Source organism: Stenotrophomonas acidaminiphila, assembly GCA_002951995.1.
In the GTDB taxonomy this organism is placed as follows: domain Bacteria; phylum Pseudomonadota; class Gammaproteobacteria; order Xanthomonadales; family Xanthomonadaceae; genus Stenotrophomonas; species Stenotrophomonas acidaminiphila_A.
On the sequence record CP019797.1, the window covers coordinates 1,116,147 to 1,173,817 of the forward strand.

A 57,671-nucleotide genomic window follows, 5' to 3' on the forward strand; every position below is an offset into this window, starting at 1 on the left:
CAGGTCCACCGCGTTGGCCAGCCACGGCTTCAGCTGCGGGTTGCCGCCACTGGCGCCGGGTTTGCCCTGGCCGGTGTCCATGCCGAATTCCATCGATGCGCGCATCTCGTCCACCCGCGGGCGCGCCACCTGGCGGGCCAGGGCGAAGCGCACGGTGTTCTCTGCGGGCAGTTCGAACGCCAGGTTCATGCTCGGCAGGAGCTTGGAGTACTTGCTGCCCTCGTGGATCGGGATCACCTGGTTGCCGACCGGCTGCGAACCGTCCCAGTAGTTGGAGTGCGAGGACTGGTCCACGTGCTGGCCCTGCAGGCCGATGTTGCCGCGCACCGGGATCGAGCCGATCTGGGTGCTGATGTTGGCGCGCAGGAACAGCGTGGCGATCTCCTCGTCCACCGTCCACTGCTTGGGAATCAGGTAGCTCTCGGTGGTAGTGGGCTTGAACACCATGTACCTGGCGACCGCGGCCGGGACGTTCCAGGCCGGGATGCGGCCGGCGCCGGCGAAGCCCAGGTCGACCGGCGCGTACTGCAGGTCGGCGGCGATGCTGGTGATGCCCTGCGCGCCGAGGTTGATGTTGCCTTCGGCCTGGGTCTTGTCCTTGCTGCGGTCGGCGTAGTTGGCACCCACGTCGATATCGCTGAACCAGCCCAGGGCGTCCGGCGCCGGGAAGTTGAGCGCCAGCTTGAAGCCCTTCAGCTCGTCGTCCACATGCGGGGTCTTGCCGTAGCCCGAGCCGTAGATGGTGTTGGTCAGGAACAGCTTGCCGGCATCGGAATAATCCCGCCCCGGGGTGAACCGCGGGAAGTTGCCGCCGGCGAAATCCAGGCGCACCGAATCCAGCTGTGGGGCCGGCAGCAGCTGCAGGTTGTTCTCCAGGTTGGTCTCGTCGCGCACCGCCTTGGACCAGCTGACGTCCGCGACCAGGCGCACCTCGCCGAAGGTGAATTCGTTGTTCCAGCCGAAAGCCTTGATGCTGTCCTCGCGGTAGTTGTACATGCCGCGCACCAGCGGGTAGACGTTGTGCGCCACGCCGCTGACGAAGCTGCCGTCGCGGGTCACCACGTCGGTCAGGTACAGCGGGTCGTAGCCACCGTTGTAGCCGCCCAGGTGGATTTCCAGCTGGTTGGCGGTGTCGTATTCCTTGGCCTTGGTGTAGAACGCATCGAGCGTGCTGGTCCAGGCGTTGTTGGGGCGGAACTGCACGGTGGCCATCACGCCGTCGCGCTTGGCGTTGCCGGTGCGGCGCAGTGCCTTGATGCCGTCGGAGTAGAACGTGTAGGCGGGGACGCCGGGGCGGTTCAACGGCGTTCCGTCGTCGTTGCGGTCCTTCCACGGTTCGTACAGGCCGACCTGGTTCTCCTGCTTGGGCATGTCCGAGTGCGAGTAGCCGATGGCCAGGCCGAGGGTGTCGTCGGCGAACTTGTCCACGAAGCTGACGTTGAAGCGGTTGCCGTAGGGGTCGACGTCGGCGGCTTCGCCCAGCGAGTTCTTCTGGTAGCGGCCGCTGACGGCGATCACCCGGTCGCCATAGCTGAGCGGGCGCACGGTCTGCATGTCCAGGGTGCCGGACAGGCCCTGGCCGACCAGGCCGGCGTCGGGGGTCTTGTACACGGTCACGCCGCTGATCAGCTCGGACGGATACTGGTCGAATTCCACGCTGCGGTTATCACCGGTGCTGACCATCTCGCGGCCGTTGAGCAGGGTGGTGGCGAAGTCGGGCGACAATCCGCGCACGCTGATCACCTGGGCGCGGCCGGCCACGCGCTGCGCGGCCAGGCCGGGCAGGCGGGCGATCGATTCGGCGATGCTCACGTCCGGCAGCTTGCCGATGTCCTCGGCCGAGACCGCTTCGACGATCGAGGTGGCATCGCGCTTGACCGAGATCGCGCTCTCGATGCCACGGCGGATGCCGGTGACGGTGACCGTGTCCAGGTCCACGGCGTCGGCTTTCTTCTGGCCGTCGTCGGCGGTGCTCTGCGCGTAGGCGCCACTGGCCTGCAGCGCCAGCGCGGACGCGAGCGCCACGCTCAACAGGTTGCGCTTGGTGTTCAACATTCTCCCCTCTCCCAGGTGATGTCGTTTGGTTGTTCGGTGCCTGCACCGGAGCGGTTTGCGGGCGTTCGTCGCCGTTGCGATGCGCTCGGGTTGCGACTGCCATGCATGGTAATCAGCGGGCAACGTCGTGGAATCGGCCTGCATACGTATTCAATGCGCCGACAAGCGGCGCGTCCGCCGGGATTGCGCATGACAACGATGGCAACGGCGCCACGAGGCGCCGTCGGTCATGCGCAGTCGCGGTAGGAGATGCCGGGCGTGCCCGGCATGAGGCGGCCGAACAGCCATGCGGCGCAGGCCCCGCACCCACGGCGCAATCAATCCAGCGGCACGAAGCGGATCGCGGCGCCGCCGCCGGGTGCGAGCTTCAGCACGATGCGGTCGCCGCTGCCGACCTCCCGGGTCTCGCGGGCGAAGGCGAAGGGCTGGTCGCGCCAGTTGGCGCCGTCGCCATCGCGGTAGATCTCGGCGCGGTAGCGGCGGCCCGGCTCCAGGAACGACAACGGTGTATCCAGTTCGCGCGGCCGGTCGTCGCCGACGCTGCCCAGGAACCACTCGCCGCTGCCGCGCGCCTTGCGCGCGATGGTCGCGAACTGCCCGACCTCGCCGTCCAGCACCCGGCTCTGCTCCCAGTCCACCGCCACGTCGCGGATGAACTGGAACGCATCGGGATGCTGCGCGTAGTGTTCGGGCAGGTCGGCCACCATCTGGATCGGGCTGTACAGCACCACGTACAGCGCCAGCTGCTTGGCCAGGGTGCTGCGCAGCGGCAGGCCGTTGCGGCCCTTCAGGCTGACGATGCCCGGGGTGAAGTCCATCGGCCCGGCCAGCATGCGCGTGAACACCAGCGTGGCTTCGTGTTCCGGCGGGTTCGGCGGCGCGCCCCAGGCGTTGTACTCCATGCCGCGCGCGCCCTCGCGCGAGACCCAGTTGGGCCAGGTGCGGCGCAGGCCGGTGTCCTTGATCGGTTCGTGCGCGTTGACCGCGATGTGCCGCCGCGCCGCCTGCTGGACCACGCGCAGGTGGTGGTTGCTCATCCACTGGCCCTCGTGCCACTCGCGCACCACCGGGCCACCGCCGCGGTCCTGGCGCTGGATGTCGCCGGCGTCGCAGACGTAACCGGTCTTGACCACGTCCACGCCGTTGCGCGCGTACAGGTCGAGCGCGGCCGGCAACTGCCGCTCGTAGTGGCTGACCGCGCAGGCGGTCTCGTGGTGGCCGACCAGGTGCACGCCCTTGCCGGCGGCGTAGCTGGCCAGCCCCGGCAGGTCGAAATCGGCGGTGGCACGGGTGAAGTCGAAGCCCCAGCCGTTGGCGAACCAGTTGCCGTCCCAGCCGGGGTTCCAGCCTTCCACCAGCACCCCGCGGAAACCGTTGGCGGCGGCGAAGTCGATGTAGCGCCGGGTGTTGGCGGTGGTGGCGCCGTGCCGGGGGCCGCTGGCCCAGGTCTCGGTCTCCAGGTGCAGCGACCACCACACGCCGACGTACTTGGCCGGCGTGAACCAGCTCACGTCGCCGATGGCATTGGGCTCGTTGAGGTTGAGCACCAGGCTGGATTCGGCCAGGTCGCCGGCGCGCTCGCCGACCTGGATCGTGCGCCACGGCGTACTGAACGGCAGCGCGCGCACCACCGCCGCGTCGCCACTGCCGGGGGTAAGCGCGGCGCGCAGCACGTCGCCGTCGCCGCGGGCCAGGTTCATGCCCGCGTAGTCCAGCAGCGCGGCCTCGTGGATGGCCACATGCAGGCCGCTGTCATCGCGCAGGGTCAGCGGAGTCTGCGCGGTGCCGATCTCGCGCAGCGGGGTGTGGCGGTACAGGTATTCCTCGCGGTTCCATTCGAACGCCGGGATCCACCAGGCGCTCGCGGCGCGGGCGAGCGCGAACTCGGTCAGCTCGGCGCGGATGCGCGCCTCGCCCATCGCCGCCTGCCGCGGGAACTCGTAGCGGAAGCCGACGCCGTCGTCGTAGACGCGGAACACCACGTCGAAACGGCGCCCGGGATGGGCCGCGTCCACCGGCTTCTCGGCGAAGCGGGCACGCAGTTCGTTGTAGTGGTTGCGGGTCAGGCGGCGCTCGCCCCACGGCTGCTCCCAGGTCTCGTCGAAACTGTGGCGCGACTGCCCGACCAGTTCGAGGTTGCGTTCCAGGCGCCCGTCGCCGAGCAGGAAGCCCAGCCGCGACGGGGCGATCACCGCCTGGCCCCGGCGTTCCACCCGGTAGGCGATGCGTCCTTCGTGCTGCGCTTCAAGGACGACGGCGAGCACGTCGCCGGGCGAGGCGATGCGCGCCAGGTCCGCCGCCCGGGCGACGGGCAGGCAGGCCAGCAGCAGGAGCAAGGCGAGGGTGATGCGGTGCGGGAACGGGCAGGGGCGTGGCAGGACCATGACGGGTATCGGCTCCGGAGCACGGGGGCGGCAGGCAGGTGCCACCACTATTCCAGTTGGTGCACAGCGTCATCGGCGGCAGCGGCATTGAATACGTATGCACCGGCGGTGCGCATCGCGCGGGTGGCCTCTACCATGGCCCGGCCGCCGTGGCGGCGTACATCGCATCCGTGATTCCCGGAGGGGGGAAGCGCTTGATGAAAAGCAAACCGCAGCTGTCGTTCTGGCAGATCTGGAACATGTGTTTCGGGTTCCTCGGCATCCAGTTCGGCTTCGCGCTGCAGAACGCCAATGCCAGCCGCATCTTCGAGACGCTGGGTGCGTCGATGGAGGCGGTGCCGGGGCTGTGGATCGCCGCGCCGCTGACCGGCCTGCTGGTGCAGCCGGTGGTGGGCTACCTGTCCGACCGCACCTGGACGCGCTGGGGCCGGCGGCGGCCGTTCTTCATGCTCGGTGCGGTGTTGACCACGCTGGCGCTGCTGGTGATGCCGAATTCGCCGACGCTGTGGATCGCCGCCGGCACGCTGTGGGTGCTGGATGCCTCGATCAACGTGTCGATGGAGCCGTTCCGCGCCTTCGTCGGTGACCAGCTGGCGCCGCGCCAGCGCCCGGCCGGCTATGCGATGCAGAGCTTCTTCATCGGCGTCGGCGCGATCATCGCCAGTCTGCTGCCGTATCTGCTGGCGCGCTGGGGCGTGGCCAACACCGCCGCGCCGGGCGAGGTGCCGGACACGGTGCGCTATGCGTTCTACTTCGGTGCGGTGGTGCTGCTGGCGGCGATCGCGTGGACGGTGTTCAGTACCCGCGAGTACCCGCCGGCGGAGCTGGCCGCGTTCGACGACGCCGAGCCGCCCGCCGCGCACCGGGTGGCCGCGCCCGGCGGCGCGCCGCCATGGGCGCAGGTCGCCACGTGGCTGCTGCTCGGTACCGCGCTCGCGCTGTTGATCGGCTGGCGCCAGGGCGACCGCATGCTGTACGTGCTGGCCGGCCTGTGCATCGCCTACGGCGTGCTGCTGGCGCTGGCGCGGCTGCTGCCCGGCACCCACATGCTGGCGGCCATCGTCGGCGACCTGCGCGCGATGCCGGCCACCATGCGGCGGCTGGCGTGGGTGCAGTTCTTCTCGTGGTTCGCGCTGTTCGCGATGTGGATCTACACCACCGCGGCGGTGGCCGGCACCCATTTCGGTTCCACCGATCCGCAGTCGGCCGCCTACAACGAAGGCGCCAACTGGGTCGGCGTGCTGTTCGGCGCCTACAACGGCTTCGCCGCGCTCGCGGCGCTGGCCATCCCGGCCATGGTGCGGGTGCTGGGCCTGCGCTGGAGCCACCTGCTCAACCTGTGGCTGGGCGGCGCCGGGCTGGTGTCGCTGATGTTCATCGGCGACCCGAAGTGGCTGCTGCTGTCGATGGTCGGGGTCGGTTTCGCCTGGGCCTCGATCCTGTCGCTGCCGTACGCGCTGCTGTCCGACAGCGTGCCGGCGTCGAAGATGGGCGTGTACATGGGCATCTTCAATTTCTTCATCGTGATCCCGCAGCTGGTGGCCGCCAGCGCGCTCGGCTTCGCCCTGCGCACCTGGCTGGGCGGCATGCCGATGCACGTGCTGGTGCTGGGCGGCTGCAGCCTGTTCGTGGCCGGCCTGTGCGTGCTGCGGGTGCCGTCCCGTCCGGAGGTGGTGTGATGCGCGTGCGTCTGTCGATGGCCGGCCTGGCGCCGGCGCTTTCCCTTGCCCTGCTGGCCGGCGGCGCCGCGGCCGCGCCGCGCCCGGACTACGTCGGCACCACCGAGCCGTTCGCCGGCGACGCGGTGTACTTCGTGGTCACCGACCGCTTCGTCAATGGCGACCCGGCCAACGACCAGCGCGAGCAGGGCGGCGCGCACCCGACCTTCGACATCCCGGTGCATTGCGCGGACGGCATCGACGGCAACATCGGCTACCTCGGCGGCGATTTCCGTGGCGTGCTCGACAATGCGCGGTACATCCGCAACCTCGGCTTCGGCGCGGTGTGGATCACGCCGATCGTCGACAACCCCGACCAGGCGTTCACCGGCAGCCGCCCGGTCACCTGCAACAGCAGCCTGACCGACCGTGGCAAGACCGGCTACCACGGTTACTGGGGCATCAATTTCTACCGGCTGGACGAACACCTGCCCAGCGCGGACCTGGATTTTTCCGGCCTTACCCGCGGCCTGCACGATGCCGGCCTGAAGGTGGTGCTGGACATCGTCGGCAACCACGGCTCGCCGGCCTGGACCATGCCGGTGCGGCAGCCGCAGTTCGGCCAGATCTTCGACCGGGACGGAAAGCTGATTGCCGACCACCAGAACCTGCCGCCGCAGCAACTGGACCCGAAGCACAACCCGCTGCATGCCTTCTACAACGCCATCGGCCCGGTCGACGGCGAAAAGGGGTCGATCTTCGACGGCAACCTGGCCGAGCTGTCCGATTTCAACCAGGACAACCCGGCGGTGATGGACTACCTGGTCGGCGCCTACCTGCAGTGGACCGCGCAGGGCGTGGACGCGCTGCGCATCGACACCATCGGCTGGCTGCCGCACCGGTGGTGGCATGCGTTCGTGCAGCGCATCCGCGCCGCGCATCCGGGCATGTTCATGTTCGGCGAGGCCTTCGACTACGACGCCGCGCGCATCGCCGAACACACCTGGCCGGCCAACGCCAACGTCAGCGTGCTCGATTTCCCGCTGCGCGGCGCGCTGGCGGCGGTGTTCGGCAGGGAAGGCCAGGGCTACGAAACCCTGGCCGGACCGCTGCACCTGGACGGCGGCCCGTACGCCAACCCGTACGCGCTGATGACGTTCTACGACAACCACGACATGGCGCGGCTGGACGCCAGCGATGCCGGTTTCATCGACGCGCACAACTGGCTGTTCACTGCGCGCGGCATCCCGGTGCTCTATTACGGCTCGGAAACCGGCTTCATGCGCGGCCGCGCCGAACATGCCGGCAACCGCGCCTACTTCGGCCAGGAGCGTATCGACGCGGCGCCGCGCAGCCCCATCTTCGCCCCGCTGCAGCGTATCGCGCGCCTGCGCCAGGCTACCCCGGCGCTGCAGCGCGGCCTGCAGGTCAACGAACGCCTGCAGGGCGACCAGGCGGTGTTCTACCGCGTGCTGCAGCACGGCGGCACCGCGCAGACCGCACTGGTGCTGCTCAACAAGGGCGACACCGCGCATGCCTTCGAAGTGCGCCGCTATCTGCAGGCCGGCACCTGGCGTGACGCATTCGAGGGTGGCACGCAGGCGGTGCGCGACGTGCTGCGGGCGACGGTGCCGGCGCACGGGGTCAAGGTGTTCGTGCTCGACGCCGAGGTGCGGCAGCCGGCACTGCAGGCGCGGCTGGACGCGGCGATGGCCGACCAGGCCGCACGCGACGCGCGCCTGGCGCGCTGACACCGCACGCGGGAACGTCGCACCCGCCGGCGCGCACGCCCTGGCCGCTGGCGCCGCGGCGGTACAATCCCCGGCCCCCCGATGCCGCACGCCATGGACACGCTTGCCCCGCAGAACCCGCTCGAAACGCTGCTCAAGGCCGCCATGGACGGGACGTTGCCGATCAGGGCGTTCATGCAGGCGTTCGTCGCCTCGGAGGTGGTGCTGCTCACCGGCAGCCTGGTCACCCCCGATGGCAGCGGTTTCGATCCGCTGCTGTTCGACAAGCAGGGCGTGCTGCACGTGGCGGTGTTCACCGACATGGCGCGGGTCGGCATCCATACCCAGCAGGCGCCGCACACGCTGCGCTGGCTGATGCTGGACGTGCTGCGCCGGGTGCCGGGCGGCTACGGCGTGGTGGTGAACCCGGGCACGCCGCTGGGCTTCGAGGTGGCGCCATCGGGCGTGGGCGAACTGCTCCGGGATTTCGGCTGACCCACTGGAGGCGGGGCTGGCCCCGCCTCGGGCGTCAGCGGGAAAGCGCCATGCGCGGCAAGGCCCGCAGCTACATGCGCGAGGATTCGCGCACCGCCAGCCTGACCGCGATGCTCTGGCTGTCCACCGGCGCGCCGGCGATCAGCGCCAGCAGCTTCTCCACCAGCAGGTGCCCGGCCAGCTTGGTGTCCTGCTGCACCGTGGTCAGCGCCGGCGATACCGAGGCCGCCAGCGGAATGTCGTCGAAGCCGGTGACCGCCACGTCCTGCGGTATGCGCAGGCCGTGCTCGCGCAGCGCGCGCAGTGCGCCGATGGCGATCAGGTCGCTGGCCGCGCATACCGCGTCGAAACGCTGCCCGCCGGCCAGCAGCGCGGCGCAGGCGGCGTGGCCGGACTCCTCGGTGGTGATGGCGTCGTGCTGCAGGCCCGGCTCCGGTTCCAGGCCGCGCGCGCGCAGCGCCTGCGCATGGCCGCGGTAGCGTTCCTGGAATTCCGGGTAATGGCTGGAGGCGTGGCCGAGGAAGGCGATGCGGCGCCGGCCCTGGTCGAGCAGGTGCGCGGTGATGTCGAAGCCGCCCTGGAAGTTGTCGCTGCCCACCGATACCCCGGGCTGGCCGGGCAGGGCCGCGCCCCAGCGCACGAAATGGGTGCCCTGTTCGACCAGGCGCCGCAGCCGTTCGACCGATTGGTGGTAGTCGCCATAGCCGAGCAGGATGATGCCGTCGGCCTTGTTGCTGTCCTCGAAATCGGCGTGCCAGTCGCTGGACAGCTGCTGGAACGACACCAGCAGGTCCTGTCCCTTCAACGCGCAGGCGCGGGTGATCGAGCCCAGCATCGAGTGGAAGAACGGGTTGATCAGCGAGTCGTCCGGGGTCGGGTCCTCGAAGAACAGCAGTGCCAGCGTGCCGGACTGCTGGCAGCGCAGGCTGGACGCGTTCTTGTCCACCTTGTAGTTGAGCTGGCGGGCGATCTCCAGGATGCGCCGGCGGGTGTCGGCGTTGACCATCGGGCTGCCGCGCAGGGCGCGCGACACGGTCGGTTGCGAAACGCCGGCCATGTGCGCGATATCCAGTGACGTGGCTTTGCCCTTGATGACCATCATGACCGGCAAGGTGAAGGTGCCGGCCATCATGCCACGTGGCGGCGGCAACCGTGCCGCCGCCACGGATCAACGCAGCGCCGTGGCGCCGGTCCGCCGGCAGACCTCGGCCAACGCGTCCTGCAGCCGCCGCGCGCGTTCGAAGTCGTGCAGGTCGGGGTCGTGTTCCAGCACGTGCGCGTCGTGCCACTGGAACGCTTCGGCGCCGTGCAGGTTCCAGGCCTGCTGCAGGCGCCGGTGCGGGTGGTTGCCCAGGCGCAGGGTGAACAACAGCCGGTTGCCGATGGTGGACAGGTCGTTGGCCGGTCCGGCCCAGCTTTCGCCGCTGGCGGTGCAGCGCAGGTGGTAGATGCCGCCGCGGGTCGCGCGGCGTTTGTAGTCGGCGATCTGCTGCCGGCGCTGGTGCTTGTCCATGGGGCTGGGGTCTGGCGGGAGGCCTGATATTGCCCGGGTAAAAATGAAATGGCAATATTACCCGGGTCAAATATGGAGCCGTTGCATGAACGATCCCCTGGAGGCGCCCCACGCCCTGTTCGACGGCAGCCGGCTGCTGGTCCGCGGCGCGCTGCGCGACGTGGCGCGGGAGGCTGCCGCGCGCGCGGGCACTGGTGCGCACGGGCGCCCGCTGCTGGTGCTGGACGACCGTACCGGGCAGAGCGTGGACCTGGACCTGCGCGGCGATGCCGCGCAGGTGCTGGAACGGCTGCGCGTGCGCTTCGCGGTTGCGGACGGGAGCGGAAAACCCCTGCCCAGGGAGCGCGGGCGCCCGCGGCTGGGCGTGGTGGCGCGCGAAGTCACCCTGCTGCCGCGCCACTGGGAATGGCTGGCGGCGCAGCCCGGCGGGGCCTCGGCGGCCCTGCGCCGGCTGGTCGAGCAGGCGCGCCGGGAGGACGAGGGGGCGGGCGATCTGCGCCAGCGCCGCGAGGCGCAGTACCAGGCGATGCGGGTGCTGGCCGGGGACCTGCCAGGCTTCGAGGAGGCCAGCCGCGCGCTGTTCGCGGGCGACACCGCCGCCCTTGCCATGCACTTCCGGCAATGGCCCGCCGATGTAGGCAACTACCTCGCCAGCCTGTCGGTGCACGACGCCGGCTGAGCCGGCAGGGTGGGCGGGAACGGGATGGGTTGCTACCATCCCATGTCCCGTTCCCTCCCGGCACCTGCACCGGGACACACGGATGCCGGCTGCAGCCGGCACATACCCCGGCACACAACGCAAAGAGCGAATCCCATGGCCCGCGGCATCAACAAAGTCATCCTGGTCGGCAACCTCGGCAACGACCCGGACGTGAAGTACACCCAGAGCGGCATGGCCGTAACCCGCATCAGCCTGGCCACCACCAGCGTGCGCAAGGACCGCGACGGCAACAACCAGGAACGCACCGAATGGCACCGCGTGGTGTTCTTCGGCAAGCTCGGCGAGATCGCCGGCGAGTACCTGCGCAAGGGCTCGCAGGTCTACGTCGAAGGCGAGATCCGCTACGACAAGTTCACCGGGCAGGACGGCGTGGAGAAGTACACCACCGACATCGTCGCCAACGAGATGCAGATGCTCGGCGGCCGTGGCGAGGGTGGCGGCGGTGGTGGCGGTTACGGCGGCGGTGAACGCCCGCAGCGCCAGTCGGCCCCGCGCCCGCAGGGCGGCGGCTATGGCAACCAGGACCAGGGCGGCGGCGGTTACGGCCAGCGCCCGCAGCGGCAGGCGCCCGCGCAGCAGCCGGCCCCGCCGCCGATGGACGACTTCGCCGACGACGATATTCCGTTCTGATGCCGCGGCGGTAGATCGCCTGGTACTCCCGGAAAAGCCCTCGCTGCCGAGGGCTTTTTCTTTTTCACCTGCCCTGTGCCGCGCGCTGCGGCGCGGCGCCATTCCGTCATTCCGACACCGCGGCCGCCCGCGCGATGCGTCGCGCTTCCTCCGCGCCCTTGCGCTCGCTGTAGCGGTCCACCAGATGCTCGCCGTGGCCGCGCACCAGCAGGGTGAACTTGATCAGTTCCTCCATCACGTCCACCACCCGGTCGTAGTACGGCGAGGGCTTCATGCGGCCGTCGTCGTCGAACTCCTGCCAGGCCTTGGCCACCGAGGACTGGTTGGGGATGGTGAGCATGCGCATCCAGCGGCCCAGCACGCGCAGGGTGTTGACCACGTTGAACGACTGCGAGCCGCCACTGACCTGCATCACCGCCAGGGTCTTGCCCTGGGTCGGCCGCACGCTGCCGTCTTCCAGCGGCAGCCAGTCGATCTGGTTCTTGAACACGCCGGTGATTGTGCCGTGGCGCTCGGGCGACACCCAGACCTGGCCTTCGGACCACTGCGACCACTGGCGCAGTTGCTGCACCTTCGGATGCTGTTTGTCCACGCTGTCCAGCATGGGCAGGTCGTGCGGATCGAACACCCGGGTCTCGGCACCGAGGTACTGCAGGATGCGCTCGGCTTCCAGTGTCAGCTTGCGGCTGAACGACTGCGGCCGCAGCGAGCCGTACAGCAACAGGATACGGGGCCGATGCCGGTCGTCGGAACCCGCGGGTTCGTGCATGGGCGCGGGAAGCAGGCCGGTATCCAGATGGGTGGGGAGGTCGAAGGAGGATTGTTCGGGCTTAATCATTCGATTATTCTAGAAAAATGGAAACGAATGATGCAATCGCTGCCCTGACCGCGCTGGGACATGCGACCCGGCTGGCGGCCTTCCGTCTGCTGGTCGAGGCCGGCCCCGACGGACGCGTGGCCGGCGACATCGGCGAGGCGCTGGGTGTTCCCGGTGCAACGTTGTCCTTCCACCTGAAGGAACTGGTGCTTGCCGGCCTGGTGGTGAGCGAAAGCCAGGGCCGATACGTCTGCTACCGCGCCAACTTCCAGGCGATGAACGGCCTGATCCAGTACCTCACCCACAACTGCTGTGCCGGTTCGCCCGGTGCCGCATGCGCGCCGGCGAACGCGCCGGCCTGCGCCTGCTGAGCGCGCGGCCGGTCACCACCGCGCCCTGTCTTTCCCCACACGACACCCCCGCCCATGACCCCCAACGTGCTTTTCCTGTGTACCGGCAACAGTGCCCGCAGCGTCCTGGCCGAAGCCACGCTGCGGGCGTGGGCCGGCAACCGTTTCATGGTGTTCAGCGCCGGCAGCCAGCCCACCGGCACGGTGAACCCGTTCGCCCTGGCCCAATTGCAGGCCGAGGGCATTTCCACCGCCGGGCTGCGCAGCAAGTCCTGGGACGAGTTCACCACGGCGGACGCGCCGCGCATGGACCTGGTGGTGACCGTGTGCGATTCGGCAGCAGCTGAAACCTGCCCGGTGGTGTTCGGGGATTTCCTGCGCACCCATTGGGGGTTGCCCGACCCGGCGGCGGCCGGTGGCAGCGACGACGATAAGCGTACGGCGTTCAGGCAGGCCCATCGTGTCATCCAGGCCCGGCTGATGGCCTTCCTGGCGCTTCCTTCATCGGTCTGGGAGGACCGCGCACGACTCAAGGCCGCCCTGGACAGGATCGGTTTTGTCGAAGCCGGGGACGAAGCCGGTGAGTGACGCGGCGCCACGCATGGGCTTCTTCGAGCGCTACCTGACCCTGTGGGTGGCGCTCTGCATCGTGGTGGGCACGTTGCTGGGCCACCAGTTGCCTTCCGTTTTCGTGCGCCTGGGCAGCATCGAATGGGCGCAGGTGAACCTGCCGGTGGCCGCGCTCATCTGGGTGATGATCGTGCCCATGCTGATGAAGGTGGATTTCGGCGCGCTGCGCCAGGTCGGCCGGCACTGGCGCGGCATCGGCACCACGCTGTTCATCAACTGGGCGGTGAAGCCGTTTTCGATGGCCCTGCTGGGCTGGTTGTTCCTGCGCCACGTGTTCGGACCGTGGTTGCCGGCCGACCAGGTGGATTCCTACATCGCCGGCCTGATCCTGCTGGCGGCTGCGCCGTGCACCGCGATGGTGTTCGTGTGGAGCAACCTGTGCCGCGGCGACGCGGCGTTCACCCTCAGCCAGGTGGCCTTGAACGACGCCATCATGGTGGTGGCGTTCGCGCCGCTGGTCGCGCTGCTGCTCGGCATTTCCTCGATCACCGTGCCATGGGCCACGCTGGCCATCTCGGTGGGGCTGTACATCGTGGTGCCGGTGATCATCGCCACGTGCCTGCGCGCCTGGGTGATGCGCAAGGGCGGACAGGCCCGGCTCGACCGCTGGCTGGCCCGGCTCGGCCCGCTGTCGCTGGCGGCGCTGCTGCTGATGCTGGTGCTGCTGTTCGGCTTCCAGGGCCGGCAGATCCTGGCGCAGCCGCTGGTCATCGCGATGCTGGCGGTGCCCATCCTGATCCAGGTCTACTTCAATTCGGGGCTGGCGTACCTGCTGAACCGCAAGCTGGGCGTGGCCCATTGCGTGGCCGGTCCGTCGGCGCTGATCGGCGCCAGCAACTTCTTCGAACTGGCGGTGGCCACCGCGGTGAGCGTGTTCGGCGTGCATTCGGGGCGGCGCTGGCAACGGTGGTCGGCGTGCTGATCGAGGTGCCGGTGATGCTGTCGGTGGTCCACATCGTCAACCGGTCGCGGGGCTGGTACGAACGACCGGCCGCGCACTGAGGCGCAGCCCACGCCGTGGCCCGGGGCGCGCGCCGCCGCGCCCAGAATGGGGATTTCCCCCGATGCGCCGGCCCCGTTCCGGCGCCAGCATCACAGGCGTCGTGGCCGCCGGAGCGGGCCGCGGCCACGACGCGTGACCGCAGCCGCAGGGCTTGCTGTACCGTGCCGCCATGTCCCCGTGTCCTGCTGGAGATAGTCGAATGATGAAGCGCTGGTCCCTCCTGCTGCTCGCCCTGGCCGCCGCCGGCGCCACATCCGCCACGCCCGCCGTCGAACAGCGGCCGCGTGCGCGCGAGGCGGGCGTGGTCATCGGCACGCTGCCGGTCGGGCCGCGCAACGCGATCACCGACGTGGCCGGGGTTGGCGTCGGCCATGCCACGCTGCGCGAGGGCACGCGCCTGCACACCGGGGTCACCGCGATCCTGCCGCACGCCGGCAACCCGTACCGGCAGCGGGTGCCGGCGGCGATCGTGGTCGGCAACGGCTACGGCAAGCTGGCCGGCATCACCCAGGTGCAGGAACTGGGCGAACTGGAAACCCCGATCCTGCTGACCGGCACGCTGAGCACCTGGAAGGTCGCCGACGCGGCGGTGGACTGGCTGCTGCGCCAGCCGGGCATGGAGCAGGTGCGCTCGATCAACCCGGTGGTGGGCGAAACCAACGATGGTTACCTCAGCGACATCCGCGCGCGCCCGCTGACCCCGGCGCTGGTGGAGCGCGCGCTGACCACGGTGTCGCGTGCCGAGGTCGAGGAGGGCGATGTCGGCGCCGGCGCCGGCACGGTCGCGTTCGGCTGGAAGGGCGGCATCGGCACCAGTTCGCGGCGGTTGCCCGCGGCCGATGGCGGTTACACGGTCGGGGTGCTGGTGCAGAGCAATTTCGGCGGCGAACTCACCATCGCCGGGGTGCCGGTGTGGAAGGTATTGCCGGATCCGGCGGCGCATGCGCGCAGCGTGGCGGTGCCGCCGCCGAGCACCGGCGACGGCAGCATCATGATGGTGGTGGCCACCGATGCCCCGCTGGATGCGGCGCAGCTGCAGCGGCTGGCGAAGCGCGCGCTGGTCGGGCTGGCGCGCACCGGCTCGGTGATGTCCAACGGCTCGGGCGATTACGTCATCGCGTTCTCGACCGCCAGCGAGAACCTGCGCGACCCGGAGGTGGCGGTGCAGCCGGCGCGCAGCGTGGCCGGCGAAGCCATGTCGCCGCTGTTCCAGGCCGCCGCCGAGGCGACCGAGGAAGCCATCGTCAACTCGCTGTTCCGCGCACACACCGTGCACGGGCACCGCGGCACCGCCGCGGCGCTGCCGCTGGCGCCGGTGCTGGAAGCGGTACGACGCGCGCAGGCGGCAGCGGCGCCGCGCTGAAGCGTGCGCCGGGGCCCGCCGCGGCATGCGGCGGCGGGTGGTCGCGACGGTGCCGCCGCCACCGCGGCCACGCTGACCAGACAGCCCTGCCTGCCCGTTGAATGGCGTCATCCCGCCGCCGGCACGGCGCCGGTGGTCCGGCGATGCGCACCGCGCGCGCCGGGTCCGTCGAGGCCGGTCGGGGATGGTGATCGCGCCATGCGCCGGGCGCGCGCGGAGTGCGCCCGGTCCGGGCGCGGGTTGTTCAGTCCGTCGGCCGCGGCTCGAACGGCCGCATGCGTCGGCGGCTCAGTTCAGCAGCCGCGCCAACTGCGTGCGGTTGCTCACGTTCAACTTGCGGAAGATCGAGCTGATCTGCGATTCGATGGTCTTGCGCGAACGGCACAGGCGCTCGGCGATGGCGTCGTTGCGCAGCCCCGAGGCAACCAGCCCGGCGACCTTGCGCTCGCTCGGCGACAGGCACGTGAGCAGGGGCAGGCTGCGCGCGGCAGCGGCGTCGCCGGCGTCGTCGCCCTCGCCATCGGCAGCCAGGATCAGCAGGTGCTGGGCGTGGCGGAATGAATTGCCGGGCGCCGAACTGATCTCCACGCGCAGGGACTGCTTCGGGCGCTGCGGATGCGCCACGGTGAAAGTGGCGCGCTGGCCGGCTGCCGCCGCCGTGCCCCCGGCGCCCTCCATCCAGCGCCGCAGCGGCAGTTCGATCGCACGCGGCAGGCAACCGTCGCGTTCCGTATCGGTGCTCCAGCGCCGGCAGATGCGCTTGGCCTCGCGCGACATGTACGACGGCACTAGGTTGCCGTCCACCAGCAACGCGGCCAGCGGCAGCGCGTACAGCAGGTCCTCCACGGCCTTGTGCCGCAGCCGGTCGGATTCGAGCATGCGCACCCGCTGCAGGCTGGCGTCCAGCAACGGATACAGCTCGGCCAGGAACGCCAGCTCGGCGTCGGACAGCTCGGTATGGGCGGTGAGGATGCGGATGCTCAGTACCGCTTCCAGCCGGGTGCCGTCCCAGAACGCCAGGTGGATGAACTCGCGCCAGCCCGGCGCCGGGTTCTGCGCCTTGAGTCGTTCCGGCGCCAGCGCGTCCTGCGAGGCAATCTGCGAGAACGTGTACCAGCGGATCCGCGGATTGGCGTCCAGGTAGGGCGCGGCGACTTCCAGGCTGGTCACCAGGCGTGCCCCGTCGTCGCCGGCGGTGGCCAGGTGATGCCGGCCCTGCAGCGGCTGGTAGCCGTCGATGTCGAACAGCAGGCTGCACGAATGGCACGGCAGGGCGGCGTTGATCAGTGTCGCGCACGCCTGCCACAGCGACGCCATGTCCAGCGCCTTCACCAGCGCCGCGCGCGCGGACGCCAGGCCATCGGCGCGCGCGCAGGGTGGGGCATCGAGCATCAGCATGGCGTCTCCGGAAGGGCGCGGGCGGCGCGCGGCATCGTGGCTATGTAGCAGTGGCCCGTAGCGCTGGCAAGCGCCGCGCGCCGGCCGCGGCCGGCCGTGGCAGCTGGCCGGGAATATGCGGGTTTTTCCCGATTCGGGGCGTTTCCCGGTATGGTCGAATGGCGACGATCAGTTCTGGCCCGGGCAAAGGTGGCGACCATGCATTACACGAACGAACGGCAACAGGTGGGAAGCGAGGCCAGGCCATGAGCGCGGCCGCCGGCAGGGTGATCCTGCACATGCCCTACCTGTTGTTCCTGGGCGAGGAAACCAACCCGCTGAAGGCCAAGACCGCCTTCGGCCTGCGCGACTGGAACGCACCGGACTGCATCGGCCAGACGCGGTTGCCCGGCGGCACCATCGACCTCGGCCTGGCGGAGCTGGACCCGGCCGCCGCGGCCGCGGCCGGCGTACGCTCGCTGGTGATCGGCGTGACCCCGGTCGGCGGGCGCATTCCCGCGCATTGGAGCCCGCTGTTGATCGCCGCGGTGGAGGCGGGCCTGGACATCGTCAGCGGCCTGCACACGCCGTTGGAATCGGTGCCCGGCCTGGCACAGGCGGCGCTGCGTTCGGGCGTGCGCCTGGTGGACGTGCGCCGGCCGCCGGACAACCTGCCGCGCGCCACCGGCAAGCGGCGCAGCGGCAAGCGCGTGGCCATGGTCGGTACCGACTGCGCGCTGGGCAAGAAATACACCGCGCTGGCGCTGGCGCGGGCGATGCGCGGGCAGGGCATCGATGCCGATTTCCGCGCCACCGGCCAGACCGGCATCATGATCGCCGGCGCCGGCATCGCGGTGGACGCGGTGATCGCCGATTTCATCGCCGGCGCGGCCGAGTGCATTTCGCCCGACGCCGCGCCCGACCACTGGGACCTGATCGAAGGCCAGGGCTCGCTGTTCCACCCGGCCTATGCCGGGGTGACCCTGGGCCTGCTGCACGGTTCGCAGGCCGATGGCCTGGTGCTGTGCCACGACCCGCTGCGCACGCACCTGGTCAGCTGGCCGGATTACCCGGTGCCGGGGCTGGCGGTGGCGCGCGACCTGTACCTGCAGGCCGCGCGCCTGACCAACCCCGCCGCGCGCCTGGTCGGGGTGAGCCTGAATACCTCGGCGCTGGATGCCGCCGCCGCGCAGGAGGCCCTGGCGCGTGCCGAGCGCGAGCTGGGCGTGCCCGCCTTCGACCCGATGCGCAGCGACCTGGGCCGGGTGCTCGCCTCGATCATGGGTTGAGGGCATGGCCATGCGCACGCTGCATGCCAGGCCGCATGCCTGGAAACTGAGGGAGCCGTTCGCGATCGCCCGCGGCGTGCGCAGCGAGGCGCGCGTGGTCATCGTCGAACTGCACGAGGACGGCCAGGTCGGCCGTGGCGAAGCCGGTGGTGTCGGCTATCACGGCGAGACCCCGGAAAGCATGCTCGCGCAGATCGAACAGGTGCGCCCGGCACTGGAGCGCGGCTGCGACCGCCACGCGCTGCTGCGGCTGCTGCCGGCCGGCGGCGCCCGGCACGCGCTGGACGCCGCGCTGTGGGACCTGGAGGCCAGGCAAAGCGGGGTGCCGGCCTGGACCCGGGCCGGCATCGCCCATTGGCGGCCGGTCGACAGCGCGGTGACCATCGGCATCCGCGACATCGCCGCCTACGAGGCCGCCGCGCGGGCGCATGCCGCTTATCCCTGGCTCAAGGTCAAGGTCGGCAAGGGCTCGCCGGTGGATGCGGTGGCCGCGGTGCGCCGCGGCGCGCCGCGGGCGCGGCTGATCGTCGATGCCAACCAGTCGTGGAGCGTGGAGGAACTGCGGGCCTACGTGCCGGCGCTGCAGCCATTCGCGGTGGACCTGCTCGAACAGCCGGTCGCGGTGGCCGACAGTGACGGGCTGCTGGGCTACGACGGCGCGATCCCGGTCTGCGCCGACGAGGCGCTGTCGACGCGCGAGGATCTGCCCGCGCTGGCCGGACGCTACCAGTTCGTCAACATCAAGCTGGACAAGACCGGGGGCCTCACCGCCGCGCTGGAACTGGCCAGCGCCGCGCGCGCGGCCGGGTTCCGGCTGATGGTCGGCTGCATGCTGGGTGGCTCGGTATCGGTCGCGCCGGGCATGGTGCTGGCGCAGCTGTGCGAGGTCTGCGACCTGGATGGCCCCTGGCTGCAGGCCGAGGACTGGCCGGGCGGCATCGTGTACCAGCAGGGCCGCATGTCGATGCCGCAACCGGCGGTATGGGGCTGAGCGCGGGGTGACCGCGACGACCGCGCCGGTTGCGGCATGCCCGCAACCGGCCTTTGCGGTGCCGCCTCAATGCCGCCTCAATCCTGCGCGCTGGACCAGTCGACCGCCGGGTAGCTGCCCGGCCCCATGAACGTGCGCAGCACCTGCTTGTAGGCGGCCGGTCCGTTCTCGCTGTTGGTGAACAGCACCAGGCTTTCACCGCTGGCCGGGTCGAGCATGAAGAACGCCTTGAAGCCGGGGTTGTCACCCCAGTGCCAGGCCAGGCGCCGGCCATCGGCGTCCTGCAGTCCGACGCCCAGGCCCCAGGCGATGAACGCATCGGCCGGGCTGGGCGCCGCCGGGTCGTCGGCATCGCTGGACGGCGCGAACATCAACGCATGCGTGTCCGGGCGCAGGCCTTCGCCGCGGTACAACGCCCGCTGGATGAAGTTGTCGTAGTCCTGGGCGTTGGTGACCAGCGTCCAGGCGGTGTTCTCCCAGGCGAATATGCGCTCGGGTTCGGCGCTGCCATTCCCTGCATGGCCATTGGCGTTGCGCGCGTGCAGGGCCGGGTCGGTAAGGTAGCTGCTGCTGGGCATGTCGAACCGCGAGAACACTTCGCGCGCGGCCAGCGCATTCCAGCTGCTGCCGGTGAGGTGCTCAAGCGTGCGCTGCAGCAGGTAGAAGCCTTCGCCGGAGTAAGCATAGTGCCCGCCCGGTGCGAACTTGCTTTGCAGCGGCGTGTGGTCGATCGCCGGGTTCGACGGCGATATCTGCCAGTTGGGCAGGCCGCTGGTGTGGTCGAGCACCATGCGCGTGGTGATCCGCCGCGCCAGCGGGTTGTCCCGGGTCCTGGGCGATTGCCAGTAGTCCCACAGCGGCTTGTCGAGGTCCAGCTGTCCGGCGTCGACCAGGCGCAGCGCGATGTAGGCGGCGACGACCTTGGACAACGATGCAGCCTGGAACACGGTGTCGTCGCCGACCGTGGCCGCCGCGCGGGCATCGAGCACGCCATGGCAATACGCCTCGGAGATGCCGTCGCGGGTATGGATCAACTGTGCGCCGGGAATGCCATGCGCGCGCATGGCTGCGTCGAACGCGTCGCGCCTGGCCTGCGCGCTGGCCGATGCCGGCGGCGCGCCACAACCGGGCCGGTCGCCGGCGCCGGGCGCGGCGTGCAGCGCCGGCGTGATGCCGACGGAAACCAGTGCGAGTGCGAGAACGGCCATGCGTGGTGCCTGGATCTTCATCTTTTCCCCGGTCTGTTCGAGAAGGTGGTGTCCGTCATGCGCGGCGATGTCCGCGGATGCGATCGGCATGGCCAGGCGCAAAGCGCAGCGACGGCACGCGTGCTGTCGCGGCATGCGTCGACCGCGGCAACGATACCGCATCCACGCGCGCCTGAAGCCACTGCGCGGGCGTCATTTTCAAAGCGGTTTCGTCGTCGCCTCGAACGCGCCGGCGCCACGTCCGCGGACGCCGCCACGGCATGCGAACAATCGGGGTTTCTCCCGATGCGTGGTCGCGGGCGACGCGCCTAGGATCGCCGTCATGTTCCGGGGAAGCGTGCCCGCAGGGCCGCCATGCGACCGGAACGTGCCCGGGCCTGGTGCCGCCTATTCCGGTGTTGCGATGCGCAGCGCCGGAGCCCGCCGTCGCGCCCGGAAAAGGGACAACGCCGTCCTTCGCGACAGATCGCCATCGCCGCAGTGCCTTCCAGCCGAACCACGCCGAGCAACGGGGAGACGAACCATGATGTCCAAACGCCCGCAACAACCGCAGCATCGCCGCCTTGCAGTCGCGGTCTTCATGGGCCTGGCGGTGCCGGCCGCGGCACTGGCCGCCAGCGCCGCGCATGCGCAGCAGGCGGCACCGGACGTGGCCAGCGGACAGGCCGATGCGGGCGATGTCGCGCGCACCCTGGACAAGGTCGAGGTCACCGGCTCGCGGATCAAGCGCACCGCGGTCGAAGGGCCATCGCCGGTGGTGGTGATCACCAGCGAGGACATCCGCAAGCAGGGCTACAGCACCGTGGCCGAGACGCTGCAGACGCTGACCCAGTTCAACGGCGACGTGGTCGGCGGCGAGTTCAACGCCAGCTCCACCCAGCCCGATGCCGCGTTCCTCAATCTGCGCGGGCTGGGTGTCGGTTACCAGCTGATCCTGCTCAACGGCAAGCGCATGACCGAGTACGCGGCCAGCTCCGGCGCCGCCTCCACCGGCGTCAGCGTCGGCAGCATTCCCGCCGTGGTGGTGGAGCGCATCGAAGTCCTCAACGGCGGCGCGTCGGCCATCTACGGTTCCGATGCCGTCGCCGGCGTGGTCAACATCGTCACCCGGGACAACTGGGAAGGAAACCACCTGCGCGTGCGCGGCGGCACCACCACGCGTGGCGGCGGCGATACCGGGCAGTTCCAGTTCAGTGGCGGCAAGGCATGGGACCGCGGCAGCGTCACCTATGCGTTCGAACAGCTCAACCGCGAGCCGATCTTCTCCTGGCAGCGTGGCAACATCATCCGCACCGGCATGAACGCGCCCGGCAATGCGGGCAGCAACCGCCCCACCTTCGGCCTGGACACGGCGCTGATGGACGCCGGTTACAACGATTACTACTGGCTCGGCAGCGACGGGCGGCTGCTCTACGCCGGCGATGTCGATCCGGCGACGGCCACTGCTGCGCTGGAGCACACCTGCCGCAGCCTGGGGCGCAATTACTTCCCGATGTACGGCTCGGCCAGCGCTGCGCGTCCGTATGCCTGTGGCAACGCCAACTACTACGACGGCGACACCCTGGCCAACAAGCACGACAAGACCTCGGCTTACGTGTCCGGCCATTTCCGTTTCAACGACGCGCTGGAAGGGTACGGGCAGCTGCTGGTGCAGCGCTCGCGCAGCGAGGCCGCGCACCGCACCAGCATGTACCTGTACAACGCCGGCAGCGCGCATGATGTGGACATCGGCCAGTTCGAGTACTGGCGCGCGCTCGACCCCAACGACATCGGCGGCGCGCCGATGCGGGTGTGGGACGAGACCACCCTCAGCGCCAACGCCGGCGTGCGCGGCACCTTGGGCGCGCGCTTGGACTGGGACGCCAGCGTCAGCCTGTCGCGCGACGAGATGAAGAGCAGCTGGAAGCAGCTGATGACCGACCGCGTGCACCGCTACCTGTTCGGCGAGGCGCTGGGCGAGGTCGATGGTGCGCCGCTGTACCGCATCGATCCGTCGGTGCTGTTCGGGCCCATCACCCCGCAGCAATACGCGTCGATGGTGGACACCATCCGCAACCGCAACCTGTCGCAGACCCTGCAGGCGCAGTTCGTCCTCGACGGTGCGCTGTTCGCGCTGCCGGCCGGCGACGTGGAGATGGCCTCGGTGTTCGAGGCCTCGCATTCGAAGTACGAACTGCGTCCGGATCGACGCAGCCTCGGGACGTATACAGGCGCCGACAGGACCTTCAACCACACCGGCGTGTCCGGTGGCGGGCCACGCGACCGCTACGGTGCCGGCGTCGAGTTCCGCATCCCGCTGCTGCAGCGCCTGGTCGCCAACGTGGCCGGGCGCTGGGACACGTACGACGACATCTCCGACGTCGGCGACGCGATCACCTGGCAGGCCAGCCTCGAATGGCGGCCGTTCGACAACCTGCTGCTGCGCGCCAGCCGGCAGACCAGCTTCATGGCGCCCAACATCATGTGGCTCTACGGCGAGCCGGTGACCAACTATGACGACTACATCACCAATTACTACCTGTGCCGCCGCGACGGCCTGGACCTGACCACGACGGCCGGGCTCGCCCAGTGCGGGGCCGACCACCACGAAAGTGCCTGGTACGTGGAAGGCGGAAACAACAGCCGACTGCATGAGGAAACCGCCACCTCCAACGGCCTGGGCATCGTCTGGGACGTGACCGACCGGCTGTCGCTCAGTGCCGACTACTGGGAGATCACGCTCAAGGGCAAGAGCCAGTACCTGGATACCGCCACGCTGATGAGCGAGAACGCCAGCTGCCTGCTCGGCAAGCGCGTGGATGGCACGCCGGTCGATCCCAATTCCGGTGCCTGCGCGGTGTACCTGGCCTATGTGCAGCGCGACGCGGCGGGCAAGGTGACCGGGTACTTCCTGGACGCCATCAACCAGGCGGGCGTGCGCACCAAGGGCGTGGATGCGAGCCTGAAGTACGCCTGGAGCGGGGCAGGTTCGGCGACTTCAGCCTGAACGCCGGCTACAGCCGCACGCTGGGTTACGACGTGCAGGTCGCTGCCGGCGACCCGTGGCAGGATTACATGGGCTGCTCCTATTCGGCCACCTACAGCTGCGGCAACCAGCCGCTGGCGTTCCGCTCGCGCAGCAACTGGACGCTGGGCTGGAACCGCGGCGAATGGTCGGCCAGTGTCTATGGCTACCGCAACGGCGCGCGGGTGAACTACCAGGCCAGCGCGCAGCTGCCGTCCTACGTGCAGTGGAACGCCAGCCTGTCGAAGAAGATCACCGGCAACGTGCGCCTTGGCGTGGACGTGACCAACCTGTTCGACCGCTACGGGCCGCGGGACACGAGCATGACCTGGTATCCGTTCTACCAGAACATCTACGGCATCCAGGGGCGCGCGGTGTACGTGAATCTGGACGTCGATTTCTGAGCCGCGCAGGCGGCAGGGCCGGCGTTGCGAAGCCCTGCCGCGCGACCGGGCGTTGGCGTCCGCGCGGCAGGGCGCTGCGCCGCCGCGCCGACCGATCCCGGCTGCAAGGCGGCCGCTCCCGTGCACATGGGCTTGCCGGGTGGCTAGAATCGGCCTCCATGGACAAGGCGATCAGGGAGGGGCAGGGATGGTGAAGGTGCGCAGACGGGGACTGCTGCTGGTCCTGGCGATGGTGGCGTTGCCTGCGGGCGCGGCAGTGGACCTGGGCCAGTTCGTCCGCAAGGATGAGTTCAACGAGATCAAGATCTCGCCCTCCGGCGAGTACTACGCGGCCACCGTGCCGCTGGAGAACGGTACCGCGCTGACGCTGTTCCGGCGTGCCGACCTCAAGGGAATCGGGGGTTCAGGCCGCGACGCGACGCGCATGTGAATGGCTTCGAGTGGGTCAGCGACGACCGCGTGCTCATCAGCATCGCCGAGAAGTTCGGCATGCTCGACCAGCCCCAGCCGACCGGCGAGATCTACACGCTCGACGCCCTTGGCGGTCGGCCCGATCTGCTGGTCGGATTCCGGGTGCAGGGCAACGGTGCCGGTACCCGCATCCAGCCGAAGAAGGTCGAGGACGTGGCCGCGTTCCTGATCGACGGGCTGCCCGGGGATGATCGCAATGCGGTGATAGCGGTATGGCCGCTGATGGGGGACGAGCCGTTCACCCGCGCCGAGCGGCTGGACGTGCAGAGTGGCCGCCGGACCACGCTGGCGCGGGCGCCGGTGCGACGCGCGAGTTTCGTCACCGACAGCGGCGGTGAGGTGCGGCTGGCATACGGCGCCGACGTGGACAATGCCAGCAAGCTGTATTACCGCGAGGCCGCCGGCACGGAGTGGCGCCTGGTCAACGACCAGAACGCGAGCAAGCGGATCGAGGTTCCCCTCGGATTCTCGGCGGACAACCGGCTCGCCTACCTGCAGGTGCGGGGCGCCGACGCCGGCACCGACCGCATCGTCGCCTGGGATCCGGCCAGCGACACGCGCACCACCGTGCTGCATCACCCGGTTGCCGACCCGCTGTCGATCATCCATCGCCATGGCACGTCGATCCCGGTTGGCGCGCAGGTGATGGATGGCCGGCACCGCAACCTGTTCTTCGACGATGCCTCGCCGGAGGCACGCCAGTACCGCAGCCTGGAGGCGGCGTTCCCGGACCAGTCGGTGCGCATCACCTCCAGTACCCGCGACGGCGCGCTGCTGCTGGTCCGGGTGTGGTCCGGCAGCAGCCCCGGCGATTTCTATCTGTTCGATGTCGCGCAGAAGAAGGTGGAGCACGTGGTCAGCAGCGGCAGCTGGATCGACCCGGACAAGGCCGCCAGCGTCGAACCCATCACCTTCAAGGCGCGCGACGGGCTCGCCATCCACGGCTACCTGACCCGGCCGCGCGGCGCCTCGGGTGCGCGGCCGATGGTGCTGATGCCGCACGGCGGCCCGTTCGGCATCTTCGACGGGTGGCAGTACGACCGCGATGCGCAGCTGCTGGCGGCGGCCGGCTATACCGTCATGCAGGTCAACTACCGGGGTCCGGCAACTACGGCTGGGCATTCCAGACCGCCGGGGCGCGGCAGTGGGGCGGTGCCATGCAGGACGACCTGACCGACGCCACGCGCTGGGCGATCGCGCAGGGCCATGCCGAGGCATCGCGGATCTGCATCTACGGGGCCAGCTACGGCGGCTATGCGGCGCTGATGGGGGTGGCGAAGGAGCCGTCGCTGTACCGCTGTGCCGCCGGGTACGTCGGCGTCTACGACCTGCCGATGATGCAGCGCCAGGACGGCCGCAAGCGCCGCAGCCTGGGTAACTGGTCCAGGGACTGGGTGGGCGAGGACATGGCCGCGCTGGCGGCGGTTTCGCCCAACCGCCTGGCCGATCGGATCAAGGTGCCGGTGTTCCTGGCGGCGGGCGGCGAGGACGAGATCGCCCCGGTCGAACATACCCGGATGATGGAGGCCGCGTTGAAGAAGGCGGGCGTGCCGGTCGAAGCGTTGTACTACGACACCGAAGGCCACGGCTTCTACACCGAGCCGCACCAGCGCGAGTACTACACCCGGCTGCTGGCGTTCCTGTCGCGGCACCTGGGCGGCGACACCGCGAAGTAGGGGCGCATGCCCGCCATGACCCCAACGGCGCCGAGTGGCGCCGTTGGGGTTCCGGCCAGGGCGCGCCCTCAGCGCACCCCGTGCATCATCCGCTTCAGCAGCGGCGCGGCGAGCAGGGCGAGCACGGCGCAGCCCAGGCCGATCCACATCAGCAGCCAGAACAGGTGTTCGTAGCGGGCCGCGGCCTGCGCGATGTCCATCACTTCGCCTTCGGGCACGTCGATGGCGGCGAGCTTGCCGAACAGTGCGGCCAGGGTTTCGGAAAAGGCGGTGGCCAGGAACCAGGTGCCCATCATCAGGCTGACCACGCGCGGGGCCGCCAGTTGGGTGACGGCCGACAGTCCCACCGGCGACAGGCACATCTCGCCGATCTCCAGGACCAGGTAGGCCAGCACCAGCCACCACACGCTGGCCATCTGCCCGCTGGCACCGACCTGCTGCGCGGCCAGTGCCAGCGGCACGAACGACAGCGCCCCGAACAGCAGCCCGAACGAGGATTTCACCGGCTTGGACGGATCCAGCCCGCGCCGGTCCAGCCACGCCCACAACGCGGCGAACAGTGGCGCCAGCAGTACCAGGAACAGCGCGCCCAGGTAGGTCAGCGAACCGGCGGTCTGTGGCAGCACCAGGCAATCGCGCAGCAGCAGCACCAGCATCGCCGCGACGATGATGGCGAACAGCAGGCGCGGCGCGCCCGAGCCGGGGGTGCGTTCGGACAGGCGCGCGGCGACCACGAAACCCAGCGGCGCCAGCAGCAGCGAAGCGATCGACCACGGCAGCGGGGTGCCGTCGCGGATCACCAGCGACGGCACCAGGTCCTTGCTCAGCAGGCGGTCGGTGAAGGTGACCCACGAACCGTAGGTCTGTTCGTACAGGGTGAAGAACACCAGTGCCATGAAGATCAGCGCCATCAGCGCGATCATCTGCTGGCGCTGTACCGGGGTGCAGCGGGTACCGGTGAACCAGGCGAACCACAGCAGCACGCCGCCCAGCACCACGACCATCAGCATCAGCGCCAGGCTGATTTCGCCGCCCAGGGCGAAGGCGCCGTTGGCCGCGGCCCACATCAGCGCCGCCACCGGCATCACCCCGGCGATGGCGACGGCGTAGATCAGCCATTCGCGCGGCAGTCCGGCCACCCGCTCGCGCAGCGCCTGCGGCCGTGGCGGCTCGGCGTGGCCCTGCAGGTATTTCTGCCCCCACAGGAACATGGCCAGGCCGACCAGCATGCCGATGCCGGCGGCACCAAAGCCGTATTTCCAGCCGTAGGCCTCGCCGAGGAAGCCGCAGACCAGCGAGGCGAACAGCGCGCCGAGATTGATGCCGGCGTAGAACAGCGAGAAGCCCGAATCGCGGCGTGGGTCGTTGTCCGGGTACAGCTTGCCGACGATGGTGGAGATGTTGGGCTTGAGGAAGCCCACGCCCATCACGATCAGCGCCAGCGACAGGTAGGTCGCGCCCAGCGCGGCGTCATCGCGCACCACCTCGCCGCCGACGCGGTGCGCGGCGTGGCCCTCGAAGGCCATGCCCAGGTGGCCGAGCACCAGCAGGATGCCGCCGAACACCACCGCCTTGCGCATGCCCAGCCAGCGGTCGGCGAGCAGGCCGCCGAACACCGGCACGCAGTACACCAGCCCGCCGTAGGCGCCCAGCAGGTCCAGCCCGGCCTTGTCGCCGAACAGGTGGTACTTGGTCAGGTACAGCAGCAGCAGCGCCTTCATCCCGTAGAACGAAAAGCGCTCCCACATTTCGGTGAAGAAGCAGACGTAGACCCCCTTGGGGTGGCCGAGGAAGTCGCTGGACGGGGAGGCGGGAGTTGCGTGCATCGGGGCGCCGGCTGCGGAGTCGGCGGCAAGTATAGGAGCCGGGCGGAAGACGGGCCCGGCGGCGCCCGCCCGGCGCATGCGCTGGCCCGGCCGCCGGGCGGGCGCGGATGCGGGTGTCGCCGTGGCCCGGTGCCGGGGCGCGACAGGCCGCATGGCACGTCGCGCATGCTGCGGTACGGCTGGACTTGCCGTTAAGCGGACGTTAGCGTGGCAACGTTTTTTGCCAGCCGGAAATTTCCATGAACAATGCTGCACCCCCGCAGCTCACCTTCCGCGCGGTGGTCCTGGCCATCGTGCTGGCGGTGGTGCTGTCCGCCGCCAACGCCTACCTGGGCCTGTTCGCGGGCCTGACCGTGGCCACGGCCATTCCCGCCGCGGTCGTCTCGATGGGCGTGCTGCGCCTGCTCGGCGGCGGCACCATCCTCGAGAACAACATCGTCCAGACCGGCGCCTCGGCCGGTTCGTCGATCGCCGCGGGCGTGATCTTCACCATCCCGGCGCTGATCCTGATGGGCTACTGGCCCGACTTCAAATACTGGTGGGTGCTGGGCATCGCCGGCCTCGGCGGCCTGCTCGGCGTGCTGTTCTCGGTGCCGCTGCGGCGCTCGATGATCGTCGAGGAACCGCTGCCGTTCCCCGAAGGCAAGGCCGCGGCCGAAGTGCTCAAGGCCGGCGAGAACCCCGGGCCGGGGCTGAAGATCCTCGGCCTGTCGGCCGCCATCGGCGGCGTGGTCAAGCTGGCCGCAGCCAATGGCCTGAAGGTGATTCCCGACAGCTGGGCGGTCGCCGGCTACTTCGCCAACAACAAGGTGATCGGCTACCTCGGCACCGGGCTGTCGCCGGCGCTGCTGGGCGTGGGCTACATCGTCGGCCTCAATGTCGGCATCGTGGTGCTGTCCGGCGCGATCCTGTCCTGGCACATCGCCATCCCGCTGTACCACGCGCTGTTCCTGGGCAGTGATCCACAACTGGCCGCCGGCATCGCCGGCGCGCCGGCGGCCGATGCGGCGTTCGCCATCTGGTCGTCCAAGATCCGCTTCCTCGGCGTCGGCGCGATGCTGGTGGGCGGGGTGTGGACGCTGTTCTCGCTGCGCAAGTCGCTGCTGGCCGGGATCAAGAGCGGCTTCGCCGCCGCGCGCAAGAGTGCCGGCGCGGTGCCCCTGGCCGAGACCGAGCGCGACCTGCCGATGAAGTGGATGCTGGTGGCGCTGGTGCTGTTCGTGTTGCCGCTGCTGGCGCTGTACCAGGCCATCGTCGGCCAGTGGCTGGTCAGCGTGCCGATGACGATCATCATGATCGTGGCCGGCTTCCTGTTCGTCTCGGTGTCCGGCTACCTGGCCGGCCTGGTGGGCTCGTCCAACAACCCGGTCTCGGGCATCACCATCGCCACCATCCTGTTCGCCTCGGTGGTGCTGCTGATGCTGCTGGGCGACGACGGCAAGGTGCAGGTCGGCGGCGCGCCGCTGGGCGCGGTGGCGGCGATCATGATCGGCGCGGTGGTGTGCTGCGCGGCCGCGGTCGGCGGCGACAACCTGCAGGACCTCAAGACCGGTTACCTGGTCGGTGCCACGCCGTGGAAGCAGCAGCTGATGCTGGGCATCGGCGCGTTCTCCTGCGCGCTGATCATGGCACCGGTGCTGAACCTGCTGCAGGAGGCCTATGGCATCGGCTCCAAGACCCTGCCGGCGCCGCAGGCCAACCTGATGGCCTCGGTCGCCAAGGGCCTGTTCGGCGGCGACCTGCCCTGGACCATGATCATCATCGGCGGCGTGATCGGCGCGGTGGTGATCGCCATCGACGGCTGGCTGAAGAAGACCGGCAAGCGCTTCCGCGTGCCGGTGCTGGCCGCGGCCATCGGCATCTACCTGCCGCTGGAGCTGATGGTGCCGATCTTCCTCGGCGGTCTGCTGGCCCACCTGGTCGCGCGCTTCCACAAGGTGCGCGCCGACGACGAAGAGGCGCTGGACCGCGTGCATCGCCCCGGCGTGCTGTTCTCCGCCGGCCTGATCACCGGCGAGGCGCTGATGGGCATCGCCATCGCCCTGCCCATCGTGATCACCCAGAACCCGGACGTGCTGGCGCTGCCGCTCAGCCTCGGCGCCGCGGCGCAGTGGGTGGGCCTGGCGGTGCTGTTCCTGGTCGGCTGGCTGCTGTACCGGGTCGGCCGCAAGGGCGAGCAGGCGACGCCGGCCAAGGGCTGATGCCCGCACCCGGGCGATGATCGACCGCGCAAGGCCCCGCTCCGGCGGGGCCTTGTCGTTGCGGGGGGCCAGGCATGACTTCAAGCCTTTGCGCGCGGCGCCCGGCCGCGCCTACCATCCATGGTTTGCCTGCCTTGTTCCGGGAGAATCCCATGAAGCTCCGTCACGCCCTGTTGCCGTTGTGCCTGCTTGCCGCGCTGCCCTCGCTGGCCAGCGCCCGCGGCTTCGAAGTCCGCGACATGGTGAAGCTGGACCGCGTGTCCGCGCCGCTGCTCACCGCCGATGGCGCGCAGGTGATCTTCGCCAAGCGCGTGGTCGACGCCGACCTGAAGGCCAGCAGCAGCCTGTGGATCCGCGACCTGCGCACCCGCGACCTGGCACCGCCGAAGCGGCTCTCGCCGGAGGGCTGGAACGTCAACTCGGCCGCACTGTCGGCCGATGGCCGCACCGTGTACTTCCTCAGCGCCAAGAACGGCAGCCAGCAGCTGTACGCAATGCCGGTGGCCGGCGGCGCGCCGCGCCAGCTGACCGACTTCGCGCTGGACGTGGACAGCTACCGGGTCTCGCCGCAGGGCGACCGCGTGCTGTTCAGCGCCGGCGCGTTCCAGGAGTGCGCTTCGGACCTGGCCTGCACCGCCACCCGGCTCAAGCAGCGCGAACAATCCAAGAGCAGCGGCGTCGTGTTCGACAGCATGTTCGTGCGCCACTGGGATACCTGGGCCGACGGCCGCCGCAACACCCTGTTCGTGGCGCCGCTGCCGGCCGCCGGCGCGGCCGCGGGCAAGACCGCCACGGCGATCAGTGCCGGCCTGGCCGGCGACGCGCCGTCCAAGCCGTTCGGCGGCAACGAGGACTTCGTGTGGTCGCCGGATGGAACCTCGGTGGTCGCCAGCATCCGCGTGCAGGGCCGGCAGGAGCCGTGGTCGACCAACTTCGACCTGTACAAGCTCGACGCCAGCGGCAAGGCCGCACCGGTCAACCTGACCGCCGCCAACCCGGCGTGGGACGCCGGCCCGGTGTTCAGCGCCGACGGCAAGACCCTGTACTACCGCGCGATGAAGCGCCCGGGCTTCGAAGCCGACCGCTTCGGCCTGATGGCGCTGGACCTGGCCAGCGGCAAGACCCGCGAGATCGCCCCGCAGTGGGACCGCTCGGCCGACGGCATCACCCTGTCGGCCGATGGCGCCACCCTGTACACCACCGCGCAGGACATGGGCGAGCACCCGCTGTTCGCGGTGCAGGTGGCCGATGGCGCGGTCAGCAAGGTGGTCGGCGAGGGCAGCATTTCGTCCTTCGACGTGGCCGGGCAGACGCTGGCCTTCACCCGCAACTCGCTCAAGAGCGGCGACCAGGTGTTCACCGGCACCCCCGCTGCCGGCGCGCCGCTGCGCGCGATCACCCCAGCGCCGGCGAGATGCTGCCGGAGGTGGCTTTCGGTGATTTCGAGCAGTTCTCGTTCAAGGGCTGGAACGACGAGACCGTGCACGGCTACGTGGTCAAGCCGCACGACTACCAGGCCGGCCGCAAGTACCCGGTCGCGTTCCTGATCCACGGTGGCCCGCAGGGCAGCTTCGGCAACGGCTGGAGCTACCGCTGGAACCCGCAGACCTACGCCGGCCAGGGCTATGCGGTGGTGATGATCGATTTCCATGGCTCCACCGGCTATGGCCAGGCGTTCACCGACGCGATCAGCCAGCACTGGGGCGACCGCCCGCTGGAAGACCTGCAGAAGGGCTGGGCCGCGGCGCAGCAGAAGTACGGCTTCCTCGACGGCGACAAGGCGTGTGCGCTGGGCGCCAGCTACGGCGGCTTCATGGTCAACTGGATCGCCGGCAACTGGAACGAGCCGTGGAAGTGCCTGGTCAACCATGACGGCGTGTTCGACCAGCGCGCGATGGGCTATGCCACCGAGGAGCTGTGGTTCACCGAGTGGGAGCAGGGCGGCACCCCGTACGACGTCCCGCAGAACTACGAGAAGTTCAACCCGGTCAACCACGTCGCCAACTGGCGCAAGCCGATGCTGGTGGTGCAGGGCCAGCTGGACTACCGCATCCCGGTGGAGCAGGGCCTGGCCACCTTCACCGCGCTGCAGCGCAAGGGCATCGAATCCAGGTTCCTGTACTTCCCGGACGAGAACCACTGGGTGCTCAAGCCGCACAACAGCGTGCAGTGGCACGACACGGTCAATGCCTGGCTGAAGCAGCACATCGGGCAATGACCCCGTGCGGGGAGGGGCGCGCCATCGGCGCGCCCTTTTGTTCCGGGGGCCGCCACCCGGCGCGCCGGCACGCGCTCGCCCGTGGCCGGGCCGCGGGAAAGCGGCGCGCGCGGCCTTCCAGCCTCAGGCATCCGCCGCGCATGCCGCGGTTGCCGGGCCGCCGGCGATGGGGGCCGGTTGCCGGTACGCACGGCACGCCGCGCCCGCCCGCGGCGCCGGCCCGGTTCGCCCAAGGCCCGTTGGCTGGGCTGCCGGGCATGCGCGGCAGTGCGCGGCCATCGCCCGCGGCAACCGGCGCCGGGGTGACGCCCGGACGGGACACGCCGCCGGTCCGGCGGTGAAGTGACGTGGTGCCCGGCGCGTGGACGCGCGGGGTGGGGGCGAGGGAGTCGCCGTGGTGATGGGTCCTGCGCAATCCCCGTCTCCTGCACGGAGCGGCCGCGCTGCAGGCTTTCTTGATCGGGCAGGGGCGTTGCCCCGCTCATGCAACCAGGGGAACAGACGATGACGGCAGCCGCATCCGGCGCACTCATCAGCAACGACATCATCGTGTTCGGCCTGATCGCCGCCACGCTGGGCGCGATTTTCTGGACATCGACCAGCAGCAACCGGCTGCTCAGGAAGTTCTACGGCGTCGTGCCGGCGCTGCTGCTGTGCTACTTCATTCCCGGGGTCTACAACACCTTCGGGCTGATCGACGGCGAGACCACCCGGCTCTACAACCCGATCGCACGCGACGTGTTCCTGCCGGCGGCGCTGGTGCTGCTCACGCTGTCCATCGACCTGAAGGGCATCCTCGGCCTGGGCTGGAAGATGCTGGCCATGTACGTGGCGGCGGTGCTGAGCATCATGCTCGGCGCGCTGGTGGCGTTCTGGCTGATGGGCGTGGTCCATCCCGAGACGGTGGCCGGCAGCACCTGGGGCGGCATGGCCGCGCTGGCCGGCAGCTGGATCGGCGGCGGCGCCAACATGCTGGCGATGAAGGAGATCTTCGAGGTCGACGCGACCACCTTCGGCCAGTTCGCGGTGGTCGACGTCGGCGTCGGCTACGTGTGGATGGCGGTGCTGATCTTCTTCGCCTCGCGCGCCCCGGCGCTGGACCGGCGCAGCGGCGCGGACACCACCGCCCTGGACGACCTGCGCGACCGCGTCGCCAGCTACCAGGCGCAACACGCGCGGATTCCCGCGCTGGGCGACCTGATGGTGATGGCGGGCGTGGCGTTCGGCGCGGTGGCGATCTCGCACGCGGTGGCCGGGCCGCTGTCGGCCTGGTTCGCCGCGCATGTCGGCTGGTCGGCCTCGGTGAGCCTGGACAAGCCGTTCGTCTGGGTGGTGCTGCTGGCCACGCTCATCGGCCTGGGCCTGAGCTTCACCCGCGCGCGCGAGCTCGAAGGCGTGGGCGCCTCCAAGTGGGGGTCGATGTTCCTGTACTTCCTGATCGCCTGCATCGGCATGCAGATGGACCTGCTGGCGCTGCTGGAGAAGCCGTGGCTGTTCGCCCTGGGCGTGCTGTGGATCGGCGTGCACATCGTGCTGCTGTGGCTGGCCGGCAAGCTGCTGCGGGTGCCGTTCTTCTATTTCGCGATCGCCTCGCAGAGCAACATCGGCGGCCCGGCCTCGGCGCCGGTGCTGGCCTCGGCGTTCCATCCGGCGCTGGCCCCGGTGGGCGTGCTGCTCGGCACCTTGGGCTACGCGGTGGGTACCGGCGCGGCCTACGTGGTCGGCATCACCCTGCGCGCGATGGCGGGAGCGGGCTGAGCGCTTGGCCCGGTTCCCCGCCACCGCGCGGCGGCGCCCGCACCGGCATCGCCCCGCGCGGCGGCAGGCAGGGCCTCCCGCCGCCGGGCCCAACGCCACCGCCGGCATGCTAGGCTTCGCTCCCCCACGCCACGTCATCAACGTGGCGTTTTTGTTTCCCTTCGATCGACAGGAACAGGCCGTATGCCGACCGAAAGCACCCCCGCCCTCATCAGCAACGACATCGTCGGACTGGGACTCATCGCCGCGACCCTGGCGCTGATCTTCTGGCTGGCCAGCGGGCCGACCCCGTTCTGGCGCAAAGTCTTCACCTGGGTGCCCGGCCTGCTGCTGTGCTACTTCGTGCCGGCGATCTACAACACCGCCGGCCTGATCGACGGCCATGGCACCAAGCTCTACAACCCGATCGCCCGCGACGTGCTGCTGCCGGCGGCACTGGTGCTGCTGACCCTGTCGATCGACCTGAAGGGCATCGCCCGGCTCGGCCCGAAGCTGCTGGTGATGTTCGTCACCGGCACCGTGGGCATCATGCTGGGCGCGCTGGTGTCCTTCCAGGCGATGAAGCTGATCCACCCGCCCACCGTGGCCGGGGATACCTGGGCCGGCATGGCCGCGCTGGCCGGCAGCTGGATCGGCGGCGGCGCCAACATGGCCGCGATGCGCGAGACCTTCAATGTCGATGCCACCACCTTCGGCCAGTTCGCGGTGGTGGACGTGGTCTGCGCCAGCATCCTGCTGATGCCGGCGCTGATCTGGCTGGCCGGGCGCGCCCAGTCCATCGATGCGCGCAACGGCGCCGATACCTCGGCCATCGACGACATGAAGCGGCGCATCGCCGACTACCAGGCCCGCAGCGCGCGGATTCCCACCCTGACCGACCTGATGATCATCGTCGGCGTCGGCCTGGGCGTGGTGGGCGCGGCGCATGCGCTGGCCGCGCCGCTGGCGGCGTGGTGTTCGGCCAACCTCAGCTTCGCCAGGCAGGCGTCGCTGGACAACCAGTTCGTGTGGGTGGTGATGCTGTCTACCTTCGCCGGCCTGGCGCTGAGCTTCACCCGCGCGCGCGAACTGGAAGCGGTCGGCGCCTCGCGGATCGGCACCCTGTTCCTGTACTTCCTGATCGCCTGCATCGGCATGCAGATGGACCTGCTGTCGCTGCTGGAACGGCCGTGGCTGTTCCTGCTGGGGGTGATCTGGATGGGCACCCACGTGCTGCTGCTGTACGTGGTCGGGCGCCTGCTCAAGGCGCCGATGTTCTTCCTGGCCATCGGTTCGCAGGGCAATGTCGGCGCGGCCGCGTCGGCACCGGTGGTTGCGGCGGCGTTCCATCCCAGCCTGGCGCCGGTGGGCGTGCTGCTGGGTACGGTGGGCTATGCCACCGGCACGGTGCTGGCCTACATCACCGGGTTGATGCTCAAGTGGATGGCCGGCGCCTGATGCCCATCACTTAGTATCCGGCGCTGCCACCCCGGGCATGACGAAGGCCGCCTCACGGCGGCCTTCGTTCTTCCGGGCCCGGCACCGGGGCTTCAGCAGCAGCGGAAGCCCTTGCCGCCGCCGAAGCGCGCTTCCTGGCGCTCGCGGAAGAAGGTTTTGTAGTCCATGACCTCGCGCTCGGGGTGTTTCTCGCGCATGTGCCGCACGTAGTTGTCGTAGTCCGGCACGCCGCAGCACAGGCGCGCGGTCTGCACCAGGCGCCGCCAGGTGCGGCGGAACGCCTGGTGCTGGCCGGCCGGGACCAGCGCGGTGCCCATTACAGGTCCACCTCGTGCGGCTTCAGTGCCACGTACGGCGTTTCATGGTCGGTGCGCACCGGCGAGCGGCGCGCGGCGGCGATGGTCCTGACCGAATACACCAGCACCGCGAACACCACGAACAGGAACAGCGCGGTGAGGCCGGCGTTGATGTAGTTGTTGACCATCACCTGCTGCATCTGCCCGAAGTCCTTGGACGGCGGCAGCAGGTTGCCGGCGGCGATGGCGTCTCGGTACTTGTGCGCCTGCGCCAGGAAGCCCACCGCCGGCTCGGCGGAGAAGATCTTGATGAAGCCGGCGGCGGTGGTGCACACCAGCAGCCAGATCGCCGGGATGATCGGCACCCAGGCGTACTTTTCCTTCTTGGCCTTGAACAGCACCACCGCGCACAGCATCAGCGCGACGCCGGCCAGCATCTGGTTGGCGATGCCGAACAGCGGCCACAGCATGTTGATGCCGCCCAGCGGGTCGGTCACGCCCTGGTACAGGAAGTAGCCCCACAGCGCGACGCAGCCGCCGGTGGCGATGAAGCTGGCCACCCACGAGTCGGTGCGGCGCAGCGCCGGCACGAAGTTGCCCAGCAGGTCCTGCAGCATGAAGCGGCCCGAGCGGGTGCCGGCGTCCACCGCGGTGAGGATGAACAGCGCTTCGAACAGGATCGCGAAGTGGTACCAGAACGCCATCATGCCGTCGCCCGGCAGCACCGCGTGCAGGATCTGGGCGATGCCCACCGCCAGGGTCGGCGCACCGCCGGCGCGCGAGAGGATGGTGTTCTCGCCGATCTCGGCGGCGGTAGCGGTCAACTGCTCCGGCGAGATGGTGAAGCCCCAGCTGCTGACCACCTGCGCGGCGTTGGCCACATCGGTGCCGATCACCGCCGCCGGGCTGTTCATGGCGAAGTAGATGCCCGGCTCGATGATCGAGGCCGCGACCATCGCCATGATCGCCACGAACGATTCCATCAGCATGCCGCCGTAGCCGATGTAGGCGGCGTGGCCTTCGTTGGCCAGCAGCTTGGGCGTGGTGCCGGAGGAAATCAGCGCATGGAAGCCGGACACCGCACCGCAGGCGATGGTGATGAACAGGAACGGGAACATGCCGCCCTTCCATACCGGGCCGCTGCCGTCGGTGAACTGGGTCAGCGCCGGCATCTTCAGTTCCGGCATCACGATCAGGATACCGATCGCCAGGCCGACGATGGTGCCGATCTTGAGGAAGGTGGACAGGTAGTCGCGCGGTGCCAGCAGCAGCCACACCGGCAACACCGCGGCGACGAAACCATAGCCGATCAGCATCCAGGTGATCTGCACGCCGGTGAAGGTGAACATCGGCCCCAGCACCGGGTCGGCGGCGACCCTGCCGCCGTACCAGATCGCCGCCAGCAGCAGGACCAGGCCGACGAGGGAGATCTCGCCGATCTTGCCCGGGCGGATGTAGCGCATGTACAGCCCCATCAGGATGGCGATGGGCATCGTGGCCATGACCGTGAACATGCCCCAGGGGCTGTCGGCCAGCGCCTTGACCACGATCATCGCCAGCACCGCGAGGATGATGATCATGATCATGAACACGCCGAACAGGGCGATGGTGCCGGGCACCGGCCCCATTTCCTCGCGCACCAGGTCACCGAGCGAACGGCCATTGCGGCGGCTGGAGATGAACAGGATCATGAAGTCCTGCACCGCGCCGGCCAGCACCACGCCGGCGATCAGCCACAGCGTGCCTGGCAGGTAGCCCATCTGCGCGGCGAGCACCGGGCCCACCAGCGGGCCGGCGCCGGCGATCGCGGCGAAGTGGTGGCCGAACAGCACGTGCTTGTTGGTCGGCACGTAATCCAGGCCGTCGTTGTGGATCACCGCCGGGGTGGCGCGGGTCGGGTCCACGCCCAGCACCTTGTTGGCGATGAACAGCCCGTAGTAGCGGAACGCGACCAGGTACAGCGACACCGCCGCGGCCACGATCCACAATGCGTTGATGTGTTCGCCGCGGCGCAGCGCCACGACACCCAGGCAGAATGCGCCGATCAGGGACAGCAGCGCCCAGCCGGCCTTGGAGAAACCTTTCATCGAGTCACCTCGCGGGAAGACCGTTGCAAGAGTCCTCCCGCCGCGGCCGGGGGTCAACGCTCCGGCGCCCCGGCGGCGTGCGACTTTGGTCTTAGCCGGCGCGGCTGCCGGGGTGGGACCGCCCGGCAACGCGACACCGACGCCGGTGCTGGAACAATCGGTTGCGGAGATGGCGATTGGCGCGGCCATGGCCGGCGCCCATTGTCGGGAGATCACAAGGGAGGCTTGACCATGAGCGACCACAACCTCGCGCGGGTGCTGCGCAGCATCCGCGGGATGCCCACCTCCGACGGTGCCGGCGTGCGCCTGACCCGGGTGATCGGCACCCCGGCGCTGCCCGATCTGGACCCGTTCCTGATGCTCGACGAGTTCGGCACCGACCGCCCGGAGGACTATATCGCCGGCTTTCCGGAGCACCCGCACCGCGGCTTCGAGACCGTTACCTACATGCTCGACGGACGCATGCGCCATCGCGACAACCACGGCAACGAAGGCCTGCTCACGCCCGGCAGCGTGCAGTGGATGACCGCCGGCCGCGGCCTGGTGCATTCGGAAATGCCCGAGCAGGAATCCGGGCGCATGCGCGGTTTCCAGCTATGGGTGAACCTGCCCGCGCGCGACAAGATGACCGAGCCGAAGTACCAGGAGTTCGCCCCGGACCGCATTCCGCAGGTGGCCCCGGCCGAGGGCGTCACGGTCAAGGTGATCGCCGGGCAGGTGGGCGAGGTGCATGGCCCGATCGTGCAGCCGGCCACCGATCCGCTGTACCTGGACGTGGAACTGGCGCCGGGGCGTGACTGGGCCTACGACCTGCCGGACGGGCACAACGCCTTCGCCTACGTGTTCGAGGGCGGGCTGACCCTGGGCGACGGCGAGGCCGCGCGTGAAGTGGCGCGGCACGAGCTGGCGGTGCTCGGCGGCGGTCGCGGGCTGCGCCTGCGCGCCGGCACCGACGGTGCGCGGCTGATCGTGGTGGCCGGGCGCCCGCTGCGCGAACCGGTGGCGCGCCACGGGCCGTTCGTGATGAACACCCGCGAACAGTTGATGCAGGCCTTCATCGACTACCAGGAAGGCCGCTTCTGAGCGCCGCGCGCGGCCCGGCATGACCGCCGGGACCGCGCCGGCGGGGCGTTACTTGCCGGCGAAGTTGGCGGTCGCGTCGCCGAGGCTGCCGGTCAACTGCTGCAGGCTGGCCAGCTCGGCGGCGTCGCCGGCGTCGATCCAGATCTGCGCGTAGCGGTTGCGGTCGAGCTTGACCGCGGTGATGCGCCGCGTCTCCAGCCCGGGCATGTCGCGCCCGCCCATGTCCAGCCTGTACCAGTACAGTTCCTCGCCGGCGAAACGGCCCTTTTCGGCGCGCAGCGCACGCACCAGGCTCAGCCCCGGGTCGCGCCCGGTCAGCATCACGTTCAGTACCGTGCGGCCATCGCCGGTGGTGGCCTTGCAGACGATGAAATCGCTCTGCGCCTGCTCCTGCCACTGCAGGCCGCTGCCGGACGGCAGCAGCGGGCACTGCCCGGCCTGCTGGGCGGAAACAGCGGCGCTGCCGGCCAGCAGCAGCGCGCAAGCAACGATACGAGCGTGTTTGAGCATGCGTTGTCCCCCGGACGCCGGCCACCGCGGGCGCGGCGGCAATGTTGTCTGTCTGCAATCGGATACACCCGCGGGCGCTGTTGCCCCTGCCCGATGCGCGCGTCCCCGTTGCGCGCCAAGTGTGTTTCCACGGTATTACAAAAACGCCGGGCGCCGCAAACCGGCCGCTGGCCGAAACGACGACGGCCCCGCGCGGGGGCCGTCGCCGGTGCAGGCCGCAGGCGGCGTCAGCGCGTGTCGCTGCCCACCCACTTGTAGGCCAGGCCGCCGATCAGCGCCCCGAGCAGCGGCGCCACCCAGAACAGCCACAGCTGGCCGATCGCGCCGGGCCCGGCGAACACCGCCACGGCGGTGGAGCGCGCCGGGTTCACCGAGGTATTGGTGACCGGGATGCTGATCAGGTGGATCAGGGTCAGCGCCAGGCCGATGGCGATCGGCGCGAAGCCCGCCGGCGCCTTGCCGTGGGTGGCGCCCATGATCACCACCAGGAACATGGCGGTCATCACCACCTCGCACAGGAACGCGGCGGCCACGCCGTAGCCGCCCGGCGACAGGCTGCCGTAGCCGTTGCTGGCGAAGGCGCCGGCCTGGGTGCCGTCAATGGCGAACCCGGCCTGGCCCTGCGCGATCTGCAGCAGGATGAAGGCGGCCAGCAGGCCGCCCAGCACCTGGGCGACTATGTAGGGCACCAGGTCCTTGCCGGCGAAACGGCCCCCGGCCCACAGGCCGAGACTGACCGCCGGATTGAAGTGCGCGCCGGAGACGTGCCCGAACGCATACGCGCCGGTCAGCACGGTCAGGCCGAACGCCAGCGCCACGCCATGGAAACCGATCCCCAGTGGATTGCCGTCACCGCCGAACTTGGCCGCCAGCACCGCGCTGCCGCAGCCGCCCAGCACCAGCCAGAAGGTGCCGAGGAACTCGGCCGCCAGTCGTTTCCCCATGCTCATCGTCCGCTCCCCCGCAATGACCCGGAATGGGCACCGCGAACATACCCAAGAACCGGCGGGGCGGCGTATCCAAAGCGTTAACCCGGCCCTCGGCCTGGCAGCGGGATGAACTCCTTGTCGTCGCCGGGGATGGTGCCGAAGCGGCCTTCGCGCCAGTCGTCCTTGGCCTGTTCGATGCGTTCCTTCGAGCTGGAAACGAAGTTCCACCACAGGTGGCGGGGCCGTCGAGCGGCTCGCCGCCCATCAGCATCGCCTTGAGCGGGGTCATGGCGCGCAGGCGCCCGCGCGCGCCCGGCTCCGGGATCACCAGGTGCTGCACCGGGATGTCCACGCCGTCGAGCTGGGCCTGGCCCTCCAGCACGTAGAGCGCGCGTTCCACGTGCGAGGCGTCCAGGTCGATCTCCGCGCCCGGTTCCAGGTCGATGGCGACATTGAGGGTGTCGGCGAACACCCGCACCGGCGATTCCTCGCCGTAGGCGCGGCCGGCGATCACCCGCAGCCAGGCGCCGTCGCGGTGCTGCTGCGGCAGCTGCGCCGCGCTGAAGTGATGGAACTCAGGCGCGGTTTCCTCGTGTTCCTTGGGCAACGCCACCCAGGTCTGCATGCCATGCAGCGGGTGGTCGTGCGCGCGCTCGGGCGGCGGCGTGCGTTCGGAATGGGCGATGCCGCGGCCGGCGGTCATCCAGTTGACGTCGCCGGGGCGGATGACCTGCTCCGAACCGAGCGTGTCGCGGTGGCCGATGGCCCCGGACCACAGGAAGGTGACCGTCGCCAGGCCGATATGCGGATGCGGGCGCACGTCGATGCCCTGGCCGGGCGCGAACACCGCCGGGCCCATGTGGTCGACGAACACGAACGGCCCGACGCTGCGCGCCTGCAGCGTGGGCACGGCGCGGCGCACCTGGAAACCGCCGAGGTCATGGACGCGGGGGCTGATGATCGTGGTCATGGGCGGGCTCCGGTACGGGGATGGGCAGGATGGCATGCGCCGCACGCGGTTGTCGGCGGCGGGACCGTAACGGACCGTTGCCGCGGTGGGCTCAGGCCGCGCCGCGGTCGCGGCGCGAGGCCAGGCGGTCGGCCAGGCGGGTGGGCTCTGGCAGGCGGTAGCGGGTGAGGCAGGCCAGCACCAGCGGCAGGCAGGCCTCCACCGAGACATGGTTGCCCGGGGAGATGAACAGCGGGTTGCAGCGCGGCTTGCTGCGCAGCACCCAGCCGACCTGGCGGCCCTTGTGCGACAGCGGCGCATGGTCGCCCCGCTGCGGACCGGGTTCGCTGTATTCGCCGACCAGCCGGCTTTTGCCCACGCCGATGCTGGGCAGGCCGGTCAGCACCCCCAGGTGCGCGGCGATGCCGAGCCCGCGCGGGTGGGCGATGCCGTGGCCGTCGACCAGCACCAGCTCCGGCGCCTCGCGCAGTTGCGCCAGCGCCTGCAGCACCGCCGGCAGCTCGCGGAAGCTGAGCAGGCCGGGGATGTAGGGCAGGGCGGTGGGCAGCCGCGCCAGGGTCGATTCGAGCGGCTGCAGGCTGCCGCCATCGACCCGCACCGCCACCGAACGGGTGGTGCGGCCCTCGTCCTCGAAGCCGCTGTCCACCCCGGCCACGCGCGACGGCAGCGCCGACAGGCGGTCGTCCAGCCGCACCTGCGCGGCCAGTTCGACCTGCTGGCGGCGCAGCGCGGCCAGGGCGGCGGGGGCGATGTCGGCGGGGGGCGGAAAGCGCATGCGGCAAGCCTGCCATGCGCGCCGTGTCGGCGCAGTGCAGGCGGGGCGCGCGGAGCGATGCGGCTACAATCAGCGCGTTGCCTTCCCCCGACCGGAGACTTTCGCAGTGACCCGCAAACTCGTGCTGTTGCGCCATGGCCAGAGCCAGTGGAACCTCGACAACCGCTTCACCGGCTGGGTGGACGTGGACCTGACCGAGCAGGGCCGCCGCGAAGCCGCCGCCGCCGGCCGGCTGATGAAGGAGGAAGGGCTGCAGTTCGACGTCGCCCACACCTCGGTGCTCAAGCGCGCCATCCACACCCTGCAGGGGGCGCTGGCCGAGCTGGGCCAGGACTGGCTGCCGGTGAACAAGTCCTGGCGTCTCAACGAGCGCCACTACGGCGGCCTGCAGGGCCTGGACAAGGCCGAGACCGCCGCGAAACACGGCGAGGAACAGGTCAAGGTATGGCGCCGTTCCTACGACATCCCGCCGCCGCCGATGGACCTGGAAGACCCGGGCCACCCGATCCACGACCGCCGCTACGCCGGCCTGGACCGCAATGCGCTGCCGGGTACCGAATCGCTGGCCACCACCCTGGAGCGGGTGCTGCCGTACTGGCACGATGCCATCGCCCCGCAGCTGAAGGACGGCAGGACCGTGCTGGTCACCGCCCACGGCAACTCGCTGCGCGCGCTGTACAAGTACCTCAACAATGTCAGCCGCGAGGAGATCCTCGAGCTCAACATTCCCACCGGCATCCCGCTGCTGTTCGAACTGAACGATGACCTGAGCGTGCAGTCGTTCCGCTACCTGGGCGACCCGGAAGCGGCCAAGAAGGCGGCCGAGGCGGTGGCCAACCAGGGCAAGGCGAAGTAACCCCGGCTTGCTTGAAGCATCGAGACACCCGGCTGCGGCCGGGTGTTCTCGTTTGTGTCCCCGCCGCTGCCGGTTACCCGACGCCCCCACTGCCCAGCGATGCACCTTCAGTACCGATACGGGACGGGCGCGGTCGCGAGGCAGCTCAGCGTTTGCACTGGACGGAATTGTCGGCGCAGCGCGCGTTGTCGCGCAGGGCGAGATCCTTGCCGACGCCGTAGCCGAACCAGGCCAATGCCAGCAGAAAGAGCATTGCCCAGGGAATGATCTTTTCAAGGTGATCCGGGTTCTGCATTGAAGCGGTCGCTGCGTGCGGCGGCGTGTCGGCTTCGAGCAATCGTTCCGGTTCCACACCCAGCGCGGCAGCCACCGCCATCCGCGATTCGTGCGCGGCCCTGCCCCCGGCTTCCAACCGCTGCACGGTGCGCGGGCTCAACCCGGCCACGGCCGCCAGATGCTCCTGCGACCAGCCGCGCGCTTCGCGCAGTGTCCTGATCCGGTTGCTGTCGATCTTCATCGGTTCCTGGTCCATGTGACCGCATCCATGCTGCCAAAGCAGCGGGCACACTGCCGCAGCGTCGTGGCGGCCGGCCACGACAGCCACACGCCAGATCCACGACAGCCCTTTCCGATCAACGGTTTGTGGAAAGACCGGGCGCCCGGGCTATGCTGCGGCCGGTTGTTCCATCCAACGCACGGGGGAGCGCATGAACACGTCCACGGAACGGCGCCACTTCTGGCGCGCACCCTTCCATTCCCCGGCCTGGCTGGTGCGCGCCGATGGCAGCATCCATGGCGGGCAGGTGCACGATGTGTCGCTCAAGGGGGCGTTGTTCGAGGCCGAACCCGGTGGCGACTGCCGGCTGCACGAGCGCTGCCAGCTGCAGGTCGAACTGTCGCAGGACACGCCGATCCGCATGCAGGCCACCGTGGTGCACGTGGAAGGGCGCCATGTCGGCCTGCGCTGCGACGAGATCGACCTGGACAGCATCACCGCGCTGCGCCGCCTGATCGAACTCAATGCCGCCGATCCGGCGCTGCTGGAGCGCGAACTGGGCGCGCTGGTGCGGTACGGCTGAGCCACGCCGCCCCGGGGCCGCGCGATGTGCGGGTTGCCGGTTGCGAAGGGTCCCGAGGTACTGCCCGCGTCGGCTCGCCGGACCATGACGGCAGGATGCGTGATGCTGCGCTAGGCTCCACCTGGCCGGTGCGGTGGCGCGTGCGCGCTGCCCGGCCGGCAGGCCTTTCCCGACGAGGAGCAGCGCGATGACCGGCAAGAACACGATCTGCCTGTGGTACGACGGTACCGCCCTGGATGCCGCCACGTTTTATGCGGCGACGTTTCCCGACAGCCGCGTGGGTGCCGTGCATCGCGCGCCCGCCGATTACCCCGCCGGCCGCCAGGGCGATGTGCTCACGGTCGAGTTCACGGTGCTCGGCATCCCTTGCCTGGGCCTCAACGGCGGCCCTGCGTTCCGTCACAGCGAGGCGTTCTCGTTCCAGGTTGCTACCGACGACCAGGCCGAAACCGACCGCCTGTGGAACGCGATCGTCGGCAATGGCGGGCAGGAGAGTGCCTGCGGCTGGTGCCGCGACAGGTGGGGCCTGTCCTGGCAGATCACGCCGCGCGCGCTGACCGCCGCCATCAGCGATCCCGACCCGGCCGCGGCCAGGCGTGCGTTCGAGGCGATGATGGGCATGCGCAGGATCGACATCGCCGCGATCGAGGCCGCGCGTCGCGGCTGAGCCGCGCATCGGCGCGGCATGACCTTCGGCCTATCCGCGGGCGGGCGCCATCGCCTACGCTCGCGGATTGGCCGCGCGCAGGCGCGGCGTTCCCTGCAAGGCCGGAGATCCGCATGACCCTTTCCAAGCTCGTCCCGTTGTCCCTGACCGTCGCCATCGCCGCCTCGCTGGCCGCCTGCGGCGGCAACAGCGACGCCGCACCGCCCGCCGCCGACGCGGCCGCCAAGCCGGCGTTCGACCTGTCGCAGATCAAGACCCCGTCGGTGGCGTTCAACGTGGCCGACCTGGACCCGGCGGTGTCGGCCTGCGCCGACCTCAATGGCTTCGTCAACGGCAAGTGGCTCAAGGCCAACCCGGTGCCGGGCGACCAGGTGACCTGGGGCAGCTTCGAGATCCTGCGCGAGCGCTCGCTGGAGGTGCAGCACGCGCTGGTGCAGCAGGCCGCCGCGGCCAACGCCAAGGCCGGCACCGTGCAGGCGCAGATCGGCGACATCTGGAAGACCGGCTCGGACGAGGCCGCGATCGAGGCCGCCGGCATCACCCCGCTGCAGCCGGAGCTGGACAAGATCGCCGCGCTCAACGACAGCGCCGCCATCGCCGGCTACCTGCGCCAGGCCTACGCCCAGGGCCAGGGTTTCCTGTTCTCGCTGTATGCCAGCCCGGACTTCAAGGACTCGGGCAATGTCATCGCCTATGTCGGCCAGGGCGGCCTGGGCCTGCCGGAAAAGGGCTACTACTTCGACGAATCGCAGGCCGGGATCCGCGAGGCCTATGTCGCCTACATCGAACGGATGCTGGTGCTGTCGGGCGTGGAGGCCGCGCAGGCCAAGGAACAGGCCCAGGCGGTCATGGCGTTCGAAACCCGGCTGGCCAAGGCGTCGCTGTCGCGCATCGAACTGCGCGACCCGGCCAAGCGCTACAACCCGGTCAGTGCCGCCGACGCCGACCGGCAGACGCCGAACTTCAGCTGGACCGCGCTGTTCGACACCCTGAAGGTGCCGGCCAAGGACAAGTTCTCGCTGGCGCAGCCGGGCTTCTTCGCCGAGCTCGACAAGATGCTGGCGGAGGTGCCGGCCAGCACCTGGCAGGCCTACCTGCGCTTCCACACCGTGGACAACGCGGCGCCGTACCTGAGCAAGGCCTTCGAGCAGGCCAATTTCGATTTCTTCAGCAAGACCCTGCGCGGCCAGCAGGAAATGCAGCCGCGCTGGAAGCGCGTGCTGGAGTCGGTCAACGGCGCGATGGGCGAGGCGCTCGGCCAGCTGTACGTGGACGCGGTGTTCCCGGCCGAGTCCAAGGTGGCCATGCAGCACCTGGTGGAGAACCTGTCGGCCGCGCTCAAGGCGCGCCTGGAGACCCTGCCGTGGATGGGCGAGGAAACCAGGAAGAAGGCGCTGGAGAAGTGGGCCAGCTTCACCCCAAGATCGGCTATCCGGACAAGTGGCGTGACTGGTCGGGCCTGGCCACCCGCGGCGACAGCTACCTGGGCAACATGCAGGCCGCGCGCGCGTTCAACTACCGCTACATGCTGGACAAGATCGGCAAGCCGGTGGACAAGACCGAGTGGGGCATGACCCCGCAGACGGTCAACGCCTACTACAACGCGACCAAGAACGAGATCGTGTTCCCGGCCGCGATCCTGCAGCCGCCGTTCTTCGACGCCAAGGCGGACCCGGCGCTGAACTACGGCGGCATCGGCGCGGTGATCGGCCACGAAATGATGCACGGCTACGACGACTCGGGCAGCCAGTTCGCCGCCAACGGCAACTTCGACAACTGGTGGACCGACGCCGACCGCAGCGCCTTCAACGGCCGCACCGACCAGCTGGTCGCGCAGTTCGATGGCTACGAGGCGCTGCCCGGGGTGAACGTGAAGGGCAAGCTGACCCTGGGCGAGAACATCGGCGACCTCGGTGGCCTGACCGTGGCCTACGACGCGCTGCAAATGGCGCTCAAGGAAGACCCGACGAAGAACGTGGCCGTCGACGGCTACAGCCAGGACCAGCGTTTCTTCATGAACTGGGCCACGGTGTGGCGCCGCAACTTCACCGAGGGCGAGCTGCGCGTGCGCCTGAACACCGATCCGCACGCACCGGCCAACTTCCGCGCCAACGGTGCGCCGTCGAACATGCCGTCCTTCGCCGCAGCGTTCCAGTGCAAGGCGGGTGATGCGATGGTGCGTGGCGACGACAAGCGCGTGGTCATCTGGTAAACCGCCGGTAGTGCGGCTGGCAACCGACGCAGGGCCCGGCGCATGCCGGGCCTTTGCGTTCTGGCGTCTGCTGCCGCGTACGCCCGCGTGGCGGGCCCGCTGCGGCGATGGCGGTGTCCTGCCGACGGTGGCCGCAGCGCCGGCCTGCGGCCCGCGCTGGCGTCCGTCGCGGGCGACTCAGTGCGCCCGGCGAAGCGGCGCCGCCGCGCGATGCCGTTCGCGCAGATACAGGAACAGCGGCAACGCCAGCGACGGCCCGACCAGCAGGCACGACAGCGGCAGCCACAGCCGCGGCATCGCCAGCCTGCGGCCTTCGGCGACCACCAGCACGGCCACGGCGATGCCCGAGACCAGCACGTCCGCCCAGGCAAAGGCGGCGATGCGGCCGGAGGTGGCCTGCTGCACCAGCAGCGGCAGGTCGAGGCCATGCGCGGACAGCCACGGAACGAACTGCGACAGCGGCAATGCCGTGCCGGCGATGCACAGAAGCAGGTAGAGGAACTTCACGGTGTCTCCTGACGTGGGGAATGCGCCATGCGGCTGGGCGCTGCCGGCATGGAGGGGCGGTGGGACGGTACGCGCGCCGGTGCGCCACACCGGTAGCGCACGCATTGCTGGCCGGTGCGGGTGGCGACGCGCCGGCGCCGGTCCGCGGAACGCTGGAAGCCCGCGCCGGCGCGCCAGGTCGCACCCCCGCCGGACAGCCCGGCGCTCAGCGCCGGCCCGGTGTCGCCGCGAACCACGACGGCTTTTGTCGGACCGTCGCTTTCCCGGCAGGCGAGGGGGCGGGGCGCGATACGCAGGGCAGGCTTGTCCGCGTCCGACGCGCAGGCGTCGGGGCTTCCGGCCCAATGCCCGGTGAAACGCGCCGGTACGGCCACCCTGCCAGCGCCCGCCAAAGCCGGCAGTGGCGGCAGTGGCGGCAGCCACAGGGTCAACCACAGCAGGTTATCCATTGCTCTCCCTGGCGATCCCGCGCGGCGAGCCGCAGGGCCGGTCGGCCGGCCGCGCTCACCGTGGCGCGTATTGTGCGGCATGCAGCCGGTCACCGGGGCCGCTGCGGCGCTGCCGCGGAGATGCCGGCCGCGGTCGGTCGTGGTATTGATCGGCCACGCCACGGGATGGCGGATCATCGATCAACGGGAGGCACGCATGGTGCCGGAAGCAGGCGGCGCGCACGCGCCGCTGCAGTGGACAATCGCCGCGCTGGCATTCGCCGCGCACCTGCTGGTCGCCGCGCGTGCGCTGACCCGCGCCAACCGCACCCCGGCCTCGCGCGCGGCCTGGGTGGCGGTGGTGATGCTCGCCCCGGGGCTGGGGATGCTCGCCTACCTGCTGCTGGGCGAGACCAGCATCGGCCGCGCGCGGTTCCGCCGGGTGGAACAGGTGCTGCGGCGGATGACGGCGGCCGCGGCCCTGGCGCCGCCGCCCGCAGCGGTTGCGGTGGTGGACGGCGCGGTGCCGCTGCTGGAACTGGCGCGCACCATCAACGGCCTGCCGGCGGTGGGCGGCAACCGGGTGGAGCTGCTGGGCGAGGAGGGCAGCCCGGCCGATGCGCCCGAGCGCGATTGCCGCCGCGCGCTGGACGCGCTGGTCGCCGATATCGAACAGGCCTGCGAGAGCGTGCACATCGCCGTCTACATCTGGCTCGACGACGGCGCCGGCGGCCGCCTGGCCGACGCGGTGGCCGCCGCCGCACGGCGCGGGGTGGCGTGCCGGGTGATGGTCGACGCGCTGGGTTCGCGCGCCTTCATCGACGGGCCGCGCTGGCAACAACTGGCCCAGGCCGGGGTCCGGCAGCTCAAGACGCTGGACGACATCCATCGCCTGCAGCACGTGGCGTTCAGCCGCATGGACCTGCGCGACCACCGCAAGATCGTGGTCATCGACAACCGCATCGGCTACTGCGGCAGCCAGAACCTTGCCGATCCCGAGTTCCGGATAAAGCCGGCGCAGGCGCCGTGGATCGACCTGCTGCTGCGCTGCCAGGGGCCGGTGGTGGCGCAACTCCAGTTCCTGTTCCTCAGCGGCTGGATCCCGGAAAGCGGCGAAGCCGGGCTGGATGGCTACGCCGCGGCGGCGGCCCCGGCGTGGCACGACGACGGCTGCGTGGCGATGGCCTTCGAGACCGGGCCGGTCGCGCGCCACAACGTCATGGCCGACGTGTACGTGGCCTGCATCTACGCGGCGCGGCGCGAGCTGGTGATCACCACGCCGTACTTCGTGCCCGACGAGTCGATCCTGCGCGCGATCTGCGCGGCGCCGCGGCGCGGCGTGCGCACCACGCTGGTGCTGCCGCGGCGCAACGACTCGTGGCTGGTGGGGCAGGCCAGCCGCAGCACCTACGGCGACCTGCTGCGCAGCGGGGTCGAGCTCCACGAGTACCCGCTCGGCCTGCTGCATGCCAAATCCATGACCGTCGACGGACAGGTCAGCCTGGTCGGCTCGGCCAACATGGACCGGCGCAGCCTGGAGCTGAATTTCGAGAACAGCCTGCTGGTCGCCGACCCGCGGGTGACCGCGGCGATCCGCCAGCGCCAGCAGCGCTACCTGTCGGTGTCGGTGCCGGTGACCATGGAGCAGGTCCAGCGCTGGTCCTTCGCCACGCGGCTGGTGCAGAACGCGGTGGCGATGATGTCGCCGGTGCTGTGAGCGCGCCGGCCCGGCCAATCAGCCGGCCGGGCGCGCGTGCGCGCGGGCGCGCAGCAGGCCACGGAACTCGCCGAGCAGGCGCGCGTCGACCAGCCGGTTCTTCTCGCGGTTGAGGATCGCCAGCGCGTCGTCGGTGTGCATCGGGCCCCGGTAGGGACGGCGCGAGGTCAGCGCGTCGTAGCCGTCGGCGATGGTCAGGATGCGCGCCTCCAGCGGGATTTCCTCGCCCTGCAGGCCGTGCGGATAGCCGCTGCCGTCCCAGGCTTCGTGGTGGTGCAGGATCAGCCGCGCCACGGCGGCGGCGTCGTCGCGGCCGGTGGCCGCGAACAGGCGCGCGCCGCGCTCGGGATGGGTGCGCATCTTCTCCATCCGCGGCTCGTCCAGGCGGCCGGGATGCAGCAGCACGTCGTCGCGGATGCCGATCTTGCCGACGTCGTGGAAGCGCGCCGCCAGCGCCAGTTGCTCCAGCTGCGCGCCGGACAGGCCGCAGCGTTCGCCCAGGCCATGGGCGAGCAGCGAAACCCGGTCGCAGTGCTGGTCGGTGTAGCTGTCGCGCTCGTCCAGCGCGGCGGCCAGCACGGAGATGCCGCAGCTGTCGTTTTCAAGGGGAATGGACAGGCCCGGGGCCGAGAAGGTCGAAGACATGGAGCGCCGCACCGCAGTGGGAAAACGGCCTGGCCGGGAGGAGGGCGGCTATTGTCCTCGCCGCCCCCGTTCCTGGCAAACCTCTCATCCGCTCACGCCGGGCGCAGGGTGGCCAGCAGCGCGCGGGCGGCGTTGAAGCGGTCCGCGCCTTCCGGCAACGGGTGGCGGATGCGCAGCTTGTCCGGGCCGTCCATCTGGTAGAGCCTGGGCTGCTTCTGGATCAGCTGGATCACCGCCATCGGGTCGATGTCGGGCTTGGCCTCGAACACGATGCGGCCGCCGTTCTCGCCCAGTTCCAGCTTGCGGATGCCCAGCGCATTGGCCTGCAGCTTGAGCTCGGCAATGGCGAACAGGTGCTTGACCGCATCCGGCAGCAGGCCGAAGCGGTCGATCATCTCCACCTGCAGTTCGCGCAGGGCGGCGCTGTCGCGCGCGCTGGAAATGCGCTTGTACAGGGTCAGGCGGGTATGCACGTCGGGCAGGTAATCCTCCGGGATCAACGCCGGCACGTGCAGCTCGACCTCGGCACCGCGCACTTCCTCGCCGGCGTCCAGGTCGGGCAGCTTGCCGGAGCGGATCGAACGCACCGCGCGTTCCAGCAGTTCGGTGTAGAGGCTGAAACCGACTTCGGCCATCTGCCCGCTCTGGTCCTCGCCGAGCAGCTCGCCGGCGCCGCGGATCTCCAGATCGTGGGTGGCCAGGGTGAAGCCGGCGCCGAGCTCGTCCATCGAGGCGATGGCGTCCAGCCGCTTCTGCGCGTCGGGGGTGATCGAGCGCTTGTCCGGTACCACCAGGTACGCGTAGGCGCGGTGGTGCGAGCGGCCGACGCGGCCACGCAGCTGGTGCAGCTGGGCCAGGCCGAAGCGGTCGGCGCGGTTGATGATGATGGTGTTGGCGTTGGGGATGTCGATGCCCGACTCGATGATGGTGCTGGCCAGCAGCACGTTGAAGCGCTGCTTCTGGAAATCCAGCATCACCTTTTCCAGCTCGCGCTCGGGCATCTGCCCGTGGGCCATGCCGATGCGCGCTTCGGGCACCAGCTCGGACAGTTCGCGCTGCATCCGGCCCATGCTCTCCACGTCGTTGTGCAGGAAATACAGCTGGCCGCCGCGCGACAGTTCGCGCTGGAACGCCTCGCGCAGCTGCGCGTTGTCCCATTGGGTGACGAAGGTCTGCACCGCCAGCCGGTTCGGCGGCGGGGTGGCGATGATCGACAGGTCGCGCAGCCCGGCCATGGCCATGTTCAGCGTGCGCGGGATCGGCGTGGCGGTGAGCGTGAGCAGGTGCACGTTGGCGCGCATCGCCTTGAGCGCTTCCTTCTGGCGCACGCCGAAGCGCTGCTCCTCGTCGACGATGACCAGGCCCAGGTCCTTGAACTTCACGTCCGGCTGCAGCAGCCGGTGGGTGCCGACGATCACGTCGATGCTGCCGTCGGCCACCTTGTCCAGCTCGGCCTTGATCTCCTTGGTGCTCTTGAAGCGCGACAGCACTTCGACCTTGAGCGGGTAATCGGCGAAGCGGTCGCGGAAATTGCGGTAGTGCTGTTCGGCCAGCAGCGTGGTGGGCACCAGCACCGCCACCTGCTTGCCGCCGCTGGCGGCGGCGAAGGCGGCGCGTACGGCCACCTCGGTCTTGCCGAAGCCGACGTCGCCGCAGACCACGCGGTCCATCGGCTGCGACGACTGCAGGTCGCGCAGGGTGGCCTCGATCGCGGCCAGCTGGTCCGGGGTTTCCTCGAACGGGAAGCCGGCGGCGAACGGCTCGTACATGGCGCGGTCGATGTCCAGCGCCAGGCCGGCGCGGGCCTGGCGCCGGGCCTGGATCTCCAGCAGCTCGGCGGCGACGTCGCGCACCTTCTCGGCGGCCTTGCGCTTGGCCTTGGCCCACTGCTCGCCGCCGAGCGAATGCAGCGGCGCGGTTTCCGGCGAGGCGCCGGAGTAGCGGCTGATCAGATGCAGCTGCGCGACCGGCACGTACAGGCGGTCGCCCTTGGCGTACTCGATCTCCAGGAATTCGCCGGGCATGCCGCCCACGTCCATCGCGATCAGCCCGCGGTAGCGGCCGACGCCATGGTCCTCATGGACGATGGGCGCGCCCTCGGTCAGTTCGCCGAGGTCGCGGATGATCGCCTCCGGCTCGCGCCCGGCGCGGCGGCTGCGGCGCGGCTGGCCGGCGCGCTCGGGGAACAGCTGGCGCTCGGTGAGCACCGCCAGCGGTGGCTCGGCCAGGGCGAAGCCGTCGTCCAGCGGCGCCACGGTGATCGCGAAGCGCGGCGTGTCGGCGGCCAGGAACGCCGGCAGCCCGGGCACCACCGGCGGCCGCAGGTCGGCGGCCTGCAGCACTTCCAGCAGCGCCTCGCGGCGGCCCGGCGAGTCGGCCGCCACCAGCACCCGGCCGGGGTAGTGCTCGAGGAAGGACTTCAGCGCCTGGCCGGCGGGGGCGTCCTTGGCCGCCACCGGCAGCGGCGGCAGCGGCTGGTCGCCCAGCGCCTGCGCTTCGGCGATGCGCGGGTGGTCGGCCGGCCACACGTCCACCCGCGGCTGCCGGTTGAACTGCTCGCGCAGGCTGTCCGGCGACTGGTAGATCTCCTCCGGCGGCAGCAGCGGCCGTTCGATGTCGTGGCGGCGCTGCTCGTAGCGGCTGCCGGTCTGCGCCCAGAACGCGTCGGCGGCCTCGCCCACGCCGGGCGCGACCACGGTCAGGAAGCCGCTGGGCAGGTAATCGAACAGGGTGGCGGTGCGCTCGAAGAACAGCGGCAGGAAGTATTCGATGCCCGACGGCAGCACGCCGGCCTTGAGGTCCTGGTAGAGCGGGCTGCGGCGGGTGTCCACGTCGAAGCGCTCGCGCAGCGTGGCCAGCACCTTCGCCAGGCTGGCCTCGTCCATCGGCACTTCGCGGCCGGGCAGCATCTTCACCGCCGCGACCTTGTCCAGCGAACGCTGCGATTCGGGGTCGAATTCGCGGATCGAGTCGATGTCCTCGTCCAGCAGCTCGATCCGCAGCGGCGCGTCGGCGCCCATCGGGTAGACGTCGAGCAGGCCGCCGCGCACGGCGAAATCGCCCGGATCCATCACCTGCGGCACGTGGCGGTAGCCCGCGCTCTCCAGGCGGCGCTTTTCCGCGTCCATGTCCAGGCGCTGGCCGACCCGCAGGTCGAAGCTGCCGCCCACGATGTAGCTCAGCGGCGCCAGCCGCTGCAGCAGGGTCTGCACCGGCACCACCACGATGCCATGGGTGAGCCCCGGCAGCCGGTGCAGCGCGGCCAGGCGCTGGGAAATGATGTCAGGGTGCGGGCTGAACTGGTCGTAGGGCAGGGTTTCCCAGTCCGGGAACGGCACCACCGGCAGCGTGGCGTCGTCGCCCAGCAGGGTCTGCAGGTCGGCCACGGCCTGGTGCGCACCGTGGTTGTCGCGGGTGACCAGCAACAGCGGCTTGCCATGCGCCTGCGCGGCACGGGCCACGTGCCAGGCCAGCGCGCTGGTCGATGCGGGGGCGCGCCACCAGGCGCGGAGCTGGCCCGCACGGGGCAGCGGCGGAACGGGATAGGAGGTGGGGAGCGACATGACGTCGCTGATTTTATAGGAGTGAGTGGAGAGGAGTGATGAGTGAGAAAAAGCAGGGGCAAGTGAAGATGCGTGAGTAGTGAGAAGGGGCAACGGCAACGGCCAAGGCCGGGGTTGAAAGCCAAAGCCGTCCTTCCCGCGAAGGTGGAAATCGCGCTTGCTTCCCGCTCCTGCCTCTTCTCACTCCTTTCGCTCACTCCCGCGCTTCAGCCACCTGTGGGGCAAGAGCGATCTCCGCCGTCGCGGAGATGACGGCTTCTGCTCCTGCTTTTTCTCACTCATCACTCCTCTTCACTCACTCCTGGCCCTCAGTTGGCCAGTTCCAGCACCATGCGCACCAGGCCCGGGGTGCCGGACGGATGCGGCACCTGCTTGAAGCCCAGCGAAGCGGCCAACTGCAGCATCGGTTCGTTGTCCTGGGCGATGTCGCCGTACATGCGGTCCAGGTACTTGCCGCGCGCCCACTTGACCAGCTTGCGCATCAATTGCCGGCCCAGGCCCTGGCCGGCCAGGAAGCGGCTGACGAGGATGGCGTACTCGGCGTCGCGGGTGCCGGGGATGATCGAGGCGCGGGCCACCGCGCCGACCACGGCCTCACCCGGCGGCAGCGGCTCGGCCGCGACCAGCGAGATTTCGGTCTTGGGATTGGGATGGGTCAGGCGCTGGGCGGTTTCGTCCGACAGCACGTCAACGGCCTGCAGGAATCGGTCGCGGACTTCCTCCGGCCCGAACAGCGCGAATGCGCCCTGCAGCGGGGCACCGTCCTCGGGGCGGATGGGACGGATGAGCAGTTCCCGGCCGCTGGGTGCCTTGAAGTTTTCATGCCACGGGGGCATGCGGTTGCGGGTAGCCATGACTGCGGTTCCTCCAGAGTCCACCGATTCTTGCACCTGTGGCGTGAGGTTCTGTGAACGTGATTCAACCGTGGCGAGCGGGGCCGCCCAGGGGCCACGCGCCATGCCGGCAGGTCCGCCGCGGCCACCGCCGTCGCGCGCTGGCCCGGCTCAATCGCCGATTTTTATCCATTCCAGCCGGGTCGAGGCGCCGGCTTCGCCCAGTTCGCGCTGCAGCACCGGCAAGGCCGGCGCCAACGCCTGGTCGAACTGCCAGGGCGGATTGAGCAGCAGCATGCCGCTGCCGTTCAGGCGCAGCGGCGAATCGTCCGGGCGCACCATCAGTTCAGCCACCAGCGCCGATTTCGCCGGCAGCGCGGCGGCCTTGCGGAAGAACGGCAGCAGGCTGCGGCGCTGCTTGATCGGGTACCACACCGCGCATTGCGCCTGCGGCATGCGCGCCAGGATCTCGCGCAGGGTGGCGATGATCTGCGGGTATTCGGCGTCCTGCGCCTCGTAGGGCGGGTCGATCAGCACCAGCGCGCGGCCGATCTTCGTCGCGCCGGCTTTAGGCGGCAGCAGGGCGCGGATGCTGTCGTAGCCGTTGCCGGCCAGCACCTGCACGCGGCGGTCGCGCGCGAACAGCTCCCTCAGCGCCGCGGCCTCCTCCGGCTGCAGTTCGCAGGCGGCCAGCCGGTCCTGTTCGCGCAGGGCCTGGGCGGCCAGCAGCGGCGAGCCGGGGTAGGCGACCAGGCCACCCACCGGGTTGTTGGCCTGGATCGCGCGCAGGTAACGCTCGACCACTTCCGGCAGGGCCGGCGCGGCCATCAGCCGGCTGATGCCGACGTCGGCCTCGGCGGTCTTGCGGCTTTCCTCGGCCGACAACAGGTAACGGCCGCGGCCGGCATGGGTGTCGAGCACGAAGAACGGCGCGTCCTTGCGCTTGAGCGCATCGATCAGGGCGAGCAGGACGATGTGCTTGAGCACGTCGGCATGGTTGCCGGCATGGAAGGCGTGGCGGTAGTTCATCGGTGCAGTGTACGGGCGCCGCCCCGGGGCGGCTATGCTGGCGCCATGTCCGAACAGCCTGCCCGGGTGCTCGTCGTCGAAGACGAGGCCGCCATCGCCGATACCGTCCTGTATGCGCTGCGCAGCGAGGGCCACGCGGCCGAGCACTGCGCGCTGGGACGGCTGGCGCTGGAGCGGGTGCGCGCCGGCGGCATCGACGTGGTGGTACTGGACGTGGGCCTGCCCGACCTGGGCGGCTTCGAGGTCTGCCGCCAGCTGCGCACCTTCAGCCAGGTGCCTGTGATCTTCCTCACCGCGCGCAACGACGAGTTCGACCGGGTGCTGGGGCTGGAGCTGGGCGCCGACGACTACGTCGGCAAACCGTTCTCGCCGCGCGAACTGGTGGCGCGGGTGCGCGCGCGGCTGCGGCGGCCGGCGCAGCCGCTAGCCGCGGACGCCGAGCCCGGCTGGGTGCGGCAGGGGGTGTTCGCGATCGACCGCGAGGGTCGGCGGGTGCGCTACCGCGACGTGCCGCTGGACCTGACCCGTTACGAATACGCGCTGCTGGCGGCGCTGCTGCAGCGGCCGGGGGCGATCCTCAGCCGCGCGCAGCTGATGGAGCGCGGCTGGGACCATGCCAGCGACAGCGCCGACCGCACGGTGGATACGCACGTGAAGACCCTGCGCGCCAAGCTGCGCGCGGCGGGGGCGCAGGACGATCCGATCCGCACGCACCGGGGCGTGGGATATGCGCTGGATGTCTGACTGCGGAAGATCCAAGGCTTTCGCCGCCCTTCGGAGCGCGGGCTGTTTCTCTTTGCCCGTGCAAAGGGAAGCCGCCAGGGCAAAGCACGGGCCGGACGCGAGCCGATGCGATCAAGCCGCATCGGTTCCCTGTGCTCCTCGCGGGCCAGGGAGACGACGCACCGCGCGCTTCATTCAGATGTGTGCGCATGTTCGCTCCTCGGGTCGCCGCGGTACTCGGCCCGCTTTACGGCCATGGGAAGTCAGCATCCAGGAGCAAAAGCACAGTCGCGGCACCGGCCGGATGGCAATGCTGGACGCTGGCAGCCAAGAGCGGCGGAATGGCGTCAGCTGCTTTTGCCTTTCGGAATCCCCTTCCGCAGCGACGGAGCCGGCGGGAAAAACCCGAAGGGCGACGTGCATGGATGCACGTCGTTTTTCCACGCGATACGGATGCCGCGTAGAAAAATCCCGCCGGCGGAGTGGACCCGATGCGCTTGCGCAGCGGGCGCGGAGGCAGGGGCGTGCTTTCTCTTGGTTACTGTTCCTTGCACGAGCAAAGAGAACCAACTCGCTCGCCGAAGGGGACCGAAAGCGTTTGCTCCAGAAACGAAGGCGGCGATAAATGCGCCTGGGCCTGAAACTCTTCCTCGGCTTCTTCCTGATCGTCGGCATCGCCGCGTTCTTCGTGATGCGGGTGTTCGTCGACGAGGTCAAGCCGGGCGTGCGCCAGGCGATGGAGTCCACCCTGGTCGACTCGGCCAACGTGCTGGCGGTGATGGCCGCGCCGGATCTGAAGGCCGGGCACATCGCCGACGGCCGCTTCGCCGCGCACATGGCGACCGCGCAGCGGCGCGACCCGCGGGCGATGGTGTGGCGGTTCCCCAAGCGCAGCATCGACTACCGGGTCACCGTGACCGATGCCCGCGGCATCGTCGTCTACGACTCGCGCGGGCAGGACGTGGGCCGCGACAACTCGCGCTGGAACGACGTCTACCGCACCCTGCGCGGCCAGTACGGCGCGCGCTCGAGCCCGGGGACCCCGGGCGATGCCGACAGCACCGTCATGCACGTGGCCGCGCCGGTCTACGATCCGGACGATGGCCGCACCCTGATCGGGGTGCTGACCCTGGCCCAGCCCAATGACAGCATCGATCCGTTCATCACCGCCAGCCAGCGCGCCATCGTCGCGCGCGGCGCGTGGCTGATCGGCTCGGCGGCGCTGATCGGACTGTTGATGACCTGGTGGCTGGCGCGCGGCATCGGCAGCCTGAGCCGCTATGCGAAGGCGGTCAGCGCCGGCGAACCGGTGCCGCCGCCGAGGCCGCGCGGCGACGAGATCGGCGACCTCGGCCAGGCGCTGGAGACCATGCGCCGCAAGCTCGAGGGCAAGGCCTATGTCGAGCAGTACGTGCAGTCGCTCACGCACGAGATGAAAAGTCCGCTGGCGGCGATCCGTGGCGCCGCCGAGCTGTTGCAGGAACCGCTGCCCGAGGCCGACCGCCAGCGTTTCGCCGCCAACATCGCGCAGCAGGAGCGGCGCCTGACCGAGA

40 protein-coding genes and 6 pseudogenes (2 of these 46 cut by a window edge) are annotated in these 57,671 nt (G+C 70.0%); 26 read left to right on the plus strand and 20 right to left on the minus strand.

Annotated elements, in window-relative coordinates:
* Both B1L07_04915 and B1L07_04920 read right to left on the minus strand, forming a co-directional pair.
* On the minus strand, positions 1-2,055 hold the 5' portion of the coding sequence (locus tag B1L07_04915) for a TonB-dependent receptor (protein AUZ54559.1). The gene continues 717 nt to the left of window position 1, outside the view; 2,055 of the gene's 2,772 nt are visible here — the first part of the coding sequence; the start codon lies at positions 2,053-2,055; the stop codon falls past the left edge of the window.
* A gap of 317 nt (positions 2,056-2,372) precedes the next feature.
* Positions 2,373-4,439 (minus strand): alpha-glucosidase, encoded by a 2,067-nt coding sequence (locus B1L07_04920; protein AUZ54560.1) that lies wholly within the window; start codon positions 4,437-4,439, stop codon positions 2,373-2,375.
* 197 nt (positions 4,440-4,636) lie between these two features.
* On the opposite strand from B1L07_04920, the gene B1L07_04925 reads away from it, so the two are divergent.
* From B1L07_04925 to B1L07_04935, 3 genes are all read left to right on the plus strand, one after another.
* Positions 4,637-6,118 (plus strand): MFS transporter, encoded by a 1,482-nt coding sequence (locus B1L07_04925; GenBank protein AUZ56458.1) that lies wholly within the window; start codon positions 4,637-4,639, stop codon positions 6,116-6,118.
* Positions 6,119-6,135: 17 nt separating this feature from the next.
* Positions 6,136-7,848, plus strand: coding sequence for a cyclomaltodextrin glucanotransferase (locus B1L07_04930; protein ID AUZ54561.1), 1,713 nt, complete (start codon positions 6,136-6,138; stop codon positions 7,846-7,848).
* 93 nt (positions 7,849-7,941) lie between these two features.
* Positions 7,942-8,322, plus strand: coding sequence for a hypothetical protein (locus tag B1L07_04935; GenBank protein AUZ56459.1), 381 nt, complete (start codon positions 7,942-7,944; stop codon positions 8,320-8,322).
* A 70-nt stretch (positions 8,323-8,392) separates the two neighbouring features.
* Here the strand turns inward: B1L07_04935 and B1L07_04940 are convergent, their stop codons facing one another.
* Together B1L07_04940 and B1L07_04945 are read right to left on the minus strand one after the other, a co-directional pair.
* On the minus strand, positions 8,393-9,421 hold the full coding sequence (locus B1L07_04940; protein AUZ56460.1) for a LacI family transcriptional regulator: 1,029 nt from the start codon (positions 9,419-9,421) through the stop codon (positions 8,393-8,395).
* Between the two features lie 69 nt (positions 9,422-9,490).
* On the minus strand, positions 9,491-9,835 hold the full coding sequence (locus tag B1L07_04945) for a hypothetical protein (GenBank protein AUZ54562.1): 345 nt from the start codon (positions 9,833-9,835) through the stop codon (positions 9,491-9,493).
* Between the two features lie 85 nt (positions 9,836-9,920).
* On the opposite strand from B1L07_04945, the gene B1L07_04950 reads away from it, so the two are divergent.
* Together B1L07_04950 and B1L07_04955 are read left to right on the plus strand one after the other, a co-directional pair.
* On the plus strand, positions 9,921-10,514 hold the full coding sequence (locus B1L07_04950; GenBank protein AUZ54563.1) for a hypothetical protein: 594 nt from the start codon (positions 9,921-9,923) through the stop codon (positions 10,512-10,514).
* Between the two features lie 135 nt (positions 10,515-10,649).
* The gene (locus B1L07_04955; GenBank protein AUZ54564.1) at positions 10,650-11,186 is read left to right on the plus strand and encodes a single-stranded DNA-binding protein; all 537 of its coding nucleotides are present in this window, start codon (positions 10,650-10,652) and stop codon (positions 11,184-11,186) included.
* A 106-nt stretch (positions 11,187-11,292) separates the two neighbouring features.
* Here B1L07_04955 and B1L07_04960 read toward each other — a convergent pair whose 3' ends face one another.
* Entirely contained in the window at positions 11,293-12,024 is a 732-nt protein-coding gene (locus B1L07_04960; GenBank protein ID AUZ54565.1) for an arsenical resistance protein ArsH, read from the minus strand.
* 17 nt (positions 12,025-12,041) lie between these two features.
* Here B1L07_04960 and B1L07_04965 point away from each other — a divergent pair, with 17 nt between their 5' ends.
* From B1L07_04965 to B1L07_04980, 4 genes and pseudogenes are all read left to right on the plus strand, one after another.
* The gene (locus tag B1L07_04965) at positions 12,042-12,374 is read left to right on the plus strand and encodes a transcriptional regulator (protein AUZ54566.1); all 333 of its coding nucleotides are present in this window, start codon (positions 12,042-12,044) and stop codon (positions 12,372-12,374) included.
* A gap of 54 nt (positions 12,375-12,428) precedes the next feature.
* On the plus strand, positions 12,429-12,941 hold the full coding sequence (locus tag B1L07_04970) for a low molecular weight phosphatase family protein (protein AUZ54567.1): 513 nt from the start codon (positions 12,429-12,431) through the stop codon (positions 12,939-12,941).
* A 13-nt stretch (positions 12,942-12,954) separates the two neighbouring features.
* A pseudogene (locus B1L07_04975) lies at positions 12,955-13,985 on the plus strand (arsenical-resistance protein).
* Between the two features lie 203 nt (positions 13,986-14,188).
* Complete coding sequence (locus B1L07_04980; protein AUZ56461.1) at positions 14,189-15,349, plus strand: aminopeptidase; 1,161 nt, start codon at positions 14,189-14,191, stop codon at positions 15,347-15,349.
* 288 nt (positions 15,350-15,637) lie between these two features.
* On the opposite strand, the gene B1L07_04985 is transcribed toward B1L07_04980, so the two are convergent.
* The gene (locus B1L07_04985; protein ID AUZ54568.1) at positions 15,638-16,747 is read right to left on the minus strand and encodes a hypothetical protein; all 1,110 of its coding nucleotides are present in this window, start codon (positions 16,745-16,747) and stop codon (positions 15,638-15,640) included.
* Positions 16,748-16,992: 245 nt separating this feature from the next.
* On the opposite strand from B1L07_04985, the gene B1L07_04990 reads away from it, so the two are divergent.
* Both B1L07_04990 and B1L07_04995 read left to right on the plus strand, forming a co-directional pair.
* Entirely contained in the window at positions 16,993-18,015 is a 1,023-nt protein-coding gene (locus tag B1L07_04990) for an EBNA-1 nuclear protein (protein AUZ54569.1), read from the plus strand.
* Between the two features lie 4 nt (positions 18,016-18,019).
* Entirely contained in the window at positions 18,020-19,006 is a 987-nt protein-coding gene (locus B1L07_04995; protein ID AUZ54570.1) for a hypothetical protein, read from the plus strand.
* A 77-nt stretch (positions 19,007-19,083) separates the two neighbouring features.
* Here B1L07_04995 and B1L07_05000 read toward each other — a convergent pair whose 3' ends face one another.
* Positions 19,084-20,235 (minus strand): hypothetical protein, encoded by a 1,152-nt coding sequence (locus tag B1L07_05000; GenBank protein AUZ56462.1) that lies wholly within the window; start codon positions 20,233-20,235, stop codon positions 19,084-19,086.
* A 505-nt stretch (positions 20,236-20,740) separates the two neighbouring features.
* On the opposite strand from B1L07_05000, the pseudogene B1L07_05005 reads away from it, so the two are divergent.
* From B1L07_05005 to B1L07_05015, 3 genes and pseudogenes are all read left to right on the plus strand, one after another.
* Positions 20,741-23,622 (plus strand): annotated as a pseudogene (locus B1L07_05005) (hypothetical protein).
* 187 nt (positions 23,623-23,809) lie between these two features.
* On the plus strand, positions 23,810-24,052 hold the full coding sequence (locus tag B1L07_05010) for a hypothetical protein (GenBank protein ID AUZ54571.1): 243 nt from the start codon (positions 23,810-23,812) through the stop codon (positions 24,050-24,052).
* A 125-nt stretch (positions 24,053-24,177) separates the two neighbouring features.
* Positions 24,178-25,769 (plus strand): annotated as a pseudogene (locus tag B1L07_05015) (peptidase S9).
* 68 nt (positions 25,770-25,837) lie between these two features.
* Here B1L07_05015 and B1L07_05020 read toward each other — a convergent pair.
* Positions 25,838-27,595: an MFS transporter gene (locus B1L07_05020; protein ID AUZ54572.1), complete on the minus strand. Its 1,758-nt coding sequence runs from the start codon at positions 27,593-27,595 to the stop codon at positions 25,838-25,840.
* Positions 27,596-27,834: 239 nt separating this feature from the next.
* Between B1L07_05020 and B1L07_05025 the strand changes: the two genes are divergently transcribed.
* From B1L07_05025 to B1L07_05040, 4 genes and pseudogenes are all read left to right on the plus strand, one after another.
* Complete coding sequence (locus tag B1L07_05025) at positions 27,835-29,796, plus strand: oligopeptide transporter, OPT family (GenBank protein AUZ54573.1); 1,962 nt, start codon at positions 27,835-27,837, stop codon at positions 29,794-29,796.
* 152 nt (positions 29,797-29,948) lie between these two features.
* Positions 29,949-32,014: pseudogene (locus B1L07_05030) on the plus strand (peptidase S9).
* A 504-nt stretch (positions 32,015-32,518) separates the two neighbouring features.
* A complete protein-coding gene (locus B1L07_05035; GenBank protein AUZ54574.1) occupies positions 32,519-33,772 on the plus strand; it encodes a hypothetical protein in 1,254 nt (417 codons plus the stop codon).
* A 183-nt stretch (positions 33,773-33,955) separates the two neighbouring features.
* Complete coding sequence (locus B1L07_05040; protein AUZ54575.1) at positions 33,956-35,209, plus strand: hypothetical protein; 1,254 nt, start codon at positions 33,956-33,958, stop codon at positions 35,207-35,209.
* 92 nt (positions 35,210-35,301) lie between these two features.
* Here the strand turns inward: B1L07_05040 and B1L07_05045 are convergent, their stop codons facing one another.
* Together B1L07_05045 and B1L07_05050 are read right to left on the minus strand one after the other, a co-directional pair.
* Positions 35,302-35,526: a hypothetical protein gene (locus B1L07_05045; GenBank protein AUZ54576.1), complete on the minus strand. Its 225-nt coding sequence runs from the start codon at positions 35,524-35,526 to the stop codon at positions 35,302-35,304.
* Positions 35,526-37,592 carry a carbon starvation protein A gene (locus tag B1L07_05050; GenBank protein AUZ54577.1) on the minus strand — a complete coding sequence of 689 codons (2,067 nt, stop codon included), beginning with the start codon at positions 37,590-37,592 and terminating at the stop codon, positions 35,526-35,528. Before B1L07_05050 ends, B1L07_05045 begins: the two co-directional genes overlap by 1 nt.
* A gap of 231 nt (positions 37,593-37,823) precedes the next feature.
* Between B1L07_05050 and B1L07_05055 the strand changes: the two genes are divergently transcribed.
* The gene (locus B1L07_05055) at positions 37,824-38,675 is read left to right on the plus strand and encodes a hypothetical protein (protein AUZ54578.1); all 852 of its coding nucleotides are present in this window, start codon (positions 37,824-37,826) and stop codon (positions 38,673-38,675) included.
* Between the two features lie 48 nt (positions 38,676-38,723).
* Here B1L07_05055 and B1L07_05060 read toward each other — a convergent pair whose 3' ends face one another.
* The 4 genes and pseudogenes from B1L07_05060 to B1L07_05075 form a co-directional block, all read right to left on the minus strand.
* Positions 38,724-39,185, minus strand: a complete 462-nt coding sequence (locus B1L07_05060; GenBank protein AUZ54579.1) for a hypothetical protein — start codon at positions 39,183-39,185, stop codon at positions 38,724-38,726.
* Between the two features lie 227 nt (positions 39,186-39,412).
* Positions 39,413-40,129 carry an aquaporin Z gene (locus B1L07_05065; GenBank protein AUZ56463.1) on the minus strand — a complete coding sequence of 239 codons (717 nt, stop codon included), beginning with the start codon at positions 40,127-40,129 and terminating at the stop codon, positions 39,413-39,415.
* A gap of 83 nt (positions 40,130-40,212) precedes the next feature.
* Positions 40,213-41,084: pseudogene (locus tag B1L07_05070) on the minus strand (hypothetical protein).
* A 91-nt stretch (positions 41,085-41,175) separates the two neighbouring features.
* Positions 41,176-41,859, minus strand: a complete 684-nt coding sequence (locus tag B1L07_05075; protein ID AUZ54580.1) for an endonuclease V — start codon at positions 41,857-41,859, stop codon at positions 41,176-41,178.
* 106 nt (positions 41,860-41,965) lie between these two features.
* On the opposite strand from B1L07_05075, the gene gpmA reads away from it, so the two are divergent.
* A complete protein-coding gene (gene gpmA / locus B1L07_05080) occupies positions 41,966-42,715 on the plus strand; it encodes a phosphoglyceromutase (GenBank protein AUZ54581.1) in 750 nt (249 codons plus the stop codon).
* Positions 42,716-42,860: 145 nt separating this feature from the next.
* Here gpmA and B1L07_05085 read toward each other — a convergent pair whose 3' ends face one another.
* Positions 42,861-43,247, minus strand: a complete 387-nt coding sequence (locus B1L07_05085) for a hypothetical protein (protein AUZ54582.1) — start codon at positions 43,245-43,247, stop codon at positions 42,861-42,863.
* A gap of 175 nt (positions 43,248-43,422) precedes the next feature.
* On the opposite strand from B1L07_05085, the gene B1L07_05090 reads away from it, so the two are divergent.
* The 3 genes and pseudogenes from B1L07_05090 to B1L07_05100 all read left to right on the plus strand — a co-directional run bounded on the left by B1L07_05090 (position 43,423) and on the right by B1L07_05100 (position 46,673).
* Positions 43,423-43,794: a hypothetical protein gene (locus B1L07_05090; GenBank protein AUZ54583.1), complete on the plus strand. Its 372-nt coding sequence runs from the start codon at positions 43,423-43,425 to the stop codon at positions 43,792-43,794.
* A 187-nt stretch (positions 43,795-43,981) separates the two neighbouring features.
* Positions 43,982-44,461: a hypothetical protein gene (locus tag B1L07_05095; GenBank protein AUZ54584.1), complete on the plus strand. Its 480-nt coding sequence runs from the start codon at positions 43,982-43,984 to the stop codon at positions 44,459-44,461.
* A gap of 113 nt (positions 44,462-44,574) precedes the next feature.
* Positions 44,575-46,673 (plus strand): annotated as a pseudogene (locus tag B1L07_05100) (peptidase).
* Positions 46,674-46,850: 177 nt separating this feature from the next.
* Here B1L07_05100 and B1L07_05105 read toward each other — a convergent pair.
* Positions 46,851-47,180: a hypothetical protein gene (locus B1L07_05105; protein ID AUZ54585.1), complete on the minus strand. Its 330-nt coding sequence runs from the start codon at positions 47,178-47,180 to the stop codon at positions 46,851-46,853.
* 678 nt (positions 47,181-47,858) lie between these two features.
* Between B1L07_05105 and B1L07_05110 the strand changes: the two genes are divergently transcribed.
* Positions 47,859-49,325: a cardiolipin synthase gene (locus B1L07_05110; GenBank protein AUZ56464.1), complete on the plus strand. Its 1,467-nt coding sequence runs from the start codon at positions 47,859-47,861 to the stop codon at positions 49,323-49,325.
* Between the two features lie 18 nt (positions 49,326-49,343).
* On the opposite strand, the gene B1L07_05115 is transcribed toward B1L07_05110, so the two are convergent.
* From B1L07_05115 to B1L07_05130, 4 genes are all read right to left on the minus strand, one after another.
* Positions 49,344-49,970: an HD family phosphohydrolase gene (locus B1L07_05115; GenBank protein ID AUZ54586.1), complete on the minus strand. Its 627-nt coding sequence runs from the start codon at positions 49,968-49,970 to the stop codon at positions 49,344-49,346.
* A 92-nt stretch (positions 49,971-50,062) separates the two neighbouring features.
* Positions 50,063-53,533 carry a transcription-repair coupling factor gene (locus tag B1L07_05120; GenBank protein ID AUZ54587.1) on the minus strand — a complete coding sequence of 1,157 codons (3,471 nt, stop codon included), beginning with the start codon at positions 53,531-53,533 and terminating at the stop codon, positions 50,063-50,065.
* A 308-nt stretch (positions 53,534-53,841) separates the two neighbouring features.
* Entirely contained in the window at positions 53,842-54,387 is a 546-nt protein-coding gene (locus B1L07_05125; GenBank protein AUZ54588.1) for an N-acetyltransferase, read from the minus strand.
* 150 nt (positions 54,388-54,537) lie between these two features.
* Positions 54,538-55,395, minus strand: a complete 858-nt coding sequence (locus tag B1L07_05130) for a 23S rRNA (adenine(2030)-N(6))-methyltransferase RlmJ (GenBank protein ID AUZ54589.1) — start codon at positions 55,393-55,395, stop codon at positions 54,538-54,540.
* 45 nt (positions 55,396-55,440) lie between these two features.
* Here B1L07_05130 and B1L07_05135 point away from each other — a divergent pair, with 45 nt between their 5' ends.
* A complete protein-coding gene (locus B1L07_05135; protein ID AUZ54590.1) occupies positions 55,441-56,139 on the plus strand; it encodes a two-component system response regulator CreB in 699 nt (232 codons plus the stop codon).
* A 604-nt stretch (positions 56,140-56,743) separates the two neighbouring features.
* Positions 56,744-57,671, plus strand: the 5' portion of a protein-coding gene (locus tag B1L07_05140) for a two-component system sensor histidine kinase CreC (GenBank protein AUZ54591.1). Its footprint extends 509 nt past the window's final position; 928 of the gene's 1,437 nt are visible here — the first part of the coding sequence; the start codon lies at positions 56,744-56,746; its stop codon lies beyond the right edge, outside the window.

What these genes read in the sequence shown, in the direction of transcription:
- B1L07_05065 (AUZ56463.1), bottom strand. Translation starts at nt 40,129, where the DNA reads ATGGGGAAACGACTGGCGGCCGAGTTCCTCGGCACCTTCTGGCTGGTG.
- B1L07_05120 (AUZ54587.1), bottom strand. Translation starts at nt 53,533, where the DNA reads ATGTCGCTCCCCACCTCCTATCCCGTTCCGCCGCTGCCCCGTGCGGGC.
- B1L07_05130 (AUZ54589.1), bottom strand. Translation starts at nt 55,395, where the DNA reads ATGAACTACCGCCACGCCTTCCATGCCGGCAACCATGCCGACGTGCTC.
- B1L07_04935 (AUZ56459.1), top strand. Translation starts at nt 7,942, where the DNA reads ATGGACACGCTTGCCCCGCAGAACCCGCTCGAAACGCTGCTCAAGGCC.
- B1L07_04980 (AUZ56461.1), top strand. Translation starts at nt 14,189, where the DNA reads ATGAAGCGCTGGTCCCTCCTGCTGCTCGCCCTGGCCGCCGCCGGCGCC.
- B1L07_04930 (AUZ54561.1), top strand. Translation starts at nt 6,136, where the DNA reads ATGGCCGGCCTGGCGCCGGCGCTTTCCCTTGCCCTGCTGGCCGGCGGC.
- B1L07_05135 (AUZ54590.1), top strand. Translation starts at nt 55,441, where the DNA reads ATGTCCGAACAGCCTGCCCGGGTGCTCGTCGTCGAAGACGAGGCCGCC.
- B1L07_04920 (AUZ54560.1), bottom strand. Translation starts at nt 4,439, where the DNA reads ATGGTCCTGCCACGCCCCTGCCCGTTCCCGCACCGCATCACCCTCGCC.
- B1L07_05090 (AUZ54583.1), top strand. Translation starts at nt 43,423, where the DNA reads ATGAACACGTCCACGGAACGGCGCCACTTCTGGCGCGCACCCTTCCAT.
- B1L07_05020 (AUZ54572.1), bottom strand. Translation starts at nt 27,595, where the DNA reads ATGCACGCAACTCCCGCCTCCCCGTCCAGCGACTTCCTCGGCCACCCC.
- B1L07_05125 (AUZ54588.1), bottom strand. Translation starts at nt 54,387, where the DNA reads ATGGCTACCCGCAACCGCATGCCCCCGTGGCATGAAAACTTCAAGGCA.
- B1L07_05025 (AUZ54573.1), top strand. Translation starts at nt 27,835, where the DNA reads ATGAACAATGCTGCACCCCCGCAGCTCACCTTCCGCGCGGTGGTCCTG.
- B1L07_04955 (AUZ54564.1), top strand. Translation starts at nt 10,650, where the DNA reads ATGGCCCGCGGCATCAACAAAGTCATCCTGGTCGGCAACCTCGGCAAC.
- B1L07_04940 (AUZ56460.1), bottom strand. Translation starts at nt 9,421, where the DNA reads ATGGTCATCAAGGGCAAAGCCACGTCACTGGATATCGCGCACATGGCC.
- B1L07_04950 (AUZ54563.1), top strand. Translation starts at nt 9,921, where the DNA reads ATGAACGATCCCCTGGAGGCGCCCCACGCCCTGTTCGACGGCAGCCGG.
- B1L07_05055 (AUZ54578.1), top strand. Translation starts at nt 37,824, where the DNA reads ATGAGCGACCACAACCTCGCGCGGGTGCTGCGCAGCATCCGCGGGATG.
- B1L07_05075 (AUZ54580.1), bottom strand. Translation starts at nt 41,859, where the DNA reads ATGCGCTTTCCGCCCCCCGCCGACATCGCCCCCGCCGCCCTGGCCGCG.
- B1L07_05060 (AUZ54579.1), bottom strand. Translation starts at nt 39,185, where the DNA reads ATGCTCAAACACGCTCGTATCGTTGCTTGCGCGCTGCTGCTGGCCGGC.
- B1L07_05010 (AUZ54571.1), top strand. Translation starts at nt 23,810, where the DNA reads ATGGTGAAGGTGCGCAGACGGGGACTGCTGCTGGTCCTGGCGATGGTG.
- B1L07_04965 (AUZ54566.1), top strand. Translation starts at nt 12,042, where the DNA reads ATGGAAACGAATGATGCAATCGCTGCCCTGACCGCGCTGGGACATGCG.
- B1L07_04995 (AUZ54570.1), top strand. Translation starts at nt 18,020, where the DNA reads ATGGCCATGCGCACGCTGCATGCCAGGCCGCATGCCTGGAAACTGAGG.
- B1L07_04945 (AUZ54562.1), bottom strand. Translation starts at nt 9,835, where the DNA reads ATGGACAAGCACCAGCGCCGGCAGCAGATCGCCGACTACAAACGCCGC.
- B1L07_04970 (AUZ54567.1), top strand. Translation starts at nt 12,429, where the DNA reads ATGACCCCCAACGTGCTTTTCCTGTGTACCGGCAACAGTGCCCGCAGC.
- B1L07_05095 (AUZ54584.1), top strand. Translation starts at nt 43,982, where the DNA reads ATGACCGGCAAGAACACGATCTGCCTGTGGTACGACGGTACCGCCCTG.
- B1L07_05040 (AUZ54575.1), top strand. Translation starts at nt 33,956, where the DNA reads ATGCCGACCGAAAGCACCCCCGCCCTCATCAGCAACGACATCGTCGGA.
- B1L07_04925 (AUZ56458.1), top strand. Translation starts at nt 4,637, where the DNA reads ATGAAAAGCAAACCGCAGCTGTCGTTCTGGCAGATCTGGAACATGTGT.
- B1L07_05035 (AUZ54574.1), top strand. Translation starts at nt 32,519, where the DNA reads ATGACGGCAGCCGCATCCGGCGCACTCATCAGCAACGACATCATCGTG.
- B1L07_05045 (AUZ54576.1), bottom strand. Translation starts at nt 35,526, where the DNA reads ATGGGCACCGCGCTGGTCCCGGCCGGCCAGCACCAGGCGTTCCGCCGC.
- B1L07_05000 (AUZ56462.1), bottom strand. Translation starts at nt 20,235, where the DNA reads ATGAAGATCCAGGCACCACGCATGGCCGTTCTCGCACTCGCACTGGTT.
- B1L07_04990 (AUZ54569.1), top strand. Translation starts at nt 16,993, where the DNA reads ATGAGCGCGGCCGCCGGCAGGGTGATCCTGCACATGCCCTACCTGTTG.
- B1L07_05085 (AUZ54582.1), bottom strand. Translation starts at nt 43,247, where the DNA reads ATGGACCAGGAACCGATGAAGATCGACAGCAACCGGATCAGGACACTG.
- B1L07_05115 (AUZ54586.1), bottom strand. Translation starts at nt 49,970, where the DNA reads ATGTCTTCGACCTTCTCGGCCCCGGGCCTGTCCATTCCCCTTGAAAAC.
- B1L07_04960 (AUZ54565.1), bottom strand. Translation starts at nt 12,024, where the DNA reads ATGATTAAGCCCGAACAATCCTCCTTCGACCTCCCCACCCATCTGGAT.
- B1L07_04985 (AUZ54568.1), bottom strand. Translation starts at nt 16,747, where the DNA reads ATGCTGATGCTCGATGCCCCACCCTGCGCGCGCGCCGATGGCCTGGCG.
- B1L07_05050 (AUZ54577.1), bottom strand. Translation starts at nt 37,592, where the DNA reads ATGAAAGGTTTCTCCAAGGCCGGCTGGGCGCTGCTGTCCCTGATCGGC.